This is a genomic window from Pseudomonas flexibilis (assembly GCF_000802425.1).
GTDB classification, from domain to species: Bacteria; Pseudomonadota; Gammaproteobacteria; order Pseudomonadales; family Pseudomonadaceae; genus Serpens; species Serpens flexibilis.
Window position 1 is genome coordinate 1 of sequence record NZ_JRUD01000013.1, and the last position, 41,738, is coordinate 41,738.

40 protein-coding genes and 2 pseudogenes are annotated in these 41,738 nt (G+C 66.3%); 26 read left to right on the forward strand and 16 right to left on the reverse strand.

From position 1 onward, the window contains the following. Nucleotides 1–522: 522 nt before the first annotated feature. From SF06_RS09235 to SF06_RS09280, 10 genes and pseudogenes are all read right to left on the reverse strand, one after another. Nucleotides 523–1,086 carry a dihydrofolate reductase family protein gene (locus SF06_RS09235; RefSeq protein WP_039561012.1) on the reverse strand — a complete coding sequence of 188 codons (564 nt, stop codon included), beginning with the start codon at nt 1,084–1,086 and terminating at the stop codon, nt 523–525. Nucleotides 1,087–1,110: 24 nt separating this feature from the next. Further along, nucleotides 1,111–1,878 (reverse strand): 7-alpha-hydroxysteroid dehydrogenase, encoded by a 768-nt coding sequence (hdhA, locus tag SF06_RS09240; RefSeq protein WP_027591615.1) that lies wholly within the window; start codon nt 1,876–1,878, stop codon nt 1,111–1,113. A gap of 147 nt (nt 1,879–2,025) precedes the next feature. Next, a complete protein-coding gene (locus tag SF06_RS09245) occupies nt 2,026–2,775 on the reverse strand; it encodes a CHAD domain-containing protein (protein ID WP_039560952.1) in 750 nt (249 codons plus the stop codon). 184 nt (nt 2,776–2,959) lie between these two features. Next, nucleotides 2,960–3,391 (reverse strand): OsmC family protein, encoded by a 432-nt coding sequence (locus SF06_RS09250; RefSeq protein ID WP_039560955.1) that lies wholly within the window; start codon nt 3,389–3,391, stop codon nt 2,960–2,962. Between the two features lie 89 nt (nt 3,392–3,480). Continuing rightward, nucleotides 3,481–3,975: pseudogene (locus SF06_RS18725) on the reverse strand (hypothetical protein); the annotation flags it as partial. A gap of 9 nt (nt 3,976–3,984) precedes the next feature. Then, on the reverse strand, nt 3,985–4,482 hold the full coding sequence (locus tag SF06_RS09260; protein ID WP_039560959.1) for a cyclin-dependent kinase inhibitor 3 family protein: 498 nt from the start codon (nt 4,480–4,482) through the stop codon (nt 3,985–3,987). Between the two features lie 19 nt (nt 4,483–4,501). After that, nucleotides 4,502–5,215, reverse strand: coding sequence for an arsenical resistance protein ArsH (arsH, locus tag SF06_RS09265; protein ID WP_027591542.1), 714 nt, complete (start codon nt 5,213–5,215; stop codon nt 4,502–4,504). A gap of 21 nt (nt 5,216–5,236) precedes the next feature. Next, nucleotides 5,237–5,707: an arsenate reductase ArsC gene (locus SF06_RS09270; RefSeq protein WP_039560962.1), complete on the reverse strand. Its 471-nt coding sequence runs from the start codon at nt 5,705–5,707 to the stop codon at nt 5,237–5,239. 15 nt (nt 5,708–5,722) lie between these two features. Continuing rightward, nucleotides 5,723–6,079: a metalloregulator ArsR/SmtB family transcription factor gene (locus SF06_RS09275; protein ID WP_027591544.1), complete on the reverse strand. Its 357-nt coding sequence runs from the start codon at nt 6,077–6,079 to the stop codon at nt 5,723–5,725. 168 nt (nt 6,080–6,247) lie between these two features. Continuing rightward, the gene (locus tag SF06_RS09280; RefSeq protein ID WP_039560964.1) at nt 6,248–7,867 is read right to left on the reverse strand and encodes an FMN-binding glutamate synthase family protein; all 1,620 of its coding nucleotides are present in this window, start codon (nt 7,865–7,867) and stop codon (nt 6,248–6,250) included. A 212-nt stretch (nt 7,868–8,079) separates the two neighbouring features. On the opposite strand from SF06_RS09280, the gene SF06_RS09285 reads away from it, so the two are divergent. The 5 genes from SF06_RS09285 (at nt 8,080) to SF06_RS09305 (ending at nt 16,373) form a co-directional block, all read left to right on the forward strand. After that, complete coding sequence (locus SF06_RS09285) at nt 8,080–10,194, forward strand: TonB-dependent receptor (RefSeq protein ID WP_039560967.1); 2,115 nt, start codon at nt 8,080–8,082, stop codon at nt 10,192–10,194. Between the two features lie 82 nt (nt 10,195–10,276). Next, nucleotides 10,277–12,781 (forward strand): PepSY domain-containing protein, encoded by a 2,505-nt coding sequence (locus SF06_RS09290; RefSeq protein WP_039560969.1) that lies wholly within the window; start codon nt 10,277–10,279, stop codon nt 12,779–12,781. Nucleotides 12,782–13,085: 304 nt separating this feature from the next. Then, a complete protein-coding gene (locus tag SF06_RS09295) occupies nt 13,086–14,369 on the forward strand; it encodes a tyrosine-type recombinase/integrase (protein ID WP_039560970.1) in 1,284 nt (427 codons plus the stop codon). A 736-nt stretch (nt 14,370–15,105) separates the two neighbouring features. Beyond that, entirely contained in the window at nt 15,106–16,077 is a 972-nt protein-coding gene (locus tag SF06_RS09300) for an integrase domain-containing protein (RefSeq protein WP_039560972.1), read from the forward strand. 5 nt (nt 16,078–16,082) lie between these two features. Then, a complete protein-coding gene (locus SF06_RS09305; protein ID WP_324606695.1) occupies nt 16,083–16,373 on the forward strand; it encodes a hypothetical protein in 291 nt (96 codons plus the stop codon). A 63-nt stretch (nt 16,374–16,436) separates the two neighbouring features. Here the strand turns inward: SF06_RS09305 and SF06_RS09310 are convergent, their stop codons facing one another. The 5 genes from SF06_RS09310 to SF06_RS18580 form a co-directional block, all read right to left on the reverse strand. Further along, nucleotides 16,437–18,800, reverse strand: coding sequence for a DNA polymerase II (locus SF06_RS09310; RefSeq protein ID WP_039560975.1), 2,364 nt, complete (start codon nt 18,798–18,800; stop codon nt 16,437–16,439). 272 nt (nt 18,801–19,072) lie between these two features. Beyond that, complete coding sequence (locus SF06_RS18570; protein ID WP_211253771.1) at nt 19,073–20,428, reverse strand: hypothetical protein; 1,356 nt, start codon at nt 20,426–20,428, stop codon at nt 19,073–19,075. Then, on the reverse strand, nt 20,425–22,575 hold the full coding sequence (locus SF06_RS18575; RefSeq protein ID WP_211253772.1) for a DEAD/DEAH box helicase: 2,151 nt from the start codon (nt 22,573–22,575) through the stop codon (nt 20,425–20,427). Before SF06_RS18575 ends, SF06_RS18570 begins: the two co-directional genes overlap by 4 nt. Beyond that, the gene (locus SF06_RS09320) at nt 22,562–23,344 is read right to left on the reverse strand and encodes a HamA C-terminal domain-containing protein (protein ID WP_039560978.1); all 783 of its coding nucleotides are present in this window, start codon (nt 23,342–23,344) and stop codon (nt 22,562–22,564) included. Before SF06_RS09320 ends, SF06_RS18575 begins: the two co-directional genes overlap by 14 nt. Nucleotides 23,345–23,361: 17 nt before the next feature. Beyond that, nucleotides 23,362–23,505, reverse strand: coding sequence for a hypothetical protein (locus SF06_RS18580; RefSeq protein WP_156143276.1), 144 nt, complete (start codon nt 23,503–23,505; stop codon nt 23,362–23,364). Nucleotides 23,506–23,854: 349 nt separating this feature from the next. Here SF06_RS18580 and SF06_RS09325 point away from each other — a divergent pair, with 349 nt between their 5' ends. The 10 genes from SF06_RS09325 (at nt 23,855) to SF06_RS17985 (ending at nt 31,138) form a co-directional block, all read left to right on the forward strand. Continuing rightward, nucleotides 23,855–24,394: an STY4534 family ICE replication protein gene (locus tag SF06_RS09325; protein WP_039560979.1), complete on the forward strand. Its 540-nt coding sequence runs from the start codon at nt 23,855–23,857 to the stop codon at nt 24,392–24,394. An 82-nt stretch (nt 24,395–24,476) separates the two neighbouring features. After that, nucleotides 24,477–24,962 (forward strand): RadC family protein, encoded by a 486-nt coding sequence (gene radC / locus SF06_RS09330; protein WP_039560981.1) that lies wholly within the window; start codon nt 24,477–24,479, stop codon nt 24,960–24,962. A 126-nt stretch (nt 24,963–25,088) separates the two neighbouring features. Beyond that, nucleotides 25,089–25,586: a PFGI-1 class ICE element type IV pilus protein PilL2 gene (pilL2, locus tag SF06_RS09335; RefSeq protein ID WP_052199766.1), complete on the forward strand. Its 498-nt coding sequence runs from the start codon at nt 25,089–25,091 to the stop codon at nt 25,584–25,586. Continuing rightward, on the forward strand, nt 25,583–26,221 hold the full coding sequence (locus tag SF06_RS17725) for a hypothetical protein (RefSeq protein ID WP_052199767.1): 639 nt from the start codon (nt 25,583–25,585) through the stop codon (nt 26,219–26,221). The genes pilL2 and SF06_RS17725 overlap by 4 nt, the downstream gene beginning before the upstream one ends. Before the next feature lie 10 nt (nt 26,222–26,231). Next, the gene (locus tag SF06_RS09345) at nt 26,232–26,924 is read left to right on the forward strand and encodes a TIGR03759 family integrating conjugative element protein (RefSeq protein WP_081993418.1); all 693 of its coding nucleotides are present in this window, start codon (nt 26,232–26,234) and stop codon (nt 26,922–26,924) included. After that, complete coding sequence (locus tag SF06_RS09350; RefSeq protein ID WP_039560985.1) at nt 26,906–27,457, forward strand: lysozyme family protein; 552 nt, start codon at nt 26,906–26,908, stop codon at nt 27,455–27,457. Before SF06_RS09345 ends, SF06_RS09350 begins: the two co-directional genes overlap by 19 nt. After that, nucleotides 27,454–27,888, forward strand: a complete 435-nt coding sequence (locus tag SF06_RS09355; RefSeq protein WP_052199768.1) for an integrating conjugative element protein — start codon at nt 27,454–27,456, stop codon at nt 27,886–27,888. The genes SF06_RS09350 and SF06_RS09355 overlap by 4 nt, the downstream gene beginning before the upstream one ends. A gap of 3 nt (nt 27,889–27,891) precedes the next feature. Then, nucleotides 27,892–29,991 carry a type IV conjugative transfer system coupling protein TraD gene (gene traD / locus SF06_RS09360; protein ID WP_052199769.1) on the forward strand — a complete coding sequence of 700 codons (2,100 nt, stop codon included), beginning with the start codon at nt 27,892–27,894 and terminating at the stop codon, nt 29,989–29,991. A 1-nt stretch (nt 29,992) separates the two neighbouring features. Beyond that, nucleotides 29,993–30,718, forward strand: a complete 726-nt coding sequence (locus SF06_RS09365; protein WP_039560989.1) for a TIGR03747 family integrating conjugative element membrane protein — start codon at nt 29,993–29,995, stop codon at nt 30,716–30,718. Nucleotides 30,719–30,892: 174 nt separating this feature from the next. Next, the gene (locus SF06_RS17985; RefSeq protein ID WP_076380952.1) at nt 30,893–31,138 is read left to right on the forward strand and encodes a hypothetical protein; all 246 of its coding nucleotides are present in this window, start codon (nt 30,893–30,895) and stop codon (nt 31,136–31,138) included. Nucleotides 31,139–31,613: 475 nt separating this feature from the next. Here SF06_RS17985 and SF06_RS09375 read toward each other — a convergent pair whose 3' ends face one another. Then, nucleotides 31,614–32,378, reverse strand: a complete 765-nt coding sequence (locus SF06_RS09375; RefSeq protein ID WP_039560993.1) for a type IV toxin-antitoxin system AbiEi family antitoxin — start codon at nt 32,376–32,378, stop codon at nt 31,614–31,616. A 273-nt stretch (nt 32,379–32,651) separates the two neighbouring features. On the opposite strand from SF06_RS09375, the gene SF06_RS09380 reads away from it, so the two are divergent. From SF06_RS09380 to tssI, 11 genes and pseudogenes are all read left to right on the forward strand, one after another. After that, a complete protein-coding gene (locus SF06_RS09380; protein ID WP_052199770.1) occupies nt 32,652–32,981 on the forward strand; it encodes an integrative conjugative element protein, RAQPRD family in 330 nt (109 codons plus the stop codon). After that, a complete protein-coding gene (locus SF06_RS09385; protein ID WP_039560995.1) occupies nt 32,978–33,217 on the forward strand; it encodes a TIGR03758 family integrating conjugative element protein in 240 nt (79 codons plus the stop codon). The genes SF06_RS09380 and SF06_RS09385 overlap by 4 nt, the downstream gene beginning before the upstream one ends. Before the next feature lie 19 nt (nt 33,218–33,236). Further along, entirely contained in the window at nt 33,237–33,608 is a 372-nt protein-coding gene (locus tag SF06_RS09390; protein ID WP_039560997.1) for a TIGR03745 family integrating conjugative element membrane protein, read from the forward strand. Between the two features lie 10 nt (nt 33,609–33,618). Beyond that, nucleotides 33,619–34,023: a TIGR03750 family conjugal transfer protein gene (locus SF06_RS09395; RefSeq protein ID WP_039560999.1), complete on the forward strand. Its 405-nt coding sequence runs from the start codon at nt 33,619–33,621 to the stop codon at nt 34,021–34,023. Continuing rightward, complete coding sequence (locus SF06_RS09400) at nt 34,020–34,661, forward strand: PFL_4703 family integrating conjugative element protein (protein ID WP_039561001.1); 642 nt, start codon at nt 34,020–34,022, stop codon at nt 34,659–34,661. The genes SF06_RS09395 and SF06_RS09400 overlap by 4 nt, the downstream gene beginning before the upstream one ends. Then, nucleotides 34,658–35,440, forward strand: coding sequence for a TIGR03749 family integrating conjugative element protein (locus tag SF06_RS09405; RefSeq protein ID WP_039561004.1), 783 nt, complete (start codon nt 34,658–34,660; stop codon nt 35,438–35,440). Before SF06_RS09400 ends, SF06_RS09405 begins: the two co-directional genes overlap by 4 nt. Next, nucleotides 35,437–36,912, forward strand: a complete 1,476-nt coding sequence (locus tag SF06_RS09410) for a TIGR03752 family integrating conjugative element protein (RefSeq protein ID WP_039561006.1) — start codon at nt 35,437–35,439, stop codon at nt 36,910–36,912. The genes SF06_RS09405 and SF06_RS09410 overlap by 4 nt, the downstream gene beginning before the upstream one ends. Further along, nucleotides 36,875–37,276, forward strand: coding sequence for a TIGR03751 family conjugal transfer lipoprotein (locus SF06_RS09415; RefSeq protein ID WP_039561023.1), 402 nt, complete (start codon nt 36,875–36,877; stop codon nt 37,274–37,276). The genes SF06_RS09410 and SF06_RS09415 overlap by 38 nt, the downstream gene beginning before the upstream one ends. Beyond that, nucleotides 37,276–39,957: pseudogene (locus tag SF06_RS09420) on the forward strand (conjugative transfer ATPase). Before SF06_RS09415 ends, SF06_RS09420 begins: the two are co-directional and overlap by 1 nt. 335 nt (nt 39,958–40,292) lie before the next feature. Next, entirely contained in the window at nt 40,293–40,808 is a 516-nt protein-coding gene (locus SF06_RS09425) for an Hcp family type VI secretion system effector (RefSeq protein WP_039561008.1), read from the forward strand. 108 nt (nt 40,809–40,916) lie between these two features. Further along, nucleotides 40,917–41,738 (forward strand): type VI secretion system tip protein TssI/VgrG (tssI, locus tag SF06_RS09430; protein ID WP_039561010.1); only part of this gene is annotated, 822 nt, incomplete at its 3' end.

The following is a 41,738-nucleotide window of genomic DNA, read 5'->3' on the forward strand; positions in this document are numbered from 1 at the left end:
TCGGAGTGTTGTAGTCCGTATCTTTTCATTTTGTAGAATGATACACGACCCAACGATATCTACACGTATGGAGTCGTCGGCAGCGTCAGATGTTTATAAGCGACAGTCCTTGCCATTTACAGTTCTACTACTACATTGCGTCATATTGTCTGGGCAACAGTGATTAGATGGAATCCACACCAACGAATAACAGTGGATTCGGTATAACTCCACTCGCTCACCAACGACCCCCGAGCGAAATCCCTTTAAAACCAATCGCCTACCCCAATCCCACAGACCTACTCCGTATTCGCGTGCATTCGATATAACCCGCGCCATTCGCCAGACACACGCGCAGGCAATCGCCAGCCCCGTCGAAGAACGGTTCCGGGAAAGACGCAAAGCAGGGGGATGACGAAAGCAGCGCAGCAAGACAGCAATCCTTTGCCAGCGGAGGGGATGGGCCGGAGGTTAGCGCGAGCGGTGCGGGCGAAACAATCCTTGCAAGGCTGCGGGCCCGGATCGGGAGTCCGGGCCCGTCCCTTACGCAGCGCCGCCCTTTTCCACTGCGTAACGCAGTTCGGCCATGCCGGCGCCGATCTGGCGAACGGAAAGCAGGCGCAGGACCGGGCTCAGTACGCGACGCGGAAACAGCGGTTTGCCGTGGCCCAGGGTGACGGAGCCGATCTGGATGATCAGTTCGTCCAGCAGGCCGGCGTCGTAGAACTGGCCGGCGAGTTCGCCGCCGCCGACGATCCAGAGGTTGCGGGTGCCGGCGGCGGCGCGCATCTGGGCGTGCACCGGACGCACGTCGCCGTGCACGAAGCGGATGTCCGCGCCTTCGAGGGTCGGCAGCGTGCGGTGGGTGAAGACCCAGGCCGGTTGCGTGTAGGGCCAGGGCGAGCCGGTTTCAGCGGTGACCGCGTCGGCATTGCGCAGCAGCCACTCATAGGTGGCCGCGCCCATGGCCAGCGCGCCGACCTCGGCAATGAACGCCGGGTAGCTGGAGTCGTCGAGATCGCCCAGGGGGAACAGCCAGTCCAGGGAGTCGTCCTCGGTGGCGATGAAGCCATCCAGGCTGGCGGCGGCGAAGTATTGGGTCTTCATGATCAGCACGTCTCGCTGGGTGGGTCAGTCCAGCTCCTGCACCCCGCCGCCGGAGACGGTGAGGATCTGGCCGCTGATCCAGGCCGCCGCCGGCGAGCAGAGGAACAGCGCGGCGTTGGCCATGTCCTGCGGTTCGCCGAGCCGCTGGATCGGTGTGTGCGCCAGCATGCGGCGCTGGATGTCTTCGGTGAGCACGCTTTTCAGCGCATCGGTAAGGGTCGCGCCGGGGGCGATGCCGTTGACGCGGATACCGCGCGGCCCCAGGTCGAAGGCGATGTTGCGGACCAGGTGGTTGGCCGCCGCCTTGGAAGAGCCGTAGGAGGCCATGCGCTGGTTGCGGTTGTCGCCGGCCATCGACGAGATCGCCAGCATCGCCCCGCCGCCGGCGCGCTCCATGTGCGGCGCCGCCAGCTGGGCCAGGCGGAACAGCGAGAACACGTTCAGTTCGTAGGCGCGGCGGAAATCGGCCATCGGCATGTCGAAGGGCTTCGGACCGCCGCCACCGGCATTGCTGACCAGCAGCGTGAGCGAGCCGAAGGTGGCCACGCAGCGCTCGACCAGTTGTTCGAGCTGGGCCTCGTCAGTGATATCGCACCCGTGGGCGGCAGCCTGACCGCCGGCGGCGATGATCTCGTCACGCACCGCCTCGGCGGCCGCCACCGAAAGGTCGCTGACCAGCACCGCCGCGCCAGCGGCGGCGAACGTTTGCGCGATGGCCCGGCCGATGCCCGCGCCGGCGCCTGTGACGACCGCAACCTGACCATCAAGACGAAAATCTTCGGGGCGATACATGGTGCTCTCCTGGGATGAGGTGTGCCGGGAGTATACGGGAGACGGGCTGCGGCTCATCGCAGCAATTGCGAGGGCATTGCGAGGGCGTTGTTGATGGCTGCTTCGCGCGCCGCCCCAGCGCGGGCTCACCGCCGGCCCGTTCCGCTCTTATGTGAACACGTCCAGCAACGGTTGCAGCGCACGATCCGCACGGCGTTCGGCCGCGATCTGGGCTCGGCGCCAGGTTTCGCAATACGGCTGCAGGTCGCGCTCGGTTTCGGCGCGGTGCAGCCATTGCAGGTGGTCGTGCCAGTCGCCGAGGGCGGCCTGGGCGGCTTTCAACTGGCGGGCGGCGGGTTTCGGCAGTGCGGCGAGGGCCGGGTAGGCTTCGGCGGCGTAGCGCACGCGCTTGATCAGCACGCGCAGGCGGTGGCGGTCGTGCTCGGGGTCGCGCAGGGCCAGGCCGAGGCGCCGTTGCTGGCGGGCCAGGCGCTTGCGGATGTACGGCGCCAGGTCGCCCAGTTCGTCGTGCCATACCGCCAGGCGCAGGGTGGCGGGCCAGGCATCCAGGGTTTGCAGCAGCAGGGCCAGTTCCGGACCGGCCAGAAGGCTGTCGTAGCCACGTTCCAGGGCCTTGCGGCGGCTGGAAAGACGGGTATTGCCGCGCCGGCGCAGTTCTTCCAGCAGGACTTCGCTGTCGCGCAGCGGGGTGCTCTTCTGGCCGAAGGCGGCTGCGGCGGCTTCCAGGGCGGCGAACGGCGTCAGGCTGCGCAGCGGTCGTAACAGGCTGCGCAGGCGACGCACGGCGACACGCATGTCGTGCAGCGCCTCGCTATCGGTGCGGGCCCGCAGGCGGGCGGCGCCCGACTGCAGGGCGATGTGCTGGCGGGTCACGTGCTCGATCAGGGTGGTGATCATGCGGGCTCTCCTGAGCGTCGGCGGCATCCGCAGGGTAGCCCGCCCGGCGCCGGGCGGGAACGACGGGGTTGGCGTTTTGCCCGCCGGGGCCAACGCGGCCTCTTCTACAGCCTTCATCGTTCAGAGACCTGTCGCGTTGAGTCGCGCCCCAACATACCCTCAGAGGGTATATCAGGTGCCGCCCCTACTCCTGGACCGAGCCGCGCCGCAGGACACCACTCAGTTCGGTACCGGGGGCGACGGTGTTGAAAACCGTGCCGTACTTCCGGACGTTTTCGTGCAACAGGTCGAGGCGCCGGTCCGGCTCGTCGGTGTCGACGATGATCTCGTAGTGGATCGACTCCATCCTCGGCGGCACATCCTGGCGCACCCCGTCGATGCGCACTTCCACGCCGCGCAAGGAAAACTTCAGGATCGGCACGACCCGCTCGATGCCCTTGATCATGCAGGCCGACAACGCGGCGAGCAGCAGCTCGGCCGGGTTGAAGGCGTCACGCCGCCCGGCCAGGTCAGTGTCCAACTGAATGCAGGCGTCCTTGCACTGCGCTTCGCTGCCGTGGGCATCCTGGCGAATGGAGCGCACCTGGAAGGTCATCTTGGTCTTGGTCTCAGTCATCACGGTCTCCCTGCATCGTCAGGTTCTGGCCGCCGCGCCATGGCGCGGCAAGCCGATGGAAATCAGCGCCGCCAGCAGCAGGCCGCCGATCAGCACCGCCTGCGCCAGCAGCGCGCTGTGCAGGCCCAGGCGATGGCGGCGCGGCCGTCGGGAACCCGGCCGCTGCGCTTGCCGGTGAAATACGGGGCAACGGATTGCACCATGCCGTAGCCGATCACCCAGCTGGCCAGGAAACCGCCGACCTGCCAGAAGTCCCAGCCGAAGCGGCTGGCCAGGAACACCGGCAGGGCCACCACGAACCACACATCGCGGGCGCCGAACAGGAACAACCGTGCGGCGGAAAGAATGTTGATCGCCCGGCTCTTGGACAGCAGGTCGCGGAACTTGGGTTTGTTCTTCGCCTTGCCGAGGTCCTTCTTCAGCAGCACCAGGCTGACCAGCGCCAGCACCGCGTGGCCGTTCAGCTTGCCGCGCAGTTCCGGGAAGGTCTGGCGGTGGCCGAGCCGGTGGTGGTCGGGATCAGGCTCATCAGCGCGGCGCAGGTCCTTGTGGGGCTGGCCGAGCAGGCTCTGGGTGTTGGTCACGGGGGGGAATTATTTGCAGTCGTACTGCGCGAGCCAGGCGACATGCGCCGGATGCTGAATAGCCTTGGGCCGCAAGGTCTGGATCATCGCCACCGCCTGGTCACGCGGCAGGCCGCGATCCACCAGCAAGCGCGCCGCGATCAAACCGGTGCGCCCAGAGCCACCCTTGCAATGGATCGCGAGGGTGCCGCCTTGGCCAAGCAAGGCCTGCATGCGCTCGCGCGTCTGCTCCCAGGCGGCATCGAAGTCGGCCCGTGGTACCTGCTCGTCTGCCACCGGCAGGTGAAACCACTGCAGGTTGCGCTCGGCGCACAGCGCTGGCAGGCCGGCGGCCTGGTGCTGCCCCAGCTCGCCACTCGGCATCAGGGTGATCAGCGCCTCGGCGCCGGCGGCCCGCAGGGTATCCAGGGCCTCAGCCACGCTGGTGTCCTTGCTACCCGGGCAGGGGGTGAAGATCAATCGGCCGGAGCAGCCAGGAACGTTGAGAATGTCGTAGGGATGGGACACAGTGAGTTTCCTTTGGGATTCAGATGCTGCGCAGATTGACGCGCCGGGACAACTCTTCTGCCGACTCCTTGCGTTCGGAATAGCGATCCACCAGATAGTCGGCGCGATCACGCACCAGCAGAGTGAACTTGAACAGTTCCTCCATCACATCGACCACTCGGTCGTAATAGGGCGACGGCTTCATGCGCCCGGCCTCGTCGAACTCCAGAAACGCCTTGGGCACGGAGGACTGGTTGGGGATGGTCACCATGCGCATCCAACGACCGAGCACGCGCATCTGATTGACCGCATTGAACGACTGCGACCCGCCACAGACCTGCATCAGCGCCAGGGTCTTGCCCTGGGTCGGGCGGACTGCGCCCATGCTCAGCGGGATCCAATCGATCTGCGCCTTGAACACTGCGCTCATGGCGCCGTGGCGCTCTGGCGAGCACCAGACCATGCCTTCGGACCAAAGCACTCGCTCACGCAGCTCACGCACCTTGGGATGATCTTCCGGGGCATCATCGGGCAGCGGCAGGCCGGACGGGTCAAAAATGCAGGTCTCGGCACCTAAGCGTCGCAACAGTCGAGCCGCCTCCTCAGCCAATAGGCGGCTGTAGGAACGCTCGCGGCAGGAGCCGTAGAGCAGCAGGATACGTGGCTTATGGCCTGCGGCATCCGGCAGGCCGAGCCGCTCGTGGCTGGGCAGGTCCAGGAGCGTGGGGTCGATGTTGGGCAGATCGTCGTGCATGGTGTCTATCCGGGCAAAGGGTTACAGGCTGCCGATACGGGTCAGTTCGGTCTTCAGGGTATCGGCGTTCAACTGGTCGAACGGCAAGGCGAGAAAGGCCTGGATACGGCTCTTGATCCGGCCGACCGTGGCGTCGAACGCCGCTGCGCTCTCGGCGTCCGAACCGCTGACCTCGGACGGGTCCTCCAGCCCCCAGTGAGCACGCAGCGCCGGGCCGAAAAACACCGGACAGGCCTCGCCGGCCGCCTTGTCGCAGACGGTGATGACGACGTCGGGTTGCAGCTCGGCGTGCGCCTCGATGGGCTTGCTGAACAGGCCGTCGCAGGCCACGCCCGCTCGCTCCAGAGCCTCAAGGGTGAGTGGATGGACGAATCCCTTCGGCTCACTGCCGGCGCTGTACGCACGCACGCTAGCCGGGGCCAGGTGGTTGAACAGGGCTTCGGAGAGAATGCTGCGGCAACTGTTGGCCGTGCACAGGAACAGAATTTTCATGGGACTACTCATGCGTCAGGCGCAGGCGCTGCTGCGCTCGGGGCGGTTGCGCATGCCCTCCAGGCGCTCGGCATTCGGCCGCAGCCAGTGTTTGTTGGCCGCCAGGATGGTGCTGAGCATCTCATGCACCCAGTCCGGCAGATCGGGGTGCAGGCGGTAATACACCCACTGGCCCTGACGGCGATCCTCCAGCACACCGCTGCTGCGCAGCAGCGCGAGATGACGGGAGATCTTCGGCTGGCTTTCTTCCAGTGCCGTGGTCAGTTCGCAGACGCACAGCTCACCCTCGCGGGCGATCAGCAGGGTCATGCGCGCGCGGGTTTCGTCGGCCAGGGATTTGAAAACCGTGGCGGGGGTCAGGTGCTCGACCATGGCAATCCTCAGCGTTTGTTCTTCACCAGCACGAACATCCTGATGCGCTCGTGCCTCTGGTCTTACTGCTCATCGTGAGGCTCGGCTGTTAATTCGTTTTGGCGAATATATTATCCGCCATATATGAAGTAAAGCCTTCGAGCGCCGGCACCTAGGGCGCCCCTACCTTCAGGCCTCCACGGTCGCCGGGACGAAGCTGTCGGCCTGGGCCATTGCCCACATGCGCCGGTAGAACTCGCCCTGCACCGTGCCGTCCAGCAGCTCGCCGGGCTTGAGGTAGACGTGCATCTGCGAGTAGAGCTGGATCTCGGTGGCCGACAGCCGGCGCACCAGGAAGCGCGGCTCCAACTCGGACGGGTGGCTGAGGCCGGCGGCGGCGAGCATCTCCGCCAGCGCCTTGAGGGTGTTGCGGTGGTAGTTGAACACCCGCTGGGCCTTGTCCGGCACCACCAGGGCGCGCTGGCGCAGCGGGTCCTGGGTGGCGACGCCGGTCGGGCACTTGTTGGTGTGGCAGCTCTGCGACTGGATGCAGCCGATGGCGAACATGAAGCCACGCGCGGAGTTCGCCCAGTCGGCGCCGATGGCCAGTACGGAGGCGATGTCGAAGGCGCTGATGATCTTGCCGCTGGCGCCGATGCGGATCTTGTCACGCAGGTTCAGGCCGACCAGGGTGTTGTGCACGAACAGCAGTCCCTCGCGCAGCGGCACGCCGATGTGGTTGCTGAACTCCAGCGGCGCCGCGCCAGTGCCGCCTTCCTTGCCGTCCACGACGATGAAGTCGGGGAGGATGCCGGTCACCACCATGGCCTTGGCGATGGCCATGAATTCCCAGGGGTGCCCCAGGCAGAACTTGAAGCCGACCGGCTTGCCGCCGGACAGCTCGCGCAGCCGGGCGATGAACTGCAGCAGTTCGATGGGTGTGCCGAAGGCGCTGTGACGGGCCGGCGAGACACAGTCGCGGTCGCGCGGAATGCCGCGCACGGCGGCGATCTCCGCAGTGATCTTGTGCTGCGGCAGGATGCCGCCGTGGCCGGGCTTGGCGCCCTGGCTGAGCTTGATCTCGATCATCCGCACCTGCGGTTGCTGCGCCTGGGCGGCGAAGCGCTGCGGATCGAATGCGCCGTCCTCGGTGCGGCAGCCGAAGTAGCCGCTGCCCAGCTCCCAGATCAGGTCGCCGCCATGCTCGCGGTGGTACGGGCTGATGCTGCCTTCGCCGGTGTCGTGGGCGAAGTTGCCCAGCCGTGCGCCCTTGTTCAGCGCGCGGATGGCGTTGGCGCTGAGCGAGCCGAAGCTCATCGCCGAGATGTTGAACACCGAGGCCGAGTACGGCTGCCGGCACTGCGGGCCACCGATGGTGACGCGGAAATCGTCGGGGTTGCCGTGCGCTGCCGGCAACATGGAATGGCTGATGAACTCGAAGCCGGTCTGGTAAACGTCGCTCTGGGTGCCGAACGGTCGGTCAGCGGGCTCGTTCTTGGCCCGCGCGTACACCAGCGAGCGCTGCGAGCGGGAGAACGGCAGTTGCTCGGCGTCCCCTTCCAGCAGGTACTGGCGGATCTCCGGACGAATACTTTCCACCAGGTAGCGGATGTAGCCCAGCACCGGGTAGTTGCGCAGCACCGCGTGGCGGGTCTGCAGCAGATCGTGCAGGCCCAGCAGGCTCAGCGCCCCCGCCAGCAGTGCCAGCGGCCATAGCCAGGCCTGGCCGGGCAGCAGCGGCAGGCACACCAGGGTGACCAGCACACAACCAGCGAAGAAGGCGTAGCGGCTGAGCAACGACAGGTTCATCTCCCCTCCCGGGACTGCGGACGAATCGCGGGAGTCTACCAGCGGGGCGCACGGATGGCTTGCCGGCAACAGGCAAACTTAATCTAAATGATAATGCTTACTATTGATTGCCTTGCGACAGCCCTTTAGCATTCTCTCCGCCTCTTGCCGGTGCTCGGCCGGCCCCCTCGGTTCCCGCTGTGCCTCAATAAAAAACCACCTGGAGCTTTCACGTGTTCCGCAAAACCCGCCTCTGCGTCTGCATTTCCCTGGCGTTCATGACCGTGCCCTGCGCAACGGTCATCGCCGCGGAAACGCTCGAACTCGACACCCTCACCATCAACGCCACTCGCGGCAAGAGCGCCGTCGGCAAGACACCCCAGAAGATTACCGTCATCACCCGGGCACAGATCGAGGAACAGCTGGCGATCACCTCGGACCATGGCCAGGTGCTGAGCAATCTGATCCCCTCCTATTCGCCCAGCCGGCAGAAGCTGAGCAACGCGGGCGAAACCTTCCGGGGCCGGGCAGCGCTGATCATGATCGACGGCGTACCGCAATCCACGCCCCTGCGTGCCGGTGGGCGCGACGGCTACACCCTGGACCTGTCGATGGTCGAGCGCATCGAGGTGATCCACGGCGCCAGCGCCGAGCACGGCCTGGGCGCTACCGGCGGGATCATCAACTACGTCACCCGCCGGCCGCAGGGCGGCACCCTCAAGCAGCATGCCGGCGTGAGCCTGGAAGCCGCCGACGACTTCGCCGGCGCGGGCATGGGTTACAAGCTCGACTACCGCATCGAAGGCAACCAGGGCGACTGGGACTATTTGGCCGCCATCAGCGGCCAGAGCCGCGGCATGCACTACGACGCCAACGACCGGCTGATCGGCGTCGACGACACCCAGGGCGACATCATGGATTCCACCAGCACCGATCTGCTGGCGAAGCTCGGCTACTGGTTCGACTCCGACCGCAACCTGGAGCTGATGGTCAACCGCTTCCAGCTCGAAGGCGAGCACGACTACGTCAACGTGCCAGGCGACCGCGCCGCCGATATCCCGGCCACCTCGCGCAAGGGCCAACCACTGGGCAAGGCGCCGCAGAACGATGTGCTGGCCGGCGCGCTGACCTACACCGATGCCGACCTGGCCGGCAATCTGCTTACCGCCCAGTTGTTCGGCCAGCGCTTTCGCGCTCGCTACGGCGGCGGGGTCCTGGGCAGCTTCCAGGATGCCGCCATCGCCCCGGTCGGAACGCTGTTCGATCAGTCACAGAACGAGTCGGACAAGTTCGGCGGCAAGCTCAGCCTCAGTCGCGACGGCCTGTTCCACGGGCACCTCAAGCTCACCGGCGGCATCGACGTCCTGCAGGACACCACGCGCCAGATGCTGATCGCCACCGACCGCGAATGGGTACCGGAAACCGTGTTCCGCAATGTGGCCCCGTTCGCCCAGGCCGAACTGCGCGCCACCGACCGCCTGACCCTGCACGGTGGCGTGCGCCACGAATTCGCCGAACTGAAGGTCGACAGCTTCCGCACCCTCGCCTCCAACAACCCGCCCGCCGGCGTGAGCGTCGAAGGCGGCAAGCCCGACTTCGAGGAAACCCTCTACAACGCCGGGGTGGTATTCCAGGTCAACGAGTGGGCGCAACTGTTCGCCAACTACTCGGAAGGTTTCGGCATGCCCGATGTCGGTCGCGTGCTGCGCGGCATCAGCCAGCCCGGTCAGCGGGTCGACAGCTTCCTCGACCTGCAGCCGGTGGTCACCGACAACCGCGAGGTCGGCCTGCGCCTGAGCGGCCAGGCGGTCGACTTCGAGATCAGCTATTTCGAGTCCGACTCGGACCTGGGTTCGCGGCTCGAGCGGGTCGGCGGGGTATTCCAGGTGCGCCGCGAGCGCACCGAGATCGCCGGCGTCGAGGCCACCGCTGGCTGGCAGGTCAGCGACGCGCACCGCCTGCAGGCCAGCTATGCCCGGCTTACCGGTGAATCCGACACCGACGGCGACGGCAAGGTCGACACCGACCTGGACGGCGCCAACATCGCGCCGGACCGCCTCGGGCTGAGCTGGCAGGCCCGCTGGACCGACCGGCTGAACAGCCGCCTGCAGGCCAACCACTACGCCAGCCGCAGCTTCGACACCCCCGGCCTGCACTTCGACGGCTACAGCCTGGTGGATGCCTCGCTCGGCTACCGTCTGCCGGTCGGCGAGGTCAGCCTGGGGGTCGAGAACCTGCTCGACCGCGATTACATGACCTACTACGCCCAGGCTGCCAGCACCCGGGACGATCAGTACTTCGCCGGGCGCGGGCGCACCTTCACCCTGGGCTACCAGCTCGACTTCTAAGGCGCCCCCGGGATCGGATGCTGCCAGCTCAAGCCAGCGCATCCGATCCGCAAGAATTCCGATACCCCATGGATGTACCCTCGTGCTCAAGAAAATCCTCTTCCAGCTGCACTGGCTGTTCGGCATCAGCGCCGGCCTGGTGCTGGCCGTTATGGGCGTGACCGGCGCCCTGTACAGCTTCGAGGGCGAAATCCTCCGCCTGCTCAACGGCGGGCACGGACAGCTCGCAACGGCCGGAGCGCCGCGGCTCGAGCTCGGCGAACTGATTGCCCGGCTCGAATCGAGCAGTAGCGAACGGATCGTGGATCTGCGCATCGACGACCGCCACGCAGGCCCCGCCACCGCCTACCTGGCGCCGCCTCCCGGCGAGCGGCGCGGCGCGCGCATCCTGTTCGACCCCGCCACCGGGCACGTGCTGGGTGCCCCGCGCGGCCAGGAATTCTTCCAGGTGGTGTTGCTGCTGCACCGCTGGCTGGCCATGGGCGAGACCGGCAAGCAGATCACCGCGGCCAGCACCCTGATGCTGGTCTTCCTGTGCCTGTCCGGGCTGTATCTGCGCTGGCCGCGCCGGGCCGGCCACTGGCAGACCTGGCTGAGCCTCGACTGGCGCAAGACCGGACGCGGCTTCCACTGGGACCTGCACTCGGTCGCCGGGACCTGGGTCCTGCCGTTCTATCTGTGCGCCAGCCTGACGGGGTTGTACTGGTCATACGACTGGTATCGCGCGGGGCTTACCGCGCTGCTCGCCGACCCGCCGTCGGCCGCGCAAGCCCGCCAGCCAGCGGCCGATGCACCGGCAACCCCGGACTATGCCGCCCTCTGGCAGGGCATACGGCAGGCGACGGGCCCGCAGCTGATCGCCTGGAACCTGCGCCTCCCGGCCGCGGCAGGCCAGCCGGCAACAGTCTTCTACATCCTGCGCGACGCCGAGCACGTCCGTGCCTTCAACCTGCTGCAGCTCGATCCGCGCAGCGGCGAGATCGTCCGCCACGAACGCTATGCCGACAAGACGCTCAAGGCCCGCCTGCTCACCAGCGTCTACGCGCTGCACTCGGGCGAGTATTTCGGCCTGCCGGGCAAAGTTCTCATGCTGCTGGCCAGCGCGCTCATGCCGCTGTTCCTGGTCACTGGCTGGCTGCTCTACCTGGATCGCCGTCGCAAGCGCCGCGCCGCGCGGGCGGCCCGCAGCACGCCAACTGCTGCGCCTGGAGATGGCTGGCTGATCGGCTACGCCAGCCAGAGCGGCTTCGCCGAGCAGCTTGCCTGGCAGAGTGCCTGCCAGTTGCAGGCCGCCGGCCTGGCGGTGCGCGTCGAACCCCTGGCGCGCCTCGACGCGGCAAGTCTGCTCCGGCACCCTCGCGCCCTGTTCGTGCTCAGCACCTTCGGCGACGGCGAAGCGCCGGATAACGCCCGAGGCTTCGAGCGCCGATTGTTGGGAGCCACCCTGCCGCTGGATCGGCTCGCTTATGCGGTGCTGGCCCTGGGCGACCGGCATTACGCGCAGTTCTGCGCCTTCGCCCGCCGCGTCGACGCCTGGTTGGAGCGCCAGGGCGGAAAGCGCCTGTTCGAGTCCGTGGAGGTCGACGACCAGGACTCGAGCGCCCTGCGGCACTGGCAACACCAGTTGAGCGAGCTGACCGGCACGCCAGTTCCCGCCTGGCATGACCACCGCTGGACCGGCTGGACCCTCCAGCGGCGCCAGCTTCTGAATCCTGGCAGCCAGGGCGGTCCGGTCTTCCGGCTTACCCTGACGTCGAATGGCCCGAGCGATTGGCGAGCCGGGGACATCCTCGAGATCCGTCCACGTCATGCGCAGGCCAGGGTCGTGGCCTGGTTGCAGCGCCACGGAGGCGACGCCGACGAGCCCGTCGAGCTCGACGGGCAGCCGGTCCGCCTGGCCGAGGCACTGAGCACCCGGCAACTGCCGGAAACGTTCGCCCACCGGGTCGGCCTGCACGGACAGGCACTGGTCGACAGCCTGTTGCCGCTCGCCAGCCGCGAGTACTCCATCGCCTCCATCCCGGCCGATGGGGTGCTGGAGCTGTTCGTCCGCCAGGTGCGGCACGCCGGCGACCTGGGCCTCTGCTCCGGCTGGCTGACCGCTCACTTGGCCGAGGGTGAGCAACTGCTGGGTCGGATACGCCGCAACAGCGCGTTCCACCTTCCGGCGGATGACCGCCCACTGATCCTGATCGGCAACGGTACCGGCCTGTCCGGCCTGCGCGCCCTGCTGCGCGCACGCATCCTGGCCGGGCAGCGGCGCAACTGGTTGCTGTTCGGCGAGCGCCAGCGCACCCACGACTTCCACTGCGCATCGGAACTGCAGGCGGCGCTGGAATGCGGCGATCTGCAGTGCCTGGACCTGGCCTTCTCCCGCGATCAGCCGGACAAGTTCTACGTCCAGGATCTGCTGCGCCGACGGCAGGATCGCCTGCGCGACTGGCTGGCCGAAGGTGCGGCGCTGTATGTCTGCGGCAGCCTGGACGGCATGGCTGCGGGGGTCGACGCCACGCTGCACGAGCTGCTGGGCGCCGAAGCCGTGCGGGCGCTGGTCGAGGCCGGGCGCTACCGGCGCGATGTGTATTGAAGGCCGGGCGGCCTTCCGCGCCGGCGCAGCATGGGCTGGCTCGGATATACAGTGCTCGAAAACGCAAAAGCCCCGCAGTGCGGGGCTTTCAGCGAATCAGATGGCGGAAGCGCAGACCGCCTTATTTACTTCCAGCCATCACCACCAAAATCTTCACAAACCGCCTTGCGGCCTAGAGATAACGGGGGTTGTGACCTAGCCTCATCCACAAAGCGCCAGTGAGGCACAACGAAAGCCAGCTGCAAAGGTGTGGGTCAGGGTGTGGGTCAGAACAACGTCCAAGGGTGTGGGTCAGGGGGAGTGAATGCGGAAATTGACCGTTCGAACAATCGAGAGCCTGGTTAAGGCCCGTATCCCCGGATTGACCGGCGACGGAGAGGGCTTGTACTTCCAGATCAGCAAGACAGGCGGCACAAGTTGGGTTTATCGCTACAAGATCGCCGGCAAGGCTCGCACGATGGGCCTGGGTCGCTACCCGGAAACCGGTCTGGCGCAAGCACGCGATAAGGCAGCCGAAGCACGCAAGGCATCCAAGCTCGGCATAGACCCGCTTGCGGCCCGTGATGCCGAACGCGAGCGCCAGCAGGTCGAGGCCGAACGCGAGCGGCTACAAATCGTGGAGGAGCGCGCAGCGATGGAGCGAGCCAAACTGCGAGACATCACCTTTAAGACCGTGGCCGCCGACTACATAGCAGTTCACCGTGCCGGCTGGAAGAATGCCAAGCATGTGCAGCAGTGGGAAAATACCCTTGCCACCTATGCCGAGCCGATTATTGGCCACCTGCCCACATACGCAGTCACCACCGAACATCTTCTGGAAATCCTGCAACCAATCTGGGCAGAAAAAACCGAAACCGCTAATCGTGTGCGAAACCGGATCGAACTGATCCTGGACGCAGCCAAGGCACGCCGCCTGCGCGACGGCGAGAACCCGGCCCGCTGGCGCGGACACCTGGATAAACTGCTACCCAAGCGCGCAATGATCCAGGTGCGACAACACCACGCAGCGCTACCGTGGCCGAAGCTGCCAGAATTTATACTTGAGTTGGCGAAGCATGATGACCTGACCTATCACGCCATGCGCCTGACCATTCTCACCGCCTGCCGGACATCCGAGGTGCTGGGGGCAACATGGAAAGAGATTGATCTCGAGTCGCGTACCTGGACAATCCCTGCTGCACGGATGAAGGCACGCAAGGAACACCGCGTACCGCTATCCGAAGCTTCCCTCGATCTACTGGCCAGCCTTCCATGTATCGAGGGAAGCCCCTACCTTTTCCCCAGCATTCGAAAAGGTCGACCACTATCGAATATGGCAATGCTGATGGGGCTGCGCCGCATGGGGCGCAGCGACCTCACCATGCACGGTTTCCGCTCAACCTTTCGCGACTGGGCAGCCGAGAACACCCACTACCCGCGTGAAGTTTGCGAACTGGCGCTAGCGCACACGGTCGCCACAGGTGCGGAAGCCGCTTATTGGCGCAGCAATGTTTTTGAAAAGCGCCGCGCCCTTATGGCTGACTGGGCGACCTACGCAACCACCGCGCCAACAACAAAGGTCATTCACGGTGATTTCAAGCGAGCATGAGCCAACCGTTATGGCGCATATTGCTTGACCCACCGGCTCGCCGCTGCTTTATTCCGTCAGGTAAACCGCTGTCGTTGACAGCACCCAGGTAGCCCGAACCTTCAAGGCTGCGCCGTAAAACGGTGGTTCAACCCAAGTGCGTTCAGCATCCGGCAGCGCGCACGGTTGCCGTCCTCTCGGCGATGGATGCCAGTGTCCTCACCCATGCTCAGCGCGTTTCGAGCGAATCGTTGCACCTGCTGCAGTCCCTCTCCCTGCCCTAGCCGTTTCTGGGTTGCGACAGCTAACGCCCGTCTCTGTAGCTCCGACACAGAGACGGGCGCGAAAACAGCGCCGCAGCCCAGGTCCTGCACGCAGTACGGGCATCTCCCCCTGCGACAATCCACGTGACAAACGTGGTTCTGCCGCCCACCACATGAGCTGTACGGCTGCTGACGTTCTCCCGCCGGAGAACACCTGGGTGACGCTCAGGCCAGACGCAACCAACCCGCTCATGTGCCTTGTCCCGCTCGACGTCCCCCGGCAACGACTCGTCCCCGTTGCATGCCTCCATCCGCCGTTTCCCTAGGAAATTCCGGAGGTTGGACGAACAGCTCGCCCATCCAGCGCATGGATACCTCACAGGCCGCTGGGGCCTCAAACCCAGAAAACACTAAACGACCCAAGGCGGGGATACGTGAGGAAGCCCCTGGCGAGTCCAGGGATCTGTCGCAGATCATCGAACAGGGATGAGGGAATGTCGCATTTCACGAACCAGGACAAACGCAACTTCGGTTACGGCCGGCAGCTCAACTACGCCGGGCTTCAGGCGCTGCGTGACAGCTACGGTGCCGGCCGCTTCGCAACCGTGCAGGCCCATGGCGAGCGCTGGAGGCTGTTTGCAGCCTGGTGCAGCCAACGGCATGGCCTGAATGACGCACGCCATCTGAACCAGGCGCTGCTACAAGACTACGCGCGCCACCTCAGCCAAGCAGTGGCGCAGGGCGAACTGGCCGTCAGTACCGCGCAGAATCGCCTGTCCACCGTCAACCGCACCCTCGAAGTGCTGCGCGGTGATCAGCAGGTACGCGTCAGCCCCAGCGCAGCCCTGGGTCAGAACCGCTGCAACCTGCGTACACACGCACCCCAAGGGCAGGAGCGCGGCCAACTGCTCCCACTCCGCCAGACGCTACGAGAACAGGGCTTCACACGGGTGGCCGCCATCATACATCTGGCACGCGAGGGCGGCCTGCGCCTGCGCGAAGCCATTCTGGCCGACCTGCCCCGCCTGCAGCGCGAAGCCGCACAACACGGCAGCCTCAACATCGCAGACGGCACCAAGGGTGGCCGCCGAGGCGCCGCCGCACCACGCTGGATACCGGTCAGCGAAGGTCTGCGCCAGGCACTGCTGCAAGCCGCGTCAGTCGCCCCGAAGGGCAGTCGCAACCTGCTCGAGCCCGGAGAACGCTACGTCGATTTCATCCAGCGGCAGGTCCGCCCGGCTCGCAACCTGCTGCAGTGCCACGGCATCAAGGGCTTCCATGAGCTGCGCACGGCGTATGCCTGCGAACGCTACCAGCAGATCACCGGGCAACCCGCCCCGGTGAATGGCGGGCAACTGCTTCGAGAGGACAGAGAGAAGGATTACCGCGCCCGCGAGCGGATAGCCCAGGAGCTGGGACACAACAGGATTGATGTGGTGGCCGCCTACATTGGTGGCCGGCGATGAATGATATGAACCTGTTCTTGCGCGATGTGCTCACCGGCGCAAAGGCCTCCCGCCAGCGCCATCTGCGTCAGGCAGCCCTCCTTCAGCAAGCGATCGATCAGCACTGGGGGCTGGCCAACCCACACCGCTGGCAAGCCAAGCACCTGCGCTGGTTTCTGGAGGAGCACAGCGTCACCCTCTCCCCCGCCAGTCGTTATCGCTACTGGCTGACCATTGTGCTGATTGCCCGCCGCCGGCATCGACTTCACGAATGGCAGCCTCATTTGCATGGCCCATGGCAACGACCTGCTGGTTAGCTGCCCGCGGCGATGTCGTGTTGTTCACCAGCCTCCCAGCCTCCCTGGGGCGCAAGCCTCGCCTCAGAACAGATCCATCTGCCCGTCCACTAAACGCTGGAAGTCGCTGTGTACGAAGGGCAGGATGGCGTCGGCCACTGGCTTGAGCTGGCGCGTCACGTAGTGGTCGTAGTCGATTGGCGCCTGGCGATTCTCCAGGGGCTCGGGGCCGCTAACGGTGATCACATAGCTGATCCAGCCACCGCGCTGGTACTGCAGCGGGCGTCCCTGGCGGGCGTTGAACTCATCGGCCAGCCGTGCCGCCTTCACATGGGGCGGCACGTTGCGCTCATAGTCGTCCAAGCGCCGGCGCAGGCGCTTGCGGTAGATCAGCAGCTCATCCAGCTCGCCCGCCAGGGTGCCGCGCACGTAGTCACGCACGTACTCCTCGTAGGGTTGCCGCCTGAAGATGCGCTGGTAGAGCTCCTGCTGGAACTGCCGGGCCAGCGGCGACCAGTCGGTGCGCACGGTTTCCAGGCCCTTGAAGACCATCTCCTCGCTGCCGTCGGCACGCTGCACCAGTCCGGCGTAGCGCTTCTTGCTGCCCTCCTCGGCGCCGCGGATGGTGGGCATCAGGAAGCGCCGGTAATGGGTCTCGTATTGCAGCTCGAGGGCACTGTCGAGGCCGAACTCGCTAGCCAGATGGTGTCGCCACCACTGGTTGACCTGCTGCACCAGCTCGCGGCCGATGCGGCCCGCCGCCTCCTCCGCGTGCCCGCTGCCGAGCCAGACGAAGGTGGAGTCGGTGTCGCCGTAGATTACCTGGTAGCCGCGCGCCTCGATCAACTCGCGGGTGCGCCGCATGATCTCGTGGCCGCGCAGGGTGATCGAGGACGCCAGCCGCGGGTCGAAGAAGCGGCAACCGCTCGAACCGAGCACGCCGTAGAAGGCGTTCATGATGATCTTCAACGCCTGCGCCAGAGGCTGGTTGCCGTCGCGCTTGGCCCGGTCACGGCCTTCCCAGATCCGCGTGACGATCGCCGGCAGGCTGTGCCGGGTGCGCGAAAAGCGCGCGCCACGGAAACCCGGCACCGAATGCGCGTCATCGGGCTGGCGCAACCCCTCGATCAGGCCGACCGAGTCGATCAAGAACGTGCGGATGATGGACGGGTACAGGCTCTTGTAGTCCAGCACCAGCACTGACTCGTAGAGGCCCGGGCGCGAATCCATGACGAAACCACCGGGGCTGGCTTCCGGCATGCGTTCACCGAGGTTGGGCGCAACGAAACCCTGGCGGTGCATCAATGGCAGGTAGAGATGGGTGAAGGCCGCCACCGAACCGCCGCTGCGGTCGGCCGCCAGGCCGGTGACCGTGGCCCGTTCCAGCAGGAACGTCAGCAACTCGGTCTTGGCGAAGATGCGCGTCACCAGCTCGCAGTCCTTGAGGTTGTAGTGCGCCAGCGCCGGCTTGTCCTCGGCGAAGCGGCGATCGATCTCCGCCATGCGCTGGTAGGGGTTGTCGATCGCCTTGCCCTCCCCCAGCAGCGTCTGCGCCACGTTCTCCAGGCTGAACGAGGGGAAATTCCAGGTCGCCGAACGCAGCGCCTCGATGCCGTCGATGATCAGCCGTCCGGCGGCCTCGGCGAAGAAGTGGCTGTTGCGGCTGCCATGTTCGCGCCAGCCCATCTCGTCGCCACCGCGCCCCAAGCGCAGCGGCACCTTCAGGCGCTGGGCGTGATCGCGCAGTACGCGCAGGTCGAACTGCACCAGGTTCCAGCCGATGATGGCATCGGGATCATGGCGCGCCAGCCAGTCGTTGAGCCGCTCCAGCAATTGCGCGCGGCTTTCGCAATACTCCAGGTCGAAATCCAGCGCGGTCGGTTCGCCATTGGCCGGGCCGAGCATGTACACCTGGCGCTGGCCGCAGCCCTCCAGGGCGATGGAATACAGATCGCCGCGGCTGTTGGTCTCGATATCGAGGGAGGCCAGCCGCAGGCGCGGTCGATAGTCAGACACGGAGCGCAGCTGGGCCTCCCGCAGCAGACCGTCGTCGCCCAGCGTGCCACTGAAGCACACCGGCGCGGTGATGAAGCGCTCCATGAGGAAACGCTCGGGCGGACGGATGTCCGCCTCGTAGACATCCACGCCTGCGGCCCGCAGCGTCTTTTCCAGACGCAGCAGCTGGCGGTACTGAGGGCAGTAAAGCCCGAGCATCGGACGATGGCGGAAATCGCAAAGCCCAAGCTCGCGCAGCTCGGCATCCGGCTCGCCGTACAAGAGTTGCTCCACGCGCTCGCGCTGTTCGGCCGGCACAAAGGCCACCGCTGGCTGCACGGGAACCCGCACACGACAGGGACCGTTATCGGTCGCCAGCCAGAACTCGACCTCGATGCCCGCAGGCGTGTCGCGCCAGTGCCGCGTCAGCACGAAACCCAGTTGCCCTTCCACGCCAATGACCTTGAGAAAAATGCTGACGAGAGAATTCTACGTACTCGGCGGTATGGCGGCGAACGCGTGTCTGGCAATGCCAGCCAAGGCAGCTTCTCTGCGGCAGAGGCGAGGTTGAGCGGTAGCGGCGTCGCAGGCGAAAGGGCCCCAGAGAGACAGCTACCGACCTACAGCGGACATCCGTTGGCAGAGTGTCCCATTGCATAATCGATCCCCTTAAGCCACCCCACCCACTAACTGACCGATAGCGCCGGCTAACTAACCTGTCCCTTTTACGCATCTGCGGGCGGCCAGCGCAGTTTTCCGCGGCCGACGCGCAAGGCTTCCACGAGCCTGGTCTTGCCCAGCAACCGGCCCGAGAAGAGGCTGGGCTTGGGATCGACCGCCGGCTTCTTGAAGGCGGCGACCCGCTGGTAGTCCGGGGTTGCCAGCCAGGTCCGTCCGTCCCCGTCGTCGGTGACGATCCGATAGAGACCGGCGGGCGGGGCGGCCTCGATGTCGAGCAGGCGCTTGTAGCGTTCGACCGACCACTTCTGGATACCGCCGCTGAGAGCCTCGGTTCGGAAGCGCGCCCATAGCGCGGCGGTGTCGGGCGTCGGCCAGTCGCCGGCGTCGGTGTAGGCCATGATCTCGTCGGATTCGAGCCAGGCCCGCATTTCCGCCGGGGTGACGAAGACCGGCTCGGCGTCCTCGATGGCCACCATAGCCGCGCGCCGTGACGGCAGGCCCGAGCGGATCAGCATTGCCATCATGAATCGCGGGACGCCGGTTTCGACTGCCGCCGCTGCGCCGCCCGCCACCGTCTCCGGCGACCAGCCGAGGGACATGCGGCGGGTGCGGACGGCTTCCAGCGCCCAGACCAAACGATAGGTGAAAGCCTCTTCGATCGCGCGCATGTTCTGCGATCCGATCTTGGAGACCTCTTCGCCGGACACCCAACTACGCAGGATGGCCTTCCAATTCGCCGGCAACGCGTTGGCCTTGTCGGGGATGAAGGGCCGCATGAACAGCAGCCGCTCGCCGAGACCGCGGAGCGCGTCGACGAGTTCGTCGATGTCGCCGCTTAGCGCCGCCTCGTCTGCCCGGTCGAGCAGTTCGGCCAGCTCGTCGGCCATGGCGTCGATAGTGAGGCCCGCTTCGAGCCCGACGCCCATGGCGAAATGCCCGCGCCGCGCCTGCGCCGTGGTGGTCTTCCAGATGAGGTCGGCGCGCGCTTCGAACACTTTCTTGTGCAGAGGGGCGACGTCCTCGTCCTCGCGGGCGATCTGGCGGGCCCAGAGCGATCCCTTAAGCGCCTCGTCCAGAAGCTTGGGTAGATCGGCGCGATCGGCGTCAAGCGCTTCGATCAGGCCGAACACGGTCGCGTCGAGGCGTTCGACGAGCTGAAACAGCGGCTCCTCGTCGATGGTTTCCTCCTCGTCGACTTCATCGTCGTCATCGGCGCCAGCGTCGGCGTCGTATTCCACGGCGGCGGCCAGCCGCTCGGCCACCTCGACTTCTTCGTCGGGTGATCTCCAGGCCTCGCGGGCGTTGGCGAGATACTCCCAGGCGTCGGCGCGATCCAGGACGCCTTCGCGCGACAGGCGCTCAAGGATCTCGGCGACGATCTGGATGAGGCCGCTCTTCAAGGTTCGGGCTTAGCGGAGGCGACCAGCCTGCGCCATTCGCGCTTTCGCCAGTCGATCCGGTCGAACATGACATGGACGATCAGCCCTTCGACGTCGACGAAGGCGCGCCCCGCGCGGCCGGCGACGTTGGCGAACTCCTCGCCTTTGATCTTCTCGCCCGCCCGATAGAGCGCGGGCACCAGCAGGACGGCGGCGTTGAGGTTGAGGCCCTGCGAAAGCGTGGGTGAGGCGACGATCACCTTCAGCACGCCCTCAGACAGGAGAATTTCCAGCTCACGCAGGAACGGGCTCGGCAGCCGGCCATGGTGGATGGCGACGCCCGTCTTCAAGCTGGCCACGGCGGGATGATCCTCGCCCAGCCATTCCTTGCCGACCTCCAGGGCGCGGGCGATCGACGCCTCGTCATCTAGCAGCGAGTCCAGATAGCCGCGCTTGCAGAGGTCCACGACCTGTTTGCCGTAGCTCTCGACCCAGTTCGCCTGGGTGGAGAAGATCAAGGTGCGCTTGCCCTGGCTCGCAAACTCCCACGCCGCGAACAAAGCGAGGTGCGAGTTCTTGCGTGGATAGGGCTTGTTCTCCCTCCCGCGCGCTGGTTTCTCCACGACGAACTTGTCGAGGAAGGGACCATCGTCATCAAGGTCAAGCCGCAGCAACGCGTCTTTGCCACGCCAGGAGAGTGCGCCGAAGCGCTGGCGCGTGGGACGCCAGTCGGAACGCACCGGCTCACCCGGTTCGTCGGAACGAATCCAGGCGGTGAGGTCGTCGAGTTCGTCGCCGCTCGGCAGGATCGCGGAAAGACAGACGATCCGGCGTTCGGCCGCGTCCGCGCGCCGAAGCAGGCGCTGCACGAGCGTCTCGTAGCGGATTTCGCGCTCACTCGGACCGATCATGTGGCCCTCGTCGAGGACGATCAGGCCTACATCGTCGATCAGCGACGGGTCACTTCTCAGCGCGAAGTCGAGTTTTTCGGGCGTCGCAATGATGATCTCGCGGGTACGCAGGGCGTCTTCATCACCGGCCGAAAGGCCGCTGGCGCCGTAGAGCGAGGAGACGCTGAAGCCGAGGGGCGCGAAGGTCTTCCTGAAGGACCTCTCGGTCTGAGCGGACAAGGCGCGCAGCGGCGTGACGATCAGCACCCGGCGCGCCGAGGACAGGGTCATCAGCGTTGCGATCTCGGCTACCCGCGTCTTGCCCGCGCTGGTGGGCAGGGCGACGACCAAGTCGTCCATGACGTCCGTGGAGCGCTGGGCGGCTTCGCGCTGCGAGGGCCATAGCTCCACCTCCGAGGTCTTGCGGGCATAGAGCGAGGAGATGAACAGCCGCCGCAGGTCTGGATATTTTTCCTCTGTACCCTCGGGGGGCTCGGTCGGCAGGTTCTGGTGCAACGAGTGCTGCCACAGGTCGTCGATCAGGTGATGGCAGAGGTTCGATATCCACCACAGCGGAACATTCTCGGCGTTGCCTGCCAGGCTGACTGCCGTGGCGAGCAAGGCACGTGCGCTTTCAATCGGCTCGGGTTCGCCCGTCTCAAGCGCGAAGTCGAAAAACGCCAGGGCCCGGCAGATCGTCGTGTTGAGGATGGTCGACAGCACCTCGTCGACGTCGGGGTCTTCGCCCCGTAGCGCCTCGGCGATCTGCTCGCCGCCATGAGCCGCGTCGCCGAGCCATTCGCGAGCGAAGCCGCGCAACTGGTCGAGATCTCGCAGAATCAGATGGCGGATCGCCGTTTCGCCCGGCGAGGTGTTGAGGTCGTCCGCCGTCTCATTGAAGAGCGAATAGGCGACAGCCGAGAAGCCGGCCAGATGGTAGGCAGCGGCGGCGATGGTGCGGCGGAACCCGCGTTCAGGCGCCTCGGGGTCACCGTTGCGCACTAGGGCTTCAAATGCGTTGGCGGCGCGCTCGAAGGCCTTGCTGGTCAGCTCCGAAGCGCCAGCCTGAGCGCGCAGGGCCATCGCGCCTCGGAGCAGGGCGAAGCCGTGTTCGGCGAGATCGGTTTCAATTGTCGCACCAAGGGGCGGTGCGTTCGGCGGCAGCACGCCCTCGTCGCGCATGAGCGACCAAGCCGCGCCGCGATAGAGGAGGCGCCCAAGGATGCCGTCGACGGTCGCGGTCGTCAGGAACGCGGTCAGTTCGTCAATCGTCTCCAAGGTCTTCTGCCTCCAGGTACATAGCCGCGATGAAGTCTTGGTGGTCTTCGACGTGGATGTTCACGACGTAATGGTCCCGATTGGTCCCAGTGGCGTCGAGGTCCTCCTTCAGCGAGGCGTGGGGGCCGTTGCCCGAAACTGTGAAGAGCATGTGGTCGATGCGATCGGCGCGCAGCGACTTCAGGCCGACCTCGTCGCGCAGGCTGCGACCCAGTACGTTGTCGTCAGGGTCGTTGCTCTCCAGCAGGCGGTTGGCGACGAACAGCAGAGAGTCGGGCGTGCAACGGCCGTTGTCGCGGTTAAGTACCTTGCGGGCGCTCGTGACCGTGGCCTTGCCGAGTACCTTGTTGCTCTTGGCTTCGCCTTTCAGAAGCCAGAGCTTCTCGCCGGCCCCATCGTATCCGGCGCCGATGAAGTCATCGCCGCGCATGGCCATGTTGCGGCCGTCTTTGTAGCGAAGGCGACGCACGGGGACGCGAAGGCCGATCTCTTCCTCAACAAGCTCGGTCGCGAGAATCTCGCCGAGATCGCCGGAGCGGCCCTTGGCCGTTTGAGGCATTTCGGCGCTGAGGATTTCACTGGCGACCTTGTATCCCAGTCGCTTCACATCTTCGGCGATGAGTTCGAGTCGATCGTAGTGAGAGCGGATGGTCTCGGCGAGGTCATCGCGGATCTCGTCGCGGCCACCATCCTTCTCGACATAGGTCCAGTAATGCTTGCGCTTGTCCTTTTTTTTGGTGGACTTGCACCACTTCTTATACAGCCCCACTGCGTTCCCTCGATCAATCAGCCCCGATCGCTGATAGCGATAATGCGCGGTGTCGAACGCACCGTGGCGACATGATTATCCAGTATGCACGCCTCGTGCGGTTTCAGAAAATATCGCGTGTTGGGGAGCAAGAAAATGCGGCGCAGCTTGTCCATCAACATTCGCTGCGATCCATCGTCAGCCAATGGAAAATGGCTTCGATTTTGAGCCTGCTTGACGCCCCCAAGCACCACTGCTTAAGTCCCCCGGCAAGCCCCGTCATTGACGGTCAAGCCCAGATAGTCACGACCTTCGAGGCTATGCCCGCAAGGGTTGGTCAACCCCAGTGCGATCAGCGCTCGGCAGCTCGCACGGTCACTTCGGTGATGAGCGCCATTTTCATGCTGCTGGCCTCTGCCCGCCCCGCTACATCGCCATGGGATCCGCTGTGGATCTTCGCTTCCTGCTGTCTGCCCCCGACGGGATTCATCCCTGGCGGGGTGATTCCCCAAACACCCTGGAGAATCCGTCATGACACAGAACACCTCCGAAGAATTGAAGTACTTCGACCTGCACACCCGAGGCATCGGCTACCTGAACCGCATTCGCGAGGTTCAGGTTCGTCGTGGACCTGGATTTATGGCGTGCGATATCGCCGCGCTGTATGGCCCGGCCGATGCCGTTCAATACACCCGCTTCGACTGCAAGGTGACTGGCGCGGAAGCCGAGCGCCTGGTACGCCGCTGCTGGGATGCCGTAAACGCTCAGAAAAAAGTGCTGGTGGCGTTTCGCATCAGCGACCTGTGGGTCGATCCGTTTCTCTACGAGAAAGGCGAAAGGGCCGGTCAGCCAGGCGCAAGCCTCAAAGCCCGTCTGCTGTACCTGGGCTGGATCAAGATTGACGGCCAGTTGGTCTACAAAGCCGAGCCTCGTCCGGGTGACGCTGCCGAGCCCGCCCGTCCCGAGCCGGCTGAAGCGATTGCCCAGCAACCCGAGCAGTCCACCCCCGCGTCCAGTCCCAAACCCAAGCGCTCCCGCAGTAGCGCCAAGACCAATGCAGCCACGCCGTAACGGCTGAGCCCTACCCATCCCCCTGGCAGGATCATCACCCTGCCAGGGCGGTGTTCCTGCCGTCATTCGCAGGAGACACCCCATGAACGCACCCCTTTGCCTGGTGGAAAACGAGGACGCGCAGCGCGCCCGGGAAGACCTGATCATTGTGGAGGCCTCATTGATCCTGGATCGACGCATGTTCACCCGCGGACCGTCGTTGCACACGCCCCAGGATGTCCGGGACTTTCTGAAACTCAAACTGGCCGGCCACGAGCACGAGGTGTTCGCCAGCGTATTTCTGGACAGCCGCCACCGGGTGATCGCCTTCGAGGAGCTGTTTTTCGGCACCATCAACGGCGCCAGCGTGTACCCCCGGCAGTTGGTCAAGCGCGCGCTGCATTGGAATAGCGCCGCAGTGATCATCACCCACAACCACCCTTCCGGCTGCAGTGAGCCGAGCGAAGCGGATCGCCACCTCACCGAGCGCCTCAAGGACGCCCTGGCTCTCATCGATGTGCGCGTGCTGGACCACTTCATCGTCGGCGCAGGCCATCCTCTGTCACTGGCCGAATACGGCTGGCTGTAACGCGACGGCGCCCACGGGCGCCGTTGTTATTTGCGTGCCATAAAGCGAGACGATGGGTTTCAGGTTTTCGCATGCCTGGCCCGCCGGGATCTGCCAACGTCAGGCCTCCCCAAAGGAGACCTGTCCATGTCTCGTCAGCTTCTTCTTGCCTCGGTCTTCAGCCTGCTTGCCGGTTGCGCCGCTCACTCGGCCCCGGAAGCGGACAGCGCCCCCGCCGTCATCGCCGAAACGCACGCAGCGCAGCGGATCAGCCACGCACGCTACACCCTGATCAGCACCGAACCGCTACCCGAACAGCTGGATCTGCTCGCCCAGATCATCGACATCCGCATCCCCGCCAACTTGAACCCGACCGTAGGTGAGGCGCTGCGGCATCTGCTGCAACGCACCGGTTACAGCCTCTGCGCGGAGCCGAGCGATGGGCCGACGCTGTACCGGCATGCCCTGCCGGCGGCCCACTACCAGCTCGGCCCCCTCCCCTTGAAACAGGCGCTGCAACTGCTCGGCGGCCCAGCCTGGCAGCTCACCGTGGATGACCGCGAACGCCAAGTGTGTTTCCGCCCCCGCGGCGAACTCGACCCGCGTCGCCAGACATCACAAACCACCCCGGGAGAGCGCTCATGAAAACCCGATACTGGGCGGCAGCTCTGTTGAGCCTGGGCACCTGGCTGGTGATCGGCAGCGGACTCCTCCATCACCAGCAGCGCCTGGATGAACTGCAACGACAGCAACTGGACGCTACCCGGCTGCCAACCCTCCAGAGTGAACTCGATGCCCTGCGAACCACCCAGACACAGCTTCAGAGCGAGCTGGATGACCTGGTCAACCAACTGACCACCTTCAACCAGGCTCAGGCGCAGCTTGATGAGCGCCTAACCCGCCAACAGACTCAACTGACGGCCCTGCTGAACCCGCCTGAAGACCCGCGCTGGCACAGCCTGTCCCTGCGTATCCAGCAGCTGGAAACCCGCACCACGCAGCCGCCCAAACCCGTCGCCAGCGCGCGCAAGCCGCCACAACGCCCTGCCCCAGTCCGTGCCGCACCAGCCTTGCCCGCGCTGCCGCTGCTGATCGGTGTTGAGCTGCGCGGTGCCGAACGTTTTCTGGCCGTAGCGCCAGCCGGCAGCCGGACCCTCAATGAGGTGCGTCTGCTGCGCGCTGGGGACCGCATCGACGCCTGGACACTGCGGCGCCTCGAGCGCCAGGCCGCCGTCTTCGCCTCCCCCGGCCAGCCCGACCACACCCTGGCCCTGCCCTGAGGTGCTGCGCATGCCCGTGATCTTTCTGGTACTGCTGGGCCTGCTGGCCGGCAGCGCGCATGCCGAGCCGGCCGAAACCCAACGACTCGACAGCACGCGGCTCACCCTGCAACAGAGCGGCAGTGAAGCCGCCAAGGCCTGGGGTCTGACCGAGCAGGAATGGACCCGCTTCGAAGAGATCCAGCGCGGCCCGCGCGGCTACTGGAGCCCGAACCTGGATCCGCTCACCGCACTGGGCGTGGAAGCCCGTGACGAAGCCGAGCGTCAACGCTACGCCGAACTGCAGGTGCGCCTGGAAGCCGCCCGCGCCGAGCGCGAACTGGCCTACCAGCGCGCCTACGACGAGGCGTGGCAGCGGCTATATCCAAGCCTGCTGCCGATCCAGGGTACCGCGACGCCGCTGCACAGCCCGGTGGTCAATCGCCTGGCCCTGTTCGTCGGCCGTGACTGCGCCCCCTGCCGCGAACGGGCCCGCCAGCTGCAGGCCGGCGGCAGCGCCTTCGATCTGTATCTGGTCGACAGCCACAACGATGACCAGCTGCTGCGCGACTGGGCGCGCCAGGCCGGCATCGAGCCCGCGCGCGTGCAGCGCCGGCAGATCACCCTCAATCACGCCCAGGGTCTCTGGCAGCGCCTAGGCCAGGACGCGCAACTGCCGGCCAGCTTCCAGCAGCGGGAGGGCCGATGGCAGCGCCTCGACTGAGCCTGCTCCTGCTGGCCCTGCTCGGCAGCGCCCAGGCGCGGGAGCTGCCGCCGGCGACCTACCAGCGGATCGCCGAGCAGGCCGGCATTCCCGCCGAAATCCTCTACGCCATCGCCCTGCAGGAAAGCGCCCTGCTGCTGCGCGGCCAGCTGCGCCCCTGGCCCTGGACGCTGAACGTCGCCGGCCGGCCCCAGCGCTTCGCCAACCAGCCTGCCGCCTGCCGGGCCCTGCATCAGGCGCTGACCACCACCCCGCCGACACGCATCGACATCGGCCTCACGCAGATCAACTGGGGCTACCACGGTCAGCGCTTCGCCAGCCCCTGCGCCGCGCTGCAGCCGATCCGCAACCTGCGCGTTGCCGCCCAGCTGCTGCGCGAGCAGCACCGGCGCAGCGGCGACTGGCTGCGGGCCGCCGGGCACTACCACCGCCCCGCCGGTGGCGCGCCCGCCGCCCGCTACCGGCAGGGCGTGGCGCGTCACTTGGCCCGCCTGAAATTTCCCCTTCCCCCCGCCACGGAGGCACGCCCATGACCCCCGCCCGCACCCTCGCCAACGCCCTGCTGCTGACCCTGGCCGGCGGCACCACCCTGGTCGCCGCCCAACCGGCCCCACAACACGAAAATCTGCGCTACGACGAAAGCGCCATGCTGCCGGTGAGCAGCCCCAGCCTCAGTCCGGGCGAGGTGCAGCCCCGCACTCTGCAGCTGCCGGCGCTGACCCGGCTGTTTCTGGTCGGCGACGATCCGCGCTCACTGGCCTGGCTCGAGCACCACGCCGAACAGCTACGCCAGCTCGGCGCCGCCGGCCTGGCGATACAGGTGGCGGATATGCAGGCCCTGCAGCGCATCCGCGCCGCCGGCCCGGGGCTGACCATCCTGCCGGTCAGCGGCGAGGACATCGGCCAGCGTCTGGGCCTGCGCCACTACCCGGTGCTGATCCGCAGTAACCGCCTGGAACAGTGAGGCATGGCCGAACAGGTGCTGGAGTCCCGGCTGCGCCCGGCGGTGGAGCTGTACAGCGTCGCGGTCAGCGCCGGCGCCGCCCTGCTCTGTCTGCAGACCCCTTGGGCGGTGGCCCTGTCACCGGCTCTGGGGCACTGGAGCGCGGCGGGCTTCGCGCTGTTCGGCCTGTTGCGCCTGCGCCAGGCCGGACAGGTGCTGCGCTACCGCCGCCATATCCGCCGCCTGCCGCGCTACGCACTGACCAGCCGGCAGATCCCGCTGAGTCGCCAGCGGCTGTTCATGGGTCGGGGTTTTCGCTGGACCCGCGTGCACACCCAGCGCCTGGTCGAGGCGCAGGAACCGGCGGTGGCCCGCTACCTGCGCCAGCCCTGGCCCCACCGGCTGGCTCGGGTCCTGGAACAGCGTCTGGAGCACAGCCCGCCGCCGCTGTCCTGGCTGACACGCCTGACCGCGTGCGACAGCCCGCTCAACCCGTTGCGTCCGCTGCCGCCGGTGGGCGGCTCGCCGCTGCTGCACGGCGTGGAGCCAAACGAAACCCACGTCACGCTGCCGCTCAACGAACGCGTCGGTCACACCCTGGTGCTGGGCACCACCCGCGTCGGCAAGACCCGTCTGGCCGAGCTGTACATCACCCAGGACATTCACCGGGGCGAGGTGTGCATCGTCTTCGATCCCAAGGGCGACGCCGACCTGCTCAAGCGCATGTACGTCGAGGCGCGCCGCGCCGGCCGCGAGCGCGAGTTCTACGTCTTCCACCTGGGCTGGCCGGACATCTCCTGCCGCTACAACGCCATCGGCCGTTTCAGCCGCGTCACCGAGGTCGCCTCGCGCATCGCCAGTCAGCTCAGCGCCGAGGGCAACTCGGCGGCCTTTCGGGAGTTCGCCTGGCGCTTCGTCAACATCATCGCCCGCGCCCTGGTTGAACTCGGCCGGCGCCCGGACTACCTGCAGATCCAGCGCCACGTGATCAACATCGACGCGCTGTTCATCGAATACGCCGAACACCTCTTCGCCCGTCAGGACGGCGAGGCCTGGCCGCAGATCCTCGCGCTGGAAAGCCGGCTCACCGAGCGCAACATCCCGCGCCACATGCAGGGCCGCGAGCGGCGCGTGGTGGCCATCGAGCAGTACCTGGCCAGCCATCGTCTGTTCGATCCGGTGCTGGATGGTTTGCGCTCGGCGGTGCGCTACGACCGCACCTACTTCGACAAGATCGTCGCCAGCCTGCTGCCGCTGCTGGAGAAGCTCACCACCGGCAAGACCGCCCAGCTGCTGGCCCCCGACTACAGCGACCTCGACGATCCGCGGCCGATCTTCGACTGGCTGCAGGTGATCCGCAAAGGCGGCATCGTCTACGTCGGCCTGGACGCGCTGAGCGACGCCGAAGTCGCCGCCGCCGTGGGCAACTCCATGTTCGCCGACCTGGTGTCGGTGGCCGGCCACCTCTACAAGCACGGCCTCGACCATGGCCTGCCGCCCAGCCACAAGCCGCAGCGCCCGGTGCCGATCAACCTGCACGCCGACGAGTTCAACGAGCTGATGGGCGACGAGTTCATTCCGCTGATCAACAAGGGCGGCGGCGCGGGCATTCAGGTGACGGCCTACACCCAGACCCTGAGCGACATTGAGGCACGCCTCGGCAACCGCGCCAAGGCCGGCCAGGTGATCGGCAACTTCAACACCCTGCAGATGCTGCGCGTGCGCGAAACCGCCACCGCCGAGCTACTCACCCAGCAGTTGCCCAGGGTCAACGTGCTGACCAAGACACTGGTGTCCGGCGCCACCGACACCGCCGACCCGAGCGCCAGCACCGACTTCACCTCCTCCTCCCAGGACCGGGTCAGCAGCACCGCCGTGCCGCTGCTGGAGCCTGCGCACCTGGTCAGCCTGCCCAAGGGCCAGGCGTTCTCCTTTCAGGAAGGCGGCCAGTTGTGGAAGGTGCGCATGCCGCTGCCCAAGCCGGCACCCGACGACGCCATGCCGGAGAACCTGCAGGAGCTCGCCCGGCTGATGCGCGCCAGCTACAACGACAACGCCGGCCAGTGGTGGCGCGCCAACGGCAGCGCAGCGCAACCGCCGGCCGCCGCGCAGTCAGCGGACTGAAATGGCGGCTCAGGGAAGCACCGTCCAGCCACCCCAGCGGCAGACCCTGCTCGGCCAACTGCTAAGCCTGCCCGGCCGCATCCTCGGCCTGCTGTTGGTGTCGCTACTCTGCTCGCTGCTGATGGAATACGCAGGGATGCTGTGGTTCTGGCCGGAAGAGGGCTGGCAGCACAGCCAGGCCATGCTGCACGCCGAACTCGGCTGGCTGGGCGAGCAGTTTCCGCGCTCGCTGCTGCTCCAAGATCCCGACGCCAGCACCCGAGTTACCCTCGACTGGCTGCACACCACGCTGTTCGAGCGCAGCGGCCTGCTCGACTACGCCAGCCAGGCGCGGGCCAACCATCACGAACGGAACCTCACCGGCCTGCTCGCCCAGCTCTACCTGCTCATCGAAGATTTCGTGCTGGCCAGTCTGTTCGTCACCCTGACCTTCGCAGTGCGGCTGATCATCCTCACCCTGGCGCTGCCGCTGTTCGCCCTCGCCATGCTCAGCGGCCTGGTCGACGGCCTGGTCCGCCGCGACCTGCGCAAGTTCGGCGCCGGGCGTGAAAGCAGCTTCATCTATCACCGCGCCAAGCGACTGATCCTGCCCACCATCAGCGCGCCCTGGCTGCTCTACCTGGCGCTGCCAGTGAGCCTGCATCCCATGTGGGTGCTGCTGCCCAGCGCCGGATTGCTCGGCGTGGCGGTGGCGATCACGGCGGGGACGTTCAAGAAATACCTGTGACAAAAATCCGCAGACAAACCTCTTCGGCGTTCTTGCACATGCAACCGACTGCCTTTATTTTGTGACCAAGTTTCATGCTAGGCACAACATATTGCGCTTGAATTGCAACTAGCACGCTAAGCCTGGTGCCCATCCACAGGCTTGGTACAAACCCAGCAAGATGAGGTTTTGTTCATGACCAACACGAAAAAGACTTCAGCCGAAGTCGCCAGCTTGGCATCCGAGACCCTGCGGAACCCGAATAGCTCCGCCATTGCAAAAAGCCTTGCTGCATCAGCATTGGCGCAATCCTCTTCTGATAAACAGACCAGCGCCGAGATGGAAACGAAAGCCGGTAAAGCCCTGCAAAGTCCCAAGTACGCGGAGGCGACCAAAACCCTCGCCGCATCGGTGGTTGCCCAAAGCAATAAGGCTCGTTGAGGAGGTGACGCATGGAACAACAGTACTGCGTGAACACTCGCGCCCAGGACAATGGAGACCACGAGGTACATACCGCTACCTGTCGGTACCTCCCATCGCTGGTTAATCGGCTAGGTTTGGGCACCCACTCCAGTTGCCAAAGCGCGGTGCAGGCAGCTCGGGTCATCTTCCGAACGGCCAATGGGTGTATCCATTGCAGCACCGCTTGCCACACGAGGTGATGCAGCTGCGGGTGCGCTGGCTCTCGCCAGCGCACCGCTTTACCTATGGCTTAGGCCTGCTGGGCGTATCCATAAATACCGGCCGTGCCCTGCTCATCATCTACAGCCTCGTGCCAGGTTGGCTTACCCGATCACCCCACGCCCAGATTGGCTTGGTTGCTCACGTCCCGCCATATAGCAGGCGTTCAACTACCGTTTCCAGGCGCGCCACCGCCTCCCTCCGTTTCTCCTCGCTCATGCTCTGGATACGTGCCTCAAGAAGCATTAGCGAACGACCCCGGTACGGTGATCAGAAACTGCTTGTCCAGGTGCCCACCGGAGATGAGCTGGCGCTTGCCACTACCGAGATCGAGGCGAGTCAGATCCAGGCGCGCGTACCAGGCATGCCCGGCGTGCCGAGCCAGCAGCAGGAATACCCGCTTGACCCGGACCGAGCGACAAGCCTCCAGCAAGCGCTGCAAACGCCGGGGGCTGAGCGTCGCCAGCCCGGCCAGCAGATCGGCGACCGAGCTAAAAAGCGCCTCACCGTCACTCACGTGAATCAACTCCAGCACTGCCCGTTCCGGGCTGGAAATCCACACTTCGAAATCATGATGCGGCGGTCGAAAGCCCTGCCATGTGGCCGTATCCGAATCGGCAAACAGGGGGGCAGATGTACAACTGACCGGCATTCCCCAGTCGTGCTGAGCGAACCAGGTCGGCAGGGTGGCACCTGGCGCGGCCCAGAGACTGATCGTCTCCCCACCCAACCTCAGATAATGGTCGTAGCCTTGCAGATCCAGAGCGGTCTGCGCGCCGGCCCAGAAGCGCAACGGACTGTCCTGCTGCAAGGCGTAGAGCGCCCCCTGCCAGTCGATCCGGTCGCCACTGCGCCGCCAGGCGCCGTGCCCAACCTTCTCCAGCCAGCCGCTCTGCTGATACTTGCGCGCAAGGCTGCTACCGACCCCCTGCCGGTGCAGCCAGGCTTGAGTAGCGACGACGCCAGGAGGCCAATCCGCGAGCAGCTGGTTTATTTTCATAGGAAAAGTAAAACCAATAGGACATCTTTTTCAAAGAATATAAACCGCTAGGAATTAAAGCAAGCCAGGGGGCGTGGGCCGCACGACGGCCTCCATCTGTAGCGTGCGGCCGCAAACCGTGACCCGCCGAAGAAAAAGTATTTGCTAGTTTTGGGAAAACCCACCTGTCGGCCGGTCAAGCCCCGCATAAAGCGAATCCCTGCCTTTCAGTTTTTCGGCTGACAGCGAGTCCCGCCCCGCCAATGATGCCCGCACACCCAACGGGGCATCGTCATGCGCAACCTGTTCATCCTCGCACTGTTCGGCCTGCACAGCGTCGCCAGCGCACCCATGGCGCAGGCCTCCTCCGCTGACGAACACATCCGGCTGGCCCTGCTGCTTGAGCAACTGCGCCAGGTGGAAATTCTGACCAACGAAGCCGAAGCCAGCGCCTCGAAAGTCCCACATCAGCGCTACGCCTTCGATTACCCCCGCTTCAGCCACGACCTCGAACGCCTGCGCCAGGGCATCACCGACTACCTGCACCCCTCCCGCGCCCAGCCACGCGATCCGGCCGAGCTGAGCGGCGACTACCGCCGCGCACCCGCCGAGGCCCAGCCATGAGCATGAGCCCCGCGCAGGTTGCCGCCTTCGAAATCGCCAGCGGCTACGCCCCCGCCGACAGCGCCACCCTGTGGCTGGCCCTGGTCACCACCCTGGCCCTGCTGTGGTGCGCCTGGGTGCTGTGGAGCGGCTATCGCGGCTGGGCAACCGGAGCGTTGTCATTCGGCGCCTTCGGTGGTTCGGCGGCGCGAGTGCTGCTGGCCTGGCTCGTCTTGCTGTTCTTCATCCTTTCCTGACCCCACGGAGAACCACCCCATGCGCCCCGCCCCGTTTGATGTGCAACGCAAGCTCTACGACCGCCTTGTCCTGCGCCTGCTGGCCGCGTATCTGCTGCTGGCTCCCGGTCTGTCGTTCGCCGATCTGCCGACCATGGAGCCGCCGTCGCGGGGCGCCGGCAGCGGGCTGGTGGAGACCATCAAGAACTACGCCTACGACGGCGGCATCCTGCTCGGCCTGATGATCGCCCTGCTCGCCTTCCTCGGCGTGGCCTGGCACTCGCTGACCGTCTACGCGGACGTGCAGAACCAACGCAAGACCTGGAAGGACCTGGGCGCGGTGGTCGGCGTCGGCGCCCTGCTGGTGGTGGTGATCATCTGGTTCCTGACCCAGGCCGCCGAGATTCTCTAAGGAGCGCCCGATGAGCGACGAGATCGAGCGCCTGGAGGACGGTACGCTGCGTTTCCTGCCCGAGCGCCTCAATCGCGATCCGGTGGTACTGCGCGGCCTGACCGGCGACGAGATGTGGCTGGCCCTGGGCATTGGCGCGGCGGGAGGCGTGCTGCTCGGCGTGGTACTGGCCTTCCTGTTCTCCGCGCTGGCCCTGGTGCCCACCGTGGCCATCGCCGGGGCGGCGCTCAGCCTGTTCAGCGCAGGCACCCTGCTGCGCCGCGCCAAGCGCGGTCGTCCGGACACCTGGCTGTACCGTCGCGCGCAGTGGTGGCTGGCCCGGCGCGGGCGCGTCAACCGCGCCGGGCTGGTGGTGCAGTCCGGTCCCTGGACCGTGCGCCGCACGCGGCGCCTGCATCGGAGGCGTCGCCCATGAGCCGCTTTCGCAACCGCGTCGATGCCCAGCAGGCGCATATCCTCAGCCTGCGCCTGGCGCTCGGGCTGCTCACCCTGCTCTGCCTGGGTCTGTGGTTCGGCTGGCAGGCGGCGCCGCGCGCGCTGACCGTGCATGTGCCGCCGGACCTGCGCGCCGGCAGCACGCGCCTGTGGTGGGACATCCCGCCGGAGAACATCTATGCCTTCGCGCTGTACATCTTCGGTCAGCTGAATCGCTGGCCGTCCGATGGTGAGAAGGACTATCCGGCGGCCATCCAGGCATTGAATGCCTACCTGACTCCGGCCTGCCAGGCGTTTCTGGACGGCGACTTCGCCTACCGCAAGTCCGCCGGCGAGCTGCGCCAGCGCGTGCGTGGCGTGCACGAGATTCTCGGCCGCGGCTACAGCGACGACCCGCAATTGCGCGTGCAGCAGCTCGACCACAACAGCTGGCGGGTCAACCTCGACCTCAACGCCGACGAGTACCTGGCTGCCGAACCGGTCAAGCGCGCCCTGGTGCGCTACCCGTTGCGCGTGGTGCGCTATGACCTCGACCCGCAGCGCAACCGCTGGGGCCTGGCCCTGGACTGTTACCAGGATGTGCCGCAAAAACTCCAGCTGCCGGGAGACCCGCCATGATCCGCGCCCTGCTCTGCCTGACCCTGGGTGTGCTGAGTGGCGCTGCCCAGGCGCTGGAGATCCGCCACTGGCAGCGCCTGCCGCTCGACGTGCCACTGGCGGTCGGCCAGGAGCGGGTGGTGTTCCTCGACCAGCCGGTACGGGTCGGCCTGCCCGCCGCGCTGACCGGCAAGCTGCGCGTGCAGAGCGCCAACGGCGCTCTGTATCTGCTGGCCAGCGCGCCCTTTGCCAGCAGCCGCCTGCACCTGCAGCTGCCCGACACCGGAGAGCTGATCCTGCTCGACCTTTCCGCCACCGCCGACAGCCCGGCGCTGGAGCCGCTGCGCATCGTGCAGGCCAGCGCCACCACCGCAACCGAACCCGCTGCCACCGCTGCGCCGACACCGATACCCGTGGCCCTAGTGCGCCACGCCGCCCAGCACTTGTACGCGCCGCTGCGCACCGTCGAGCCGCTGCCCGGCGTGCGCCCGGTGCGTCCGAATCTGCCGCCCGCGCTGAAGCACCTGCTGCCAAGCGACCCGGTCGATGCCCGGCCGCTGGCCGCCTGGCGATTGGCCGATCACTGGGTGACCGCCGTGCTGCTGCGCAACCGCAGCGATCAGCCTGTCACCCTGGACCCGCGCCGCCTGAATGCCCACCTGCATGCCGCTAGCTTTCAGCACGAATACCTGGGCGCCCGGGGTACGCCGGAGGACACCAGCGTGGCCTACCTGGTGACCCGGGGCGGCAGCCTGGAACAGGCCCTGCCGCCACAGCCCCGCCCGGAGGCCCGCGAATGAATGCCAACGTGCTGCTGAAATGGCTGGTGCCGGCGGTCCTGCTGGGGGTGGCGTTGCTGCTCGGCAACCACTGGATGAGCGCCCCGCCACCGGCCAGCCCACCCACACTGGATGCAAGCGTTGCCCTGACGGCGGCCGAAGCCCAGGCACTGGGCATCGCCGGCGACACCCCGCATGACACCCTGGCCACCCTGGTCGGCCAAGTGAAGGCCATGCGCAATGAACTGCAGTCCCTGGAACGCGGCAACGCCACGCTCAGCGAGGAGAACCTCCGCCTGCGCGCCCGCGAAAGCGGCATCGACGCGCGCATCCAGTCGACGCTCGGTGGGCTGAGCGAAGCCGCTCAGCACGAGCGCCGCCAGGCCGAGGAAGCCCGGCGCAAGAGCGAAGAAAACAGCCGGGAAGCACGCAGCCTGCTGCAGAGCCTGCAGGACCAGTTGGCCAGCCTGCACGGCCAGGACAACGAGCTGCCCATCGGGCTCGGCCTGCGTCCCGAAGACGGCCAGGACTTCCCCACCCACACCGGAAGTGACCTGCTATGGATCGAGCCCCTCGACGCTTCTCCCACCCCGAACCGTGTCCCACGGGCGCCTGCGACACCCGCCTTGCCGAGCGGCTTCACCCTGCCCGCCAACCCCATCGAGCGCGGCCAGCGCGAGCTGCGCGCCGTGACCCAGGGCGAACGCGAGCTACACGACGCCAGCGTTGCCGCAGAGCCGGTCTACACTCTGCCGGAAAACGCCACCCTGCTCGGTTCGGTGGCCATGACCGCGCTGATCGGCCGTGTGCCGGTGGATGGCACCGTCAAAGATCCCTACCCCTTCAAGGTGCTGGTCGGCGCCGACAACCTGACCGCCAACGGCATCGAGCTGCCCGAGGTGGCCGGCGCGGTGCTCAGCGGCACGGCCACCGGCGACTGGACACTGTCCTGCGTGCGCGGGCAGATCGAGTCGATCACCTTCGTGTTCGAGGACGGCACCATTCGCAGCGTGCCGCCGCCGCAAACCGTCACCAGCCGCAACCAGGGCGCCGCCGGCGGCAACGGCCAGCGCCTGCGCGGCGGACTGGGCTACCTGTCCGACCCGCAGGGCATTCCCTGCATCGGTGGCGAGCGGCGTTCCAACGCCCAGCAGTACCTGGGCACTCAGAGCCTGCTGACCGCCGCCGGCGCCGGGGTCGCCGCGCTGTTCGCCGACGACGAGTCCGGCACCACCCTGCTTGGCAACGCCGGCGGCGCCCTCGTCACCCACACCGCTGGCCAGGACGCGCTGAACAGCATCCTCAGCGCCGGCGTCGGCGATCTGCGCAGCTGGGTCAACCAGCTCTACGGCGAGGCCTTCGCCGCCGTCTATGTCGCTCCCGGCGCGCCGGTCGCCGTGCACCTGGACCGGGACATTACCCTCGACTACGCCTCCACCGGCCGGAGAGTCCGCCATGCCCAAATCGCTTCGCCCGTACCTGACCTGGATTAGCCTGCTGGCCCTGCTGCAGGGCTGCGCCGGCGACGCGCAGACCCTGCTGCCACCCGGCGCGCACGACATGCAGGCGATCTGGAATGGCGCCACCTCAGGCCACACCACTCTGCACGAAGCCCGACTGGCCCTGCGTCGCCCTATACACATTGAGCCGGCGGAGCTGCAGCAGCTTTACACCCGCAGCGCCGCCAACGAGCTCCGCAGCCAGTTCCCGCGCCTGCCGAATCCCGACCTGGTGCTGTATGTGTTTCCGCATCTGGCCGGCAGCGAGCAGGCGCCCGTACCCGGCTACAGCACGGTGTTTCCCTTCTACCGCCAGGTGCACTACGCGCTGCCCGGCGAGCGGCTGGAGGCCTACTGATGGGCCAGCCGCGCCGCCCCGCCACCCTGGCCGATGAGGCGCGCAGCTACGCCCACGGCCCGAGCTTCACCGACCTGCTGCCCTGGGTCGAATACCTGCCGGACAGCTAGTGCTTCCTGCTCGATGACAACCGTTCGGTCGGCGCGCTGTACGAGCTGCAGCCGATCGGCACCGAGGGCCGCGAACGCGACTGGCTGATGCAGGCCCGCGACGCCCTCGAGGACGCCCTGCAGGACAGTTTCGAGGAACGCGACAGCGCTCCCTGGGTGGTGCAGTTCTTCTGTCAGGACGACAACGACTTCGCACCCTACCTGCAGCGCCTGCGCAGCTACGTGCGCGAGCGCGCCCGGGGCAGCGCGTTCAGCGCAGCCTACCTCGCGCTCATCGAACGCCATCTGACCGCCATCAGCCGGCCGGGCGGCCTGTTCGAGGATCGCACGGTCACCCACCTGCCCTGGCGCGGCCGCCAGCGCCGCGTGCGCCTGGTCATCTACCGGCGCAGCGCGCAGGACAGCGACATGCCGGAACAGGCGCTCAACCACGTTTGCGAGCGCCTGACTGCCGGCCTGCAGGCGGCCGGAGTCGCCAGCCGGCGCCTCGACGGCCGGGCCTTCTACGCCTGGCTGCTGCCCTGGTTCAATCCGGCCCCCACGCTGACCGGCGAACCAGCCCAAGATTTCTACCGCCGCGTGTGCCAGCCCGAGGCGGATGCTGAGGGCTCCCTGGAACTGCCCTTCGACCACGCCTTCGCCGAGCGACTGTTCTTCAGCGAACCGCGTGCCGACAGCGATCAAGGGCTGTGGTACTTCGACCAGCAGCCACACCGGGTCATAGTCGTGGATCGCCTGCGCCGGGCGCCGCGCATCGGCCAGCTGTGCGGCGAGCTGCCGCGCGGCGATGCCCTCAACGCGCTGTTCGACCAACTGCCCGAGGGCTGCATTCTCAGCCTGACCCTGGTGATCAAGCCGCAGGACGTGCTGGAAGCGCAGCTCACCCGCCTGTCACGCAAGGCCATGGGCGAAAACCTCACCTCGACCCAGACTCGCGAGGACGTGGACACCGCCCGCGCCATCCTCGGCCGCCAGCACAAACTGTATCGGGGCACCCTGGCCTTCTACCTGCGCGGCGCGGACGACGCCGAGCTGCGCCAGCGCTCCACCGCCCTGGCCAACGTGCTGCTCGGCGCCGGCCTGGAACCGGTGCAGCCGGCCGACGAGGTGGCCGCCTGCAACAGCTACCTGCGCTGGCTGCCCATGGTCTACCACCCCGCCCAGGACCCGCGCGACTGGTACACCCGACTGATCTTCGCCCAGCACCTGGCCAACCTGGCGCCGCTGTGGGGCCGCGCCACCGGTACCGGCCACCCCGGCATCAGCTTCTTCAACCGGGGCGGCGAGCCGCTGAGCTTCGACCCGCTCTCCGCGCAGGACCGCGCCATGAACGGCCACCTGCTGCTGTTCGGCCCCACCGGCGCCGGCAAGTCGGCCACCCTGGTCAGCCTGCTCATGCAGGTCATGGCCGTGCACCGCCCGCGGCTGTTCATCGTCGAGGCTGGCAACAGCTTCGGCCTGCAGGCCGACTACTTCGCCACCCTGGGCCTGAGCGTGCACCGCGTGCAGCTCAAGCCCGGCAGCGCGGTCAGCCTGGCGCCCTTCGCCGATGCCCGCCGGCTGATCGAACAGCCCGAGCTGCTGGCCGCCAGCGGTATCGATGCCGAGGACGAGGAGCCCAACCCCGGCCGCGACGAGCAGCGCGACATTCTCGGCGAGCTGGAGATCACCGCCCGGCTGATGATCACCGGCGGCGAGGCCAAGGAAGAAACGCGGCTGACCCGCGCCGACCGCAGCCTGATCCGCGAGTGCATCGTGACGGCCGCGCAACAGGCCACCGGCGAACAACGCCAGGTGCTGACCCGCGACGTGCGAGCCGCCCTGCAGGCCTGCGCGGCCGATCCGCGGTGGCCGGCGCGAAGACGCGAGCGCGCCCAGGAAATGGCCGAGTCCATGGACCTGTTCTGTCAGGGCTTCGAGGGGCAACTGTTCGACCGCCCCGGCACGCCCTGGCCGGAGTCCGACGTCACCTTGGTGGACCTGGCCACTTACGCCCGCGAGGGCTACGAGGCGCAGCTGTCGATCAGCTACATCAGCCTGATGAACACCGTGAACAACATGGCCGAGCGCGACCAGTTTCTCGGCCGGCCGATCATCATGGTCACCGACGAGGGCCATATCATCACCCGCAACCCGCTGCTCGCCCCGTTCGTGGTCAAGGGCACCAAGATGTGGCGCAAGCTGGGCGCCTGGTTCTGGCTGGCCACGCAGAACCTCGCGGACTTTCCGGACGCGGCGCAGACCATGCTCAACATGATCGAGTGGTGGATCTGCCTGAACATGCCGCCGGCGGAAATCGAGGAGATCGCGCGCTTCCGCAAGCTGACGACCGCGCAGAAAGCCCTGCTGCTGTCAGCCAGCAAGGAGCCGGGCAAGTTCACCGAGGGCGTGGTGCTGTCGAAGAAGCTCGAGGCGCTGTTCCGCGTGGTGCCGCCCAGCCTGTTCCTTGCCCTGGCGATGACCGAGGCGGAGGAGAAGGCGGAGCGCTGGGAGCTGATGCAAGAGCATGGCTGCAGCGAGTTGGAAGCCGTAAGGCGGGTGGCGGAGCTGATAAGCCACAGGAGGGAATAGTGACAAGATGGTTACCCATACAGGTGAAGGACGGACCACTTAGATGCACACACAGCCGTTGAGAAGAAAGCGAGCAGTATCTTGCGCACCCAATAAGCGTCTGGAGATTTCGATCGACCTGTAACCCGCCCCGCATACTGGCCCTAGGCCACTGAGCAACTTATTGCGCACGCCGAGCAACTTATTGCACATAATTTTCAAAGGAAATTATTAGATCTTGGAATCAAGAGACGTTCCAATCACAACTTGTTGTATTAAAAGGATTTTCTGAAACTGGCATGTAATTTGATGAACACGCTCCGGGCATATCCATCCATTCCACAAGGAGCTTCACCATGCCAACTCCCGCCTTTATGACCATCGAGGGCAGCAAGCAGGGCCTGATTACCGCTGGCACCTTTACCCAGGACTCGGTCGGCAACATCTTCCAGGAAGGCCACGAAGATCAGATCCTGGTCCAGGCTTTCAGCCACCAGGTGATCATTCCCCGTGACCCGCAGTCCGGCCAACCGACCGGCCAGCGCGTCCATAAGCCGCTAATGATCAGCAAGGTCTTCGACAAGTCCTCGCCGCTGATCTTCGCCGCGCTGACCTCCGGCGAACGCCTGAACAAGTGCCGCCTGGAGTGGTACCGCACCTCGGCCACCGGCACCCAGGAGCACTACTTCACCATCGAGCTGGAAGATGCGGTGATCGTCGACGTGCAGTCGCGCATGCCCAACTGCCAGGACCCGAACATGACGCACTTCACCCACCTGGAAGACGTCTACTTCACCTACCGCAAGATCGTCTGGACCCATGAAGTGGCCGGCACTTCCGGCTCCGATGACTGGCGCGCACCGAGCGTCTAATCGTCCTCAAGGTTAAACAACGGCCAGGCTTCCTGGCCGTTGCCGTTTGTCTGAACCACAGCTTTCCGCTCGTGCGGAACCGTATGCCCAGCGCGTGAGGAGTCACGGATGTCCACCGCCCAGCCTGTCGTTTTCACCCTGACGATTCCCGGCGCCCCCGGCGACTTCAAGGTCCTCGCCTTCTCCGGCCACGAGGCCATCGGTGCGCCCTTCCGCTTCGACCTCGAGCTGGTCAGCGACGACGCGGACATCAACCTCGACGCGCTGCTGCTGCAGCCGGCCTTTCTGTCCTTCGGCAAAGACCAGGGCGGCGTGCATGGCCTGATCGAGTCCCTCGCCCAGGGCGAAACCGGCAACCGCCTGACCCGCTACTCCCTGTCCCTGGTGCCGCACCTGGCCCGCCTGGCCCTGCGCACCCATTCGCGCATCTTCCAGCAGCGCTCCGTGCCGCAGATCCTCGCCCAATTGCTCGAGGAGCACGGCATTCCCGCCGACACCGCCGATTTCCAGGCCCTGCCCGAGGACTATCCGCCGCGCGAGCACTGCGTGCAGTACGCCGAGACCGATCTGCAGTTCTTCCAGCGCCTGTGCGAGGAAGACGGCCTGCACTATCACTTCCGGCACAGCGATACCGGCCATGTGCTGGTCTTCGGCAACGATGCCCAGGTGTTCGGCAGTCTCGCCCAGCCGCTGCCTTATCTGCCCAGCGCCGCCGCCGCGGCCGTCACGCGTTTTGGCCTGCGCCTGGCCAGCCGGCCCTCGGCCCTCGCCCTGCGCAGCTATGACTTCCAGCAGTCGCACCTGAAGCTGGAGGCGTCCTTCACCCAGCCGCCGGCCGATCAGGACGCCGAGCAGTCCCACGCCGTGCTCAGCCCGGAAAGCTACGCCTTCGAGCCGCGCTTTCGAGATGGCCAGGCCGGCAAGCAGCTG

Excerpts from the sequence above, each read along its gene's own strand:
- SF06_RS09235 (WP_039561012.1), bottom strand. The coding sequence starts at position 1,086 with ATGAAGACCCAATACTTCGCCGCCGCCAGCCTGGATGGCTTCATCGCC.
- hdhA (WP_027591615.1), bottom strand. The coding sequence starts at position 1,878 with ATGTATCGCCCCGAAGATTTTCGTCTTGATGGTCAGGTTGCGGTCGTC.
- SF06_RS09245 (WP_039560952.1), bottom strand. The coding sequence starts at position 2,775 with ATGATCACCACCCTGATCGAGCACGTGACCCGCCAGCACATCGCCCTG.
- SF06_RS09250 (WP_039560955.1), bottom strand. The coding sequence starts at position 3,391 with ATGACTGAGACCAAGACCAAGATGACCTTCCAGGTGCGCTCCATTCGC.
- arsH (WP_027591542.1), bottom strand. The coding sequence starts at position 5,215 with ATGCACGACGATCTGCCCAACATCGACCCCACGCTCCTGGACCTGCCC.
- SF06_RS09270 (WP_039560962.1), bottom strand. The coding sequence starts at position 5,707 with ATGAAAATTCTGTTCCTGTGCACGGCCAACAGTTGCCGCAGCATTCTC.
- SF06_RS09275 (WP_027591544.1), bottom strand. The coding sequence starts at position 6,079 with ATGGTCGAGCACCTGACCCCCGCCACGGTTTTCAAATCCCTGGCCGAC.
- SF06_RS09280 (WP_039560964.1), bottom strand. The coding sequence starts at position 7,867 with ATGAACCTGTCGTTGCTCAGCCGCTACGCCTTCTTCGCTGGTTGTGTG.
- SF06_RS09295 (WP_039560970.1), top strand. The coding sequence starts at position 13,086 with ATGCGGAAATTGACCGTTCGAACAATCGAGAGCCTGGTTAAGGCCCGT.
- SF06_RS09300 (WP_039560972.1), top strand. The coding sequence starts at position 15,106 with ATGTCGCATTTCACGAACCAGGACAAACGCAACTTCGGTTACGGCCGG.
- SF06_RS09305 (WP_324606695.1), top strand. The coding sequence starts at position 16,083 with ATGAACCTGTTCTTGCGCGATGTGCTCACCGGCGCAAAGGCCTCCCGC.
- SF06_RS18580 (WP_156143276.1), bottom strand. The coding sequence starts at position 23,505 with ATGTTGATGGACAAGCTGCGCCGCATTTTCTTGCTCCCCAACACGCGA.
- SF06_RS09325 (WP_039560979.1), top strand. The coding sequence starts at position 23,855 with ATGACACAGAACACCTCCGAAGAATTGAAGTACTTCGACCTGCACACC.
- radC (WP_039560981.1), top strand. The coding sequence starts at position 24,477 with ATGAACGCACCCCTTTGCCTGGTGGAAAACGAGGACGCGCAGCGCGCC.
- pilL2 (WP_052199766.1), top strand. The coding sequence starts at position 25,089 with ATGTCTCGTCAGCTTCTTCTTGCCTCGGTCTTCAGCCTGCTTGCCGGT.
- SF06_RS17725 (WP_052199767.1), top strand. The coding sequence starts at position 25,583 with ATGAAAACCCGATACTGGGCGGCAGCTCTGTTGAGCCTGGGCACCTGG.
- SF06_RS09345 (WP_081993418.1), top strand. The coding sequence starts at position 26,232 with ATGCCCGTGATCTTTCTGGTACTGCTGGGCCTGCTGGCCGGCAGCGCG.
- SF06_RS09350 (WP_039560985.1), top strand. The coding sequence starts at position 26,906 with ATGGCAGCGCCTCGACTGAGCCTGCTCCTGCTGGCCCTGCTCGGCAGC.
- SF06_RS09355 (WP_052199768.1), top strand. The coding sequence starts at position 27,454 with ATGACCCCCGCCCGCACCCTCGCCAACGCCCTGCTGCTGACCCTGGCC.
- traD (WP_052199769.1), top strand. The coding sequence starts at position 27,892 with ATGGCCGAACAGGTGCTGGAGTCCCGGCTGCGCCCGGCGGTGGAGCTG.
- SF06_RS09365 (WP_039560989.1), top strand. The coding sequence starts at position 29,993 with ATGGCGGCTCAGGGAAGCACCGTCCAGCCACCCCAGCGGCAGACCCTG.
- SF06_RS17985 (WP_076380952.1), top strand. The coding sequence starts at position 30,893 with ATGACCAACACGAAAAAGACTTCAGCCGAAGTCGCCAGCTTGGCATCC.
- SF06_RS09375 (WP_039560993.1), bottom strand. The coding sequence starts at position 32,378 with ATGAAAATAAACCAGCTGCTCGCGGATTGGCCTCCTGGCGTCGTCGCT.
- SF06_RS09380 (WP_052199770.1), top strand. The coding sequence starts at position 32,652 with ATGCGCAACCTGTTCATCCTCGCACTGTTCGGCCTGCACAGCGTCGCC.
- SF06_RS09385 (WP_039560995.1), top strand. The coding sequence starts at position 32,978 with ATGAGCATGAGCCCCGCGCAGGTTGCCGCCTTCGAAATCGCCAGCGGC.
- SF06_RS09390 (WP_039560997.1), top strand. The coding sequence starts at position 33,237 with ATGCGCCCCGCCCCGTTTGATGTGCAACGCAAGCTCTACGACCGCCTT.
- SF06_RS09395 (WP_039560999.1), top strand. The coding sequence starts at position 33,619 with ATGAGCGACGAGATCGAGCGCCTGGAGGACGGTACGCTGCGTTTCCTG.
- SF06_RS09400 (WP_039561001.1), top strand. The coding sequence starts at position 34,020 with ATGAGCCGCTTTCGCAACCGCGTCGATGCCCAGCAGGCGCATATCCTC.
- SF06_RS09405 (WP_039561004.1), top strand. The coding sequence starts at position 34,658 with ATGATCCGCGCCCTGCTCTGCCTGACCCTGGGTGTGCTGAGTGGCGCT.
- SF06_RS09410 (WP_039561006.1), top strand. The coding sequence starts at position 35,437 with ATGAATGCCAACGTGCTGCTGAAATGGCTGGTGCCGGCGGTCCTGCTG.
- SF06_RS09415 (WP_039561023.1), top strand. The coding sequence starts at position 36,875 with ATGCCCAAATCGCTTCGCCCGTACCTGACCTGGATTAGCCTGCTGGCC.
- SF06_RS09425 (WP_039561008.1), top strand. The coding sequence starts at position 40,293 with ATGCCAACTCCCGCCTTTATGACCATCGAGGGCAGCAAGCAGGGCCTG.